Here is a 55,071-nt window from a genome sequence, read left to right on the forward strand (position 1 = left end):
AACGGTTCCAGCTTCGGGCCCCGACGGGGAACTGACGCACCAGCAGCAGAAGTCACACACCTACTAACGATCAACTACTGGCGCAGGACACTAGTTCTTGTCGGCCAGGCTCTGGGTGCCGAGGACCGAGATCAGTTCCAGCTTCTCGGCCGCCTCGGTGCCCGGCTCGGCCGAGTAGACCAGGATGTGCAGGTCGTTCTCCTCCACCCGCAGCAGGTCGCAGTCCAGCGTGACCAGCCCCACCTGCGGGTGCTCGATCGTCTTGTGGGAGGCATCGAACCGGCCCACCACACCCGCGTCCCACAGCTCCGCGAACCTCTCGCTCTGCGCCCTCAACTCCGCGATCATGCGCCGGAGTTGCCGGTCGGCCGGGTATCGGACGGCGGTCGCCCGCAGTTCGGCGGCCATGCCGGCCAGGAAGGCCCGCCGCTCCTGCGGGGTGTGCCGCGCCCGGGTCGGCCGGTCGAGGAAGTTGCGCCATACGGCGTTGCGCTCGAAGCCGCGCAGGCCCGAGAAGTCGCCCATCAGTGCCGCGTACATCGGGTTGGCCAGCAGCAGCGTCATGGCCGCGTCGGAGACCGCGACGGGCGTGCCCACCAGCCGGTCCAGCAGCCGCTGCACGCTGGGCGTGATGTACCGCGGCACCATCTCGGGACCCGGCGGCACCAGCTCCGCCAGCCCGTACAGATACGCCCGCTCGTCCCCCGACAGCCGCAGCGCCCGGGCCAGCGCCTCGACGACCTGCCCGGAGGGGTTGGCCGCCCGGCCCTGTTCGAGCCGCGTGATGTAGTCGACCGAGATCCCTGCCAGCAGCGCCAGCTCCTCGCGCCGCAGTCCGGCCGCGCGCCGGTGATCGCCCGCGGGCAGGCCCGCCGCCTCGGGGGACACACGGTCGCGCCAGCGCCGCAGCGCCTTACCGAGTTCCGTAGCCGTCATGCCCCCCAGTGAACACCCGCGGGCCGCGCCCGTGCCTGGTACCCGCAGTCCCAGGAAGAAGGGTCTCCTGGCTGCTCGTGCCGCCGCGCCGCAGGCTGGACGCATGACGACAACACTGATCACCGGAGCGAACAAGGGCATCGGCTACGAGACCGCCCGCCGACTCGTCGCCGCAGGCCACACCGTCTACGTCGGCGCCCGTGACGCGGAGCGCGGACGCCGGGCCGCCGAGCGGCTGGGCGCGCGGTTCGTCCTGCTCGACGTCACCGACGACGCCACCGTCGAGGCGGCGGCCAAGACCATCGAGGCCGACGGCGGACTCGACGTGCTGATCAACAACGCCGGCATCGAGACCAGGGGCGAGGGCAACGCCGTACCCACCGCCGAGACCGTGACCGCCGACCAGATGCGCAACACCTTCGAGACGAACGTCTTCGGCGTCGTCCGCGTGCTGCACGCCTTCGTGCCCCTGCTACGGCGTTCGGCCGCGCCGGTCGTGGTCAACGTGAGCAGCGGCCTGGCCTCCCTGGCCCACCTCTCCGACCCCGACCACCCCGCGCACTTCTACCCCGGCATCGCCTACCCGACGTCCAAGACCGCGGTCAACATGCTCACCGTGCAGTACGCGAAGGCGTTCCCGGCCATGCGGATCAACGCCGTCGAGCCCGGCTTCACCAAGACGGACCTGAACGGCAACACGGGCGTCCAGACCGTCGAGGAGGGCGCCGAGATCATCGTGCGCATGGCGCAGGTCGCCGCCGACGGCCCGACCGGCGGGTACTTCGACGTCAACGGCCGGCTGCCCTGGTGAACCGCTGAGCCACGCCCGGCACGCGCCGGTGGGTCAGATCCGGTCCAGGCGGGCCACGGCCTCCGGAGGCAGCCGGAGGCTTCCCGCCGCGATGTTCTCCCGCAGATGGGCCGGGTCGGTGGTCCCCGCGATCAGCAGGGTGTGGTCGTAGACCGCCAGCAGCCACGCGAGCGCGACCTGCGCCGGTGTGGAGCCCAACTCCTCGGCCACGGCGACGACTTCGGGATGCCCGGTCGCCTTCGGCCGGCCGGAGAACCGTGAGCCGAGCGGGAAGAACGGCACCCACGGGATGTCGTGCTCCCGGCACAGCGCGAGCACCGGCTCGGCGGCCCGCTCCAGCACGCTGTAGTCGTTCTGCACGCAGGCGACACCGGACGGCAGGGCCTGGCGGACCTGGTCCGCGGAGACGTTGCTCAGCCCGATGCCGCCGATCTTGCCGGCGTCGCGCAGCGCGGACAGTTCGCCGAGCTGGCTGTCGAGGTCGACCTTCTGGTCCCCCTCGGCGATCAGGCCGGGCGGCGCGTCGGCACGCCGCAGGTTCACCACGTCCAGCCGCTCCACGCCGAGCACGGAGAGGTTGTCCTCGACCTGGGCGCGGAGCTGCTCGGGGCGCTGGGCGGCGACCAAATGGCCGCCGGATTCGTCGGCCCCCACCTTGCTGACCAGCACCAGGTCGTCGGGGTAGGGGGCCAGCGCAGCGTGCACGAGTTCGTTGCACGGGCCGTAGAAGTGTGCGGTGTCCAGGTGGTTGACGCCGAGGTCCACCGCCTCGCGCAGCAGGTCGAGCGCGGCGCCGCGTCCGCCTGTCGCGTAGTGCAGCTGCATCACGCCGAAGCCGATGCGGGCGACCGTGCGTCCCGCGAGGTGGCCGGTGCCTCCCGGCGGGGTGGTGGTCGGGTCTGCGGGTGACTGGGGTGCCGTCATCGGAGGGTGCTCCCGTCAGGACGAAGAGGATCGAACCAATACGGAGGCTACCATCCGATCGGAGGATCACCTCCGCATTCAGTCACCGGCCGCTGCGCCGCAGCCGCACCCGGTACGAGTAGTGCTCGGGCAGGAAGTGGCTGATCGCCAGCTCGACGAGCTGACCGGCGGTCGTCTGGTAGACGCGGTCGACACGCAGCAGTGCGCGGCCCGGCTCGCAGCCGAGCTGCTTGGCGATCTCCGGCGTCGCCTCGGCCACGGTGATGCTCTGCTCGGCCTCGGCGATCGGCTCGGGCAGCCGCTGGTCCAGCAGGCCGATGACGGTGAAGTCGTGCGGTGTGCCCAGCAGCGTCAACTCCTCTACGGACTCCAGCAGTTGGCCTATGGAAGGTGGCAGCCACACCGACGTGTGGCAGAACGCCACGTCGTCGTGCAGCCGCAGGAAGGCGAGTCTGTGCACCCGGTCGGTGTGCAGGCCGAGCCGTCCCGCCGCGTCGACGTCGACCCTGCGGTGCAGGGGCGTCACGACGTCCATGCGGGTGTCGATGGACAGCCCCATCAGGTCGTCCACCGAGCCGAACTGGCGCAGATACTGCTCCTCGCGGGGCGTGGCGAACGTGCCGCGCCCCGGCACCCGGTACACCAGTCCCTCGGCCACCAGGTCCTGGAAGGCCCGCCGCACGGTCTGCCGGCTCACCCCGTACGCCGTGGCCAGCTCCGCCTCCGTGGGCAGCCGGACCCCGTCGGGATAGTCGTGCCGCAGGATCGCCGCCCGCAGCTCCCGCGCGAGCCTGAAGTACGTGCTCTCCCGCTGCGGCTGCTCAGCCATCACGACCACCGTGCTCAGCCATCAAGACCATCCTGCTCAACCATCAAGACCATTCTGCTCAACTGTCGAGACCGCCTCTGGCCACCAACTGGGCGGCGATCACGTTCCGTTGGATCTCGTTCGTGCCCTCCCCGACGATCATCAGGGGTGCGTCGCGGAAGTAGCGCTCCACGTCGAACTCCGTCGAGTAGCCGTAACCGCCGTGGATCCGCACGGCGTTGAGGGCGATCTCCATCGCCGTCTCGGAGGCGAACAGCTTCGCCATGCCCGCCTCCATGTCGACCCGGCGTCCGGCGTCGGCCTCGCGGGCCGCGTGCAGGGTGAGCTGGCGGGCGGCCGTGAGCTTGGTCGCCATGTCGGCCAGGTAGTTGCCGATGGACTGGTGGCGCCAGATGGGCTTGCCGAACGACTCGCGCTCCTGGGCGTAGCGCAGCGAGTCCTCCAGCGCGGCCCGCCCCACACCGAGCGCCCGGGCGGCGACCTGGAGCCGCCCCGTCTCCAGCCCCTTCATCATCTGACCGAAGCCGTGGCCCTCCTCGCCGCCCAGCAGCGCGTCGGCCGGTGCGCGGTAGTCCTCGAAGGACAACTCGCAGCTCTCGACGCCCTTGTAGCCGAGCTTGGGCAGATCGCGGGAGACCACCAGACCGGGGCCGTGCTCCGCCAGCAGGACGGAGATGCCCCGGTGGCGCGGCTCGGCGGCCGGGTCGGTCTTGCAGAGCAGCGCGATCAGGCCCGCGCGGCGGGAGTTGGTGATCCAGGTCTTCGCGCCGTTGACGACGTACTGCCCGCCCTCGCGGCGCGCGACGGTCGTCATCGCCTGGAGGTCGGATCCGCCGCCGGGCTCGGTGAGCGCCATCGTCGCCCGGACCTCGCCGGTCGCCAGTCTCGGCAGATGGCGCCGCTTCTGCTCCTCCGTGCCGTACAGCAGCAGGAGTCTGGCCACGACGGTGTGGCCGCCCATCGCGCCCGCGAGGCTCATCCAGCCGCGCGCGAGTTCCTCGGTGACCAGGACGAAGCACGGTGTGGAGACCGGGTTGCCGCCGTACTCCTCGGGGATCGCCAGGCCGTAGATGCCGAGTTCCTTCATCCGCTCGATGAGGTGTTCCGGGTACGTGTCACCGTGCTCCAACTCCCGGACGACGGGCCTGACGTCCTTGTCGACGAACTCGCGTACCGTGCGCACGACGAGGCGTTCGTCGTCGGAGAGGATGTCCAGGACGCTCATCGGGCGGATCTCCAGATCGTCAGGATCGCGTGCTCTTCGTCAGGTTCGCGTGATCGTCGGCGGGGTCAGATGACGGCGTCGGCGCGCAGTGACGCGATCGCGTCGGGGGACAGGCCGAGACCGGTGAGGATCGCGTCGGTGTGCTCGCCCACGTCCGGTACGGGTTCCATGCGCGCGGGCACGCCCGCGAGATCGGCCGGCGGGCGCAGCGCGCGGACGGTGGCGCCGGGCACGGCGACGTCCTGCCAGCGCCCGCGCTCAGCCAGCACCGGGTGGTCCAGGAACGCGGCGACGTCGTTGACCCCGGCGCAGGCGATCCCGGACTCCTCCAGGTCCTTGAGGATCTCCTCGGCGTCGGAGCGGGCGAAACGCTCGGCGACGATCGCGTTGAGTTCGTCGCGGTGCGCGACCCGGTCGGAGCCCGTGGCGAAGCGCGGATCGTCCGTCAGCGCCGGCTGCAGCAGGAAGTCCGCGCACAGGCGGCCCCACTCGCGCTCGTTCTGGATGGAGAACAGCACCTGCTTGCCGTCGGCCGTAGTGAAGGCGCCGTACGGCGCGATGGTCGGGTGCTGGGTGCCGATCCGGGCGGGCTGACTGCCGCCGTAGCGCGTGTAGTTGGCGGGCTGGCTCATCCATTCCGCCAGCGCCTCGAACAGGGACACCTCGACGGGGTGGACCCGGCCGGTGGTGGCGCGTGTGTACAGGGCGGTCAGGACGCCCGTGTAGGCGTACATCCCCGCCGCGATGTCGGCCACCGAGATGCCGACCCGGGCGGTCTCCTCCGCGGTGCCGGTCAGGGAGACCAGGCCCGTCTGGCACTGCACCAGCAGGTCGTAGGACTTGCGTTCGGCCCACGGACCGGTCGTGCCGTAGCCCGAGATCGTGCAGGGGATGAGTCGCGGGTAGCGCTCGGCGAGCGCGTCGACGCCGAGGCCCAGGCGGTCGGCGGCCCCGGGCGCGAGATTCTGTACGAACACGTCGGCGCCGTCGAGGAGTTGGTGCAAGACCTCCCTGCCACGCGGGTCCTTCACGTCCAGGGCGAGCGATTCCTTGGACCGGTTGAGCCAGACGAAGTAGCTGGAGTGGCCGTGCACCTTCGTGTCGTAGCGGCGCGCGAAGTCCCCCTCGCCGGGCCGCTCCAGCTTGATCACACGGGCGCCGAGGTCGGCGAGCTGGCGCGTGGCGTACGGGGCAGCCACGGCCTGTTCCAGGCTGACCACCGTGATACCGGACAGGGGGAGTTCGTGCACGGTCATGCCTCCTGGTCTTCGTGCGGGAAGTGCGTGCGAAGGATCTGTGCGGCGCCGGACCAGGTCAGCCCGTCCAGCAACGCCGGTACGTCCGCACCGCAAGCGGCGGCCTTGGCGCGCAAGTCACCCTCGGACGGCGGGCGTTGAGAGGCACCGGGCGGCAGCGCGAGCTCGGTGCGCACCTCTTCGCCGTCAGTGAGGCCGATACGCAGGGCCACGTGGCCGTCCAGCAGCGTCCTCGTCTCGCCGGGCAGCAGCTCGACGTGGACGCGCTCGACCAGCTCGCGCGCCTCAGGCCGCCGTACGGCCGCGTCCGTGAAGCTGCCGAAGCCCGGGTAGTCGTCGAGCAGCGCGGCGGCCACCGCGTACGGCAGCGAGAACTTGCCCTCCAGGCCGGTCGCCGGGCGGTCGTGGATCAGCGGATGGACGGTCCCCGCGGGCGTGCTCACATGGACGGCGGTGACCTCGCCGCGCACCTGCTCGCGCACCTCGCGCAGGGCGGCGATCGGCCGCTGCATGGCGTAGCAGCAGGGGAAGAGCTTGACGGCAAGGCTCCCGGGGACGGCCGGGGCGGCCGGGAAGTCCGCCGCGGGCTTGCCGCCGACCCGTTCCAGCCAGGCGTCCAGAACGCGCGGATCGGCGGTGGCGCCCGCCCGCGCCAGCCGGGCGGCCCGTACGCCCGCGTCGGCCGCGAAGCCGGCCTGGAGTGCCTTGCCGTGCGTCCCGAAGGCCTCCTGCCCGCCGCCCGCGGCGGGTACGGCGAGGGCCATCGCGGTGGCGAGCCCGTCCGCGTCGAGCCCGAGGGCCTTCCCGGCCGCGACGGCGGCGGCCGGGGCGCCCGCGGTGCACGTCGCGTGCCAGCCCGCCGCGTAATGACCCCAGCCGAGCATCGCGCCGAGCCGTGCCATGACGCCCGCGCCCGCCAGATACGCGCGGGCGTCACCGCCGGACGCGAGCACGGCCGGGACGGTGACCACGGAGATGTGGGTGGTGGTGTCGGTGTGCAGGTCGTCGAAGTCGAGCACGTGCGCCGCGGCCGCCCAGCGGGCCGCGTCCGGCAGGGGCGCGGCGATCGTGCGCAGCGGGTGCGCGCGGGCGGCCAGCGCGACGGCGACGGTGTCGGCCAGCGCCCGCCCGGCGAGCGCCAGGTCGTCCGGCGTGGCGCGATGGTCGTGGGCCCACTGGGCGAGGGCACGGGCGGCTGTCAACGGGTCCCCCGGGGGTTCGTTGCCTGCTCTTCGTACGACGGGACGTCCTGTGCCGAGATTTGTACGGCCAAATGGAAGAACCTGTCAATGGCCGGTGCATGCCTGTCACCTGGCCTTGCCGGACCCCTCCTTGACCGTCCCGACCCAACGTCCGCACAATGCCAGCGATTTGTACGCAACATTTGTACGCAACAATGTGGCCCTGGTCCGGCACGCCCCCGGGAGTTCCGTTGCCCCGCTCCGATTCCGCACCCGCCGATTCCGCACCTGCCGACTTCGCCGCCCTCGAAGAGACCGCTCGTACCTGGCGCCCCGACGACGTCCGGACGACCGATGCCCTGGACCCCGGCCCGACGGCGGCCCTCTCGGCCGTACTGGATCTGCCCGCCCCCGCCGCGGCCGACGGCGAACCGCTTCCGCCGCTGTGGCACTGGCTGCACTTCCTGTCGTGGCCCCGGCGCTCCGACCTCGGCGTCGACGGGCACCTCCGGGACAGCCACTTCCTGCCGCCGCTGCCGCAGCGGCGCCGGATTTTCGCGGGCGGGCGGCTGGAGGTGACCGCGCCCCTCACCGCGGGACGGCCTGCGGAGCAGCACAGCCGGGTGAGCCGGGTGGCGCCGAAGCGGGGGCGCAGCGGCGACCTGCTCTTCGTCACCGTACGCAGCGAGTACCGCCAGGACGGCCGGCTGTGCGTCACGGAGGAACAGGACCTGGTGTACCGCAGCGGCGGCGCGGCGCCCGTCCCGGCCGCGTTGACCCCGGACACCGGGAGCCGTCCACGCGACGACGCATCCCCCTGGCAGCAGGAATGGCACACGGACCCCGCGCTGCTGTTCCGCTTCAGCGCCCTGACCGCGAACGCCCACCGCATCCACTACGACGCCCCGTACACGACCGGCGTCGAGGGCTACCCGGGCCTGGTCGTGCACGGCCCGCTGCTGGTGCTCGCCATGCTGGAGCTGGTACGCCGGCAGCAGCCGGGACGCCGTGTGCGCACCCTCTCCTACCGCCTGAACAAGCCCGCCTTCTGCGGCGAGCGGCTCCTCGCCTGCGGCGGTCCGGAGGCCGACGGCACCGCCCGGCTGCGGATCGCGAGCCACCGCGAAGAAGCCCACGCCGGGGCGGACGTGGGCTTCGCCTGAGGCCCGGCGGTCAGGACTCCCGGACTTGGGTCAGGGCGGTCAGGACTCCCGGACTTGGGTCACGGCGGTCAGGACTCCCGGACTTGGGTCACGGCGTTCGGGACTCCCGGACCGTGACGCCTGATGGCTCCCGGCGGGGGTCGCACAGCACCATGACCGCGCGCGCGACGAGTTCGCCCGCACCGCCGAGTTCCTTGCGATAGCGGCCCGTCGTGCCGCGGACGGTCTCGGCGAAGTCCGGATCGCCGACGCGGGCGCCGGCCGGGGCGGGGAGCTCCTGGGCCATGGCGCGGCGGCGGGTGAGGAGCGCGATGATCTCGTCGTCGAGGCGCTCCAGCCGGTCGGGTGACAGGTCCGCCGTCGGTCCGGCCGTGTGGTGCGTGGTACGTCGGTCCGCGTGGTTCGTCGTCACGAAGGATCTCCGTTTCGCCGGCGGAAGCCGGATCGCGGCTTCCGTCCGCCTCGTCGCAGTGGGTCCTCCAACACCTTGCCCAGGGCGCCGGGCGGCAACTCCTCGTCCCCGCACGGCCGGAGACGACGGTCGGCGCCCGGCCGGGCTACGTCGCCGAGGACGCCGCGGGTTCCGGGACGGCCTGCGGCGCCCGGTCGCGGCGGGGGAGGGCCAGCGGGGTGGCCAGAATGAGCAGACCGGCTAGTGCGATCGCGGTGCGGATGCCGGCCAGGTCGGCCAGCACGCCCCACACCGCGGTCAGGGCCGCGGTCGTCCACTTGGTGGTGACCGACCAGGCCGCGAGCGTACGGGCCACCCGGTCCGTCTTCGTGTGCTCCAGCCGGTAGGTGGCGTACACCGGGCCGAACACGCCGCAGCAGGTGATCAGTCCGAACTCCACGGCCATGACGAGCACAAGACCCGGGGTGCCGGGCCGGATGAAGGTCAGCCCGATCGGCCAGATCGCCCGCAGGGTCCCGCTGACGAGCAGGACCCTGTGCTGCCCGAATCGCGACGCCAGCGCACGCGCCAGCCGCGAACCGACCAGGCCGCCGAGCGAGGGGAGGGCGAAGGCGAGGCCGTACTGCCAGGGCGCGAACCCGAGATCGCCGAGCATCAGGACGGCGAGCAGCGGGGAGACCGCGATGAGCAGGGCGTTGAAGGTCACCGTGTTGCAGAACAGCAGGCGCAGCCCCTGATGGGCCAGGATGTAGCGCCACCCGTCGAGCAGACCGCCGGCCGACGCCGGCTCCTTGCGTACGGGAGGCTCCTCCGCGCCGCCGATCGCGCGGATGCCGAGTGCCGACAGCAGAAAGCTGACCGCGTTGGCGACCACCGTCATCACCGGGCCGAAGAGGCCGATCGAGGCCCCGCCGAGCGGCGGCCCGAGCACTGTGGCGGTCCAGGTGGTCGTCTCGAAGCGTGCGTTCGCGACGAGCAGGTCCTGCGCGTGCACCAGCGACTTGAGGAAGGAGCCGCTGGCCGCGGTGAAGCCGATGTCGGCCGCGGCGACCACGATCGACACAACCAGGAGTTGTACGAAGCTGAGCCAGTCCAGGGCGTAGGCCACCGGCACGGTCATCAGCGCCGCGAACCGGACCAGGTCCATGCCGACCATCACCGGCCGCTTGCGGCGGAACTCCACCCATGGCCCGAGGGGCATCGCCACGGCCGCCCCCACCGCGAGACCCGCGGCCGCCAGCGCCGCCACCTCGGTCGTCCCGGCGTGCAGGACCAGCACCGCGATCAAGGGAAACGCGTCGAAGGCGAGCCAGGTGCCGGCCGTGCTCACGGCGTACGCCGCCCACAGCCATCCGAACTGCCGCCCCAGCGACCGTCTGCCCCGCATACCCACCTCTCCGCCGTCCTGGAAAGCCGACCGGCGACATCAAAGCGGTCCTGAGGCAGAGGAGCAAACAACCGACTCGCGCGACGATCGACAACCCGGCGTTGTGGCGCGGAGGGTGGCGTCGTAGCCCTGGTCGGCGTTCCACAGCTTGGTGGTGACGAACAGCTCCTCGCGGGCGAGACCGGAGGAGGCGAGGGCGGCGCCGACGCCGGCCTCGTTGCCGTAGACGGCTGCGGTGTCGATGCTGCGGTAGCCGGCCTCCACGGCGGCGCTCACCGCGGCGGTGGTCTCGGCGTCGGGGACCTGGAAGACGCCGAAGCCGAGCTGGGGGATCTCGACGCCGTTGTTGAGGGTGACGGTGGGGACGGTGGGGGTCATGACGGTCGGTTCCTTACGAAGTCGTGGATCAGTGCTGTGCGGTGGCCGGGACCTGCTCGGCCGGAGCGGACTCCGCCACGACCCGTCCGCCCTGCCGCCTGCGGCGGTCGAGGGAGGCGGCCAGGAAGGACAGGAGCAGCGCGGTGCCGGACAGGAGGGCGCCGACCCAGTTCGGTGACGTGTAACCCAGCCCTGCGGAGATGACGACGCCGCCCAGCCAGGCGGCCAGCGCGTTGCCGAGGTTGAAGGCGCCGATGTTGGCGGCGGACGCCAGCGTGGGCGCGGCCGACGCCTGGTCGAGCACCCACTTCTGCAGCGGGGGAACGGTGGCGAAGCCCAGCGCCCCGATCAGCGTCAGCGTGATGGCGGCGAGCATCTTGTTGTGGGCCGTCGCCGTGAACAGCAGCAGGGTCAGGGACAGCGCCCCGAGGGCGGTGAACAGCATGGGCATCAGGGCACGGTCGGCGAACCGGCCGCCGACCAGGTTGCCGAGGAACATCCCGGTCCCGAACAGCACCAGCAGCCAGGTCACGGCACCGGACGAGTAGCCCGCGACCTCCGTCATCATCGGCGTGATGTAGGTGATCGCCGCGAAGACACCGCCGTAGCCGAGGACGGTCATCGCCATCGCGAGCCAGACCTGGACGTTGCGGAAGGCGGCGAACTCGACGCGGATGTCGGCGGATTCGGGCCTGCCCATCTCCGGCACGAGCTTCGCCACGCCGAGCAGGCCCACGATGCCGAGCGAGGCGACACCGGCGAAGGTGACCCGCCAGCCGGCGGCCTGGCCGACGTAGGTGCCCAGCGGGACGCCCACGATGTTGGCGACGGTCAGGCCCGTGAACATCAGGGAGATCGCGGAGGCCTTCTTCTCGGGCGCGACCAGGTTGGCCGCGACCACGGACCCGATGCCGAAGAACGCGCCGTGCGCGAGGGAGGCGACGATCCGGCCGATCAGCATGAGGCCGAAGCTGGGGGCGAGGGCGGACAGGGTGTTGCCGACCACGAACAGGCCCATGAGGAACATGAGCATCTTCTTGCGGGAGACCTTGGTGCCCAGGACCGTCAGCAGGGGTGCGCCGAGGACGACGCCCAGGGCGTAGCCGGAGACGAGCCGGCCGGCGGTGGGGATGGAGACGCCGAAGTCGCCCGCGACCTCGGGCAGCACGCCCATGATCACGAATTCCGTGGTGCCGATCCCGAAGGCCCCTATGGCCAGGGCCAGGAGGGCGAGAGGCATGGGAGGTACCTTCCAGGCGATTGCGTGTAACGCTTACGAGCGTCGACAATAGTTGCAGACGCGGGATAAATGCAAACGCAGAACAACGCCTGAGGCGGGTATCACGTGCCTGCAACTATTCGGGCGGACGAAGGCCCCCACGGCGATGTGCTCGCGGGGGCCCGGAGTGCTGCAGGGCTGGTCCCGGGAGGGGCCTCGGCGTCAGGCTCGGCGTCAGGCGGGCATGCGCAGCGTCTCGACCGCCCGCACCAGCGGGGCGAGTTCCGGACTCGCCGCGGCCGCGTCCAGGGCCTCGCGCAGGGCCGACTCGTTGGTCGGGCGGGCCTCCTCCAGTAGCTTGAGGCCGGACTCGGAGACGTTGGTGTAGATGCCGCGCCGGTCGGTCGGGCACAGGTACCGGCTGAGCAGGCCGCGGTCCTCCAGGCGCGTGACCAGGCGCGTCGTGGCGCTCTGGCTGAGCACGACCGCGTCGGCGACCTGCTTCATCTGCAGGTGGCCGCCCTCTCCGTCGTGCTGCCGGCTGAGGACGTCCAGCAGTGAGTACTCGCGCACGCTCAGATCGTGCCCGGCCTGCAGAGCGCGCTCGATGTGCGCCTCGATCCTGCCGTGCAGCAGTGACAGGGCGCACCAGCCCTGGGCGAGGGCGGTGAGTGCCGGGTCGGTCGCGGTCATGGGCCTGAGTCCTCCGTCCCGAAGTGGGTCGCCTCCAGGATAGGCCAACAGTGAAATTGTCGGCGACCGCATGTATGACGCGTGTGCAAGCTGTGTTGTGTCGCGGTCGGCGGGGTCCTGCTGATAGACCCGGGGCATGGCAGACGACGAATCCGGGCGCTTCGCCGCGGGACAGACGGCGCTCGTGGTCCCCGTACCTGAGGCCGAGTCCTCGGTGCGGACCTGGCGCAAGCGCTTCGACCCCGCGGCCCGGGCCGGTGTCCCGGCCCATGTCACCGTGGTCTTTCCCTTCCTGCACGCCTCCCTCGTCGACGCCGCGACCTGCGCCGCCCTGGACGAGGTCTTCGGCCGTCACGCGTCCTTCGACGTGCGCTTCGAGGAGTGCGGGCGGTTTCCGGGGGTGCTCTATCTCGCGCCCGTCCCGGAGGCCCCGTTCCGCCGACTCACCCAGGCGGTCGTCGAACGGTGGCCGCAGGCCCAGCCGTACGGCGGCAAGTACGACCCCCACCCCCATCTGACCGTCGCCCAGGGCCAGGACGAGGCGGTACTGGACGAGATCGAGGCCGGCCTGCGCCCCAGCCTGCCGTTCACGGCACGCGTCCCCACCGTCGACCTCGTGGTCCACAGCGGCACCGAATGGCAGCACCGGGCGTCGTTCCCGCTTAGGTGACGGGGCGCGCCACGCAGCCTTCCGGCGTACGGACATGTGTGGGCGCCGCAGTCGAGACGCAGTTCGGGCCGTGAGGGGTCGAGCGTGGCGGCGACGTGCCGGCGGCACGGGTGCTCGGCCGCCGCCGGTTGCAGTCGGCTCTCAAGGGCGACCGCGGGCCCGGGCGGCCGGCAGCGCCCGGGTCGGCAGCCCGCCCCGGCGTGCGGATGACCGGCCTCGGCCCAGGGCGCCGCGGTGGTCTCCCGTGCGGCGGGCGCAGTCGCTGCTTGACTTGGAGAGCGCTCGAAGACCTAGCGTCACACGGGACGGTGCCGGAGACGGCGACGGTCCGGGCGGACGGAGACGGGCATGCGAGTGGGCGTACACATCAACCGGTTCGACCACGGCGGCGGAGGGCCCGCGCTGGGTGCCGAACTCGCCGCGACAGGTGCGGCGGCCGAGGCGGCCGGGGTCAGCTGGCTGTCGGTCATGGACCACTACTTCCAGATGGAGTTCAACGGCGGCGCAGAGGCGCCGATGCTGGAGGCCTACACGACCCTCGGCTATCTCGCGGGCCACACCTCCACCGTCCAACTGGGTGCGCTGGTCACCGGCGTGACCTACCGGCGCCCGGGACTCCTCGCCAAGATCGTCACCTCGCTCGACGTGCTGTCCGGCGGCCGCGCCACGCTCGGCATCGGCGCGGCCTGGTACGACCGCGAGCACGAGGGGCTCGGCGTGCCCTACCCGCCGCTCGTGGAGCGCTTCGAGCGGCTGGAGGAGACCCTGCGCATCTGTCAGCGGATGTGGGACCCGGCGGCCGACGGCCCCTTCGCCGGCAAGCACTACCGGCTGGCCGAGACCCTGTGCGTCCCGGCGCCGGTGAGCGACCCCCACCCCGAGATCATGATCGGCGGGGGAGGGGAGAAGAAGACGCTGCGCCTGGTCGCCCAGTACGCGGACGCCTGCAACCTCATCCCCTCCTCCGCCGACGAGGCCAAGCACAAGCTGGATGTGCTGCGCCGGCACTGCGACGCCCTGGGCCGCGACTACGACCGGATCCGCAAGACCATCGCCTACACGGGCGAGTCGGCGACCGACGGGGACCTCGACACCTTCATGCGGGACATCGAGGGTTACGCCGGACTCGGCCTCGACACGGTGATCCTTGCGCCGCGTCTCGGCGAGCCGGCGGCGTGGATCGAGAGCTTCGCGGCTCCGGTGGTTCAGCGGCTGGCCCGGTTCGACTGAGGCTCCGGGGGGCGGCTGCGCGAGACGACACGCGTCCCGCGGCCGTCCTCCACCCGGACCTGGAGCGAGCCGCATCCGCAGCGGGTCCACACCGTGCGGCCCGCCGCGGTGTCGTGCCCCGAGACAACCTGGAAGGGCTCGGCGCCATCGGGCCAGCCGCAGTGCGGGCAGCTGCCGGCGGACGTGCTGATCATGGCAACTCCTCGAACGTTTCGACATTTCGGCCGTCGCGACAGAGCCAGGGTGCAACGGGGTGTCCGTTCACGTCCAGGTTGACTTTGTGGACCTCACCTTGAAGCCTGGGCTTCATGATTGACCTGCGCCGACTGCACGTCCTGAGGGCCGTCGCCCACTACGGCACGGTCACCGCGGCCGCCCGCGCGCTGCACTTCACCACGTCGGCGGCCTCCCAGCAGATCCGCCAGCTCGCCCGCGACCTGGACGTCGACCTCCTCGAACCGCAGGGCCGCGGGGTGCGGCTCACCCCGGCCGCCGAGAGCCTGCTCGCGCACGCGGACGCGATCCAGGCCCGCTGGGAGCAGGCCGAGCTGGACCTGCGCGCCGAACACGCCCCCGCCGGACCGCTCCGTGTGAGCGGGTTCCCCGTGGCCGTTTCCGTACTTCTGGCCCCGATGGCCGTACGGCTTCAGCAGCGGCATCCCCGGCTGTCCGTCCGCATCCAGGAGGCGGGCGTGCCCGAGAGCTTCGACCTGCTCTTCGAGGGCGAGACCGACCTGGCCATCGTCGAGGCCACTCCGCAGAACCCGCCGCTCAGCGATGCCCGCTTCGACCAACAGCCGCTCCTGGACGACCCGTTCGACCTCGTCGTGCCCGCGGACCACCCGCTGGCAGGGCGCGAGCGGGTCGGCCTCTCCGACGCGGCGCACGAGGACTGGATCGCGCCGGTCGCCGACAGCCCCTGCCGTCCGCACGTGATGTCGGCGTGCGGCGAGGCCGGCTTCAGCCCCGGCGTCGTCCATCACGCCCTGGACTGGAACGTCACGGCCCACCTGGTCGCCAACCGGCTCGGCGTCGCGCTGATCCCACGGCTGGCCCAGCTCACCCCGCACCTGCCGATCGCCCGGGTCCGCTGCACCGGCAACCCGCACCGCAAGCTGCTCACCTGCACCCGGCGGGGCGGCCGGGAACGACCCGCGGTCGCCGCAGCACTGCAGGAACTGCGCGAGCTGGCGCCTACGGCGGTGGCGTGAAACGTGGCCTGCGGCGGGGCGGCGTGGTGTGCGACGGGGTGCCTTGGCGTGCGGCGGGTGGCGTGGTGTGGAACGGGGGTTGCGTTGCGTGCGGAAGGGCGGCTTTGGCGGGCGGCAGGGGCTGCGGGTGGGGCTGCGGGCCATGCGGAAGGGTCGGGCGGCTTGCGACCGGGAGGCGTGGCGTGCAACAGGGTTGCGTGCCACACGGCGGGGCTGCGTGCCATGCGACGGGTGCTGCGCGCAATGCGACAGGGCGTCGTGGCATGTGACGGGGCGGCGCACCAGGCGACGGAGGCGGCGCGGCATGCGACGGGGTGGCGCTACATGCGTCAGGGCGGCGCGGCATGCGACAGGACGGCGCGCGGTATGCGACAGAGCGGCGCGGCACGCGCAGGGCGCCGCGGCGTGCAGTAGAGCGGCGCAGCATGCGAAGGGCGGCGGGGCATGCGCAGGGTGTCGCCTTGTGTGAAAGGGGCCGGGGCCCGTCGGCCCCGGCCCCTTTCGGGCCTGTGCGGTCGTGGATCAGGCGGCGACGGCCTCGCCCGCGTGGCCGTGCAGTCGCGCGACCACCTCGGTCAGCTGCGCGGCGACCTCGGCGTCGTCGGCCGGGTGGGTCTCGGCGAAGCGGACCACGGAGCCGGGGATGGAGAGCTTGACGTCCTCGAGCACCTTGCCGCCGGCGATGCCCACGGCCTTGCGGGTCTCGTCCTGCGCCCACACGCCGCCGTACTGGCCGTAGGCGGTGCCGACCACGGCGACCGGCTTTCCGGCGAAGGCGCCGGCGCCGAACGGGCGGGACAGCCAGTCGATGGCGTTCTTCAGGACGGCCGGGATGGTGCCGTTGTACTCGGGGGAGAAGAACAGGAACGCGTCGGCGGCCTGGGCGGCCTCGCGCAGCTTGGCGGCGGCGGCCGGGACACTGCCCTCGACGTCGATGTCCTCGTTGTAGAACGGGATCTCGGCCAGGCCCTCGAAGATCTCGACGTCCGCGCCCTCGGGCGCGAACTTGGCGGCCGCCTCGGCGAGCTGGCGGTTGTGCGAACCGGCGCGAAGGCTGCCGACGAGCGCGAGGATGCGGACAGACATGGGGCACTCCAAATGGGGGGCTGAAACATTGCCGTTACGATCCGGACCGAGGTCCGTTTAGTTTGTAGCACCTTAAGCGGACCGCGGTCCAGTTCTGTTCCCGATGCTTTACGCTGTCTTCATGTCCGCCACCCTGCCGCCCTTTCCCCGGCCCGAGGAGCCGGTCGGCGAACCCGAGTTGCTGCAGCTCAGCACCGCCGACGACGAGCCCTGCCTGCGTGCCGACGCCGCGCGCAACCGGGCCCGGCTGCTGGAGGCCGCGACCCGGCTGATCGCCGAGCACGGTGCGGCCGGGGTCACGATGGAGGCGGTGGCCACCGCGGCCAACGTGGGCAAGGGGACCGTCTTCCGCCGCTTCGGCGATCGGACCGGACTGCTGATGGCGCTGCTGGACCACTCGGCGCGCAAACTGCAGGCCGACTTCCTCGGCGGGCCGCCGCCGCTGGGCCCCGGGGCGCCGCCGCTGGACCGGCTGCGGGCGTTCGGCGTGGCGCTGCTCTACCGCTCGGCCGAGCAGCTGGACCTTCAGCTGGCCGCCCAGCCCGATCCGAGCCGCCGGTTCGTCCACCCCTCGGCCGGGGCGCTCACCATGCACGTCACGATGCTGCTGCGGCAGATCGTGCCGGACGCCGACTGCGAGCTGCTGGCGCAGACCCTGATGGGATACCTCGACCCTGCGGTGATCCACCACCTGACCAAGCAGCGCGGCATGTCCTTGGAGCGGCTGGAGGCCGGCTGGACCGACCTGGTCGCGCGGGTGACGAGCACCGAACCGCCCCGCTGAACCGCCTGGCGGCGAGCCCGGCCAAGGCGTGGCCCGCTCGGGCATGACCGCTCGGTGCGGCTGGCGCGCGTATGACCGCTCGGGCCCGACCACCGCACGCCAGCCTGCTCGGGGGCGACCGGCTCAAGGCGGCCTGCTCGGGGGCGACCGGCTCAAGGCGGCCTGCTCGGGGGCGACCGGCCCCAGCTGGCCCGCTCGGGCTCGGGCATGACCGCTCGGGCGCGACTGGCTCGGGCGCGGCTTACGCCAGCCTGCTCGACCGCGACCGGCCCAAGCCAGCCCGCTCGCGCGCCCGACCCCCTTACGCCAGCCCGCTCGCGCGCCCGACCCCCTTACGCCAGCCCGCTCGCGCGCCCGACCCCCTTACGCCAGCCCGCTCGCGCGCCCGACCCGACCGCCATACGCCCGCCCGCTCGCAAGCGACCGCCTTACGCCCGCCCGCTAGCAAGCGACCGGCTCCAGCCAACCACCTCATGCGTGACCCGCGAACATGTCCAGCAGCCCCTGCGGCGCGTCCGCGCGGAACAGCATGGCTCCGCTCTCCGCCGACCCGGCCGCGGAGATCTCGCTGCGGGGGAACATCTTCTCCTCGTAGGCGGTGAGGGCGGCCTCGATGTCGCCCGGGTGGGCGGCCAGGGCGAGGCCCAGTTCGGCGCCGTCGAGCAGTGCGAGGTTGGCACCCTCGCCCGCGAACGGGGACATCAGGTGCGCGGCGTCGCCGAGCAGGGTCACGCCCGGCACGCGCTCCCAGCGGTGGCCGACCGGAAGGGCGTGGATGCGCCGCGGCACGAGCGCACCGTCGGCGTCCGCGACCAGCGCGCGCAGGCTCTTGTCCCAGTCGGCGAAGTGCTCCAGGACCTGCTCCTTGGCCGCCTCGGTGTCGGTGAAGTCGATGCCGTCCAGCCACTCCTCGGGCGCTTCGACGGCGGCGTAGACGTGCAGGCTGCCGTCGGTCTCGCGGTGGGCGAGGAAGCCCCGGCCCGCGCCGAGCGCGAACAGCATGCCGCCGCCGACCACTTCGGCGCTCACCGGGTGGCGCACGTCCGCTTCGTTCAGGTCCGCCTCGACGAACGAGACGCCGGTGTAAGCGGGTTGGGCGTCCGAGACCATGGGGCGGATCCGCGACCAGGCGCCGTCGGCGCCCACCAGGAGGTCCGTGGTGAGGACGGTGCCGTCGGCGAGGGTCACCTCGTGCCGGCCGCCGTCCAGCGGGCGCGCCCCGGTGACCTTGGTGCCCCAGCGGACGGTGCCCTCGGGCAGGGAGTCCAGCAGCAGGTCGCGCAGGTCGCCGCGGTCGATCTCGGGGCGCTCGCCCCGGTCGCCGTCGGTGTCCTCCATGCGGACCACGGCGTCCTTGTCCAGCACGCGCATGGCCTCGCCGCCGGGATGGACGAGCGCCCGGAACTGCTCGTGCAACCCCGCGGCGCGCAGGGCCACTTGGCCGGAGTCGTCGTGGATGTCGAGCATGCCGCCCTGGGTGCGGGCGGCGGGGGAGGCGTCCAGGTCGTAGACGGCGGCCTCGATGCCGTGCGCGTGCAGCACACGGGCGAGGGTGAGGCCACCGAGGCCGGCGCCGACGATGGTGATGGCGTGGTGCGTGGTCATGTCGGACTCCTTGGGGTCAGTGGGGTCAGTCGGGTCAGTGGGGTTCGGGGGCCTGCTCGATGCCGGCGATCAGCGTCCGCAGCCCCCAGGACAGACGGTCCTCGGGCGCTCCACCGAGCAGCGGGCCGCCGAGTGCGGCGATGTGCGGATGGGTGCGCTCGGAGGCGCCGTGCACCGCGCGGCGCAGGGCGTCCCAGTCCTCCTCGGACGCCTCGCCCGCGGCGTGCTCGGCGGCGGTCGCGGTGGCGTGCTGGAGCAGCAGGTCGACGCCCCACGCGGCCTGCGCGGGCGGTACGCCGCCCTCGTCGAGCAGGGCCAGCAGCGTCTCGATCAGGTTCAGGTAGTGCGGGCCGCTCGGCCGGGCCGTCAGTGCGGAGCGGGCCAGGCTCGGGTGCTCGAAGAGCATCGCGGTGTACGCGGTGAGCACCCGCTCCAGGCGCTCCCGCCATGCGCCCTCGGGCGGGGCCGGCCCGACGGTGCCCAGCAGCTCGTCCAGCACGGCCGCGTGTAGCTCCGCGGTGTTGCGCACGTAGACGTACAGCGAGGCCGGGCCGGTGTCGAGCTCCTGCGCGAGGCGTCGCATGGTCACCTTCTGCAGGCCCTCGGCACGCAGGATCGCGACCGCCGCGGCGACGATCCCCTCCCTGCTCAGGGCGGGTTTCGCGGGGCGTTCACGGCGGCTGCGGGGGGTGCCGGGTCGGTCTGTCATGCCTCACACGATAACGAACATGTTCGTTGCGAACAAGTTCGAGACGAACATGTTCGTCGAGGCCCGGGCGTGGCCCGGGACACAGGTTCTGCAAAGATGCCGTACGTCATGGTGCAGATACCGAAAACGCCCGCGCACTCGTCCACCACGGCGCGCTCCGTGCCCACGAGCGCCGACGTGGCCCGCCTGGCCGGCGTCTCGCGCGCGACCGTCTCCTACGTCCTGAACAACACCAGCGCCGTCCGGATCAGCGAGCCCACGCGCCGCCGGGTCCACGAGGCCGCCAAGGAACTCGGCTACGTGCCGCACGCCGCCGCCCGCAGCCTGCGGGCCGGACACAGCCGCGTGGTCCTGATGCCCGCCCCCAGCTTCCCGGTGGGCCCCCTCTACAGCCAGTTCATCAGCGAGCTCCAATGGGCGCTCGGCCGCCTCGACTACACGGTCGTGCAGTACGGCTCCGTCGGCGTGCACGGCGACGAGGCCGCCCGCGCCTGGGCCGAACTGCGCCCCGTCGCCGTCCTGGTGCCCGGCGCCGGACCCCTCAGCCCGCAGGGCGTGACCGTGCTCAAGCGCTCCGGCGCCCGCGCCGTCGTCACCCTCGGACCCGAGTCCGTCGACGGCGCCCACGCGCTGCTCATGGACCACGAGACCGTCGGCCACTGCGCCGCAGGCCATCTCTTCGACCGCGGCCGGCGCCGCATCGGCGTCGTCACGCCCCGGGAGAACGGCCTGGAGTCCTTCGCGCTGCCCCGCCTCGAAGGGGTGCGCCGCGCCCTTCAGGGCACCGACGCCACCGTGACCGAACTGCCCCTGGCCTACGAGGAGGAGGCCGCCACGCGCCTCGCCGCCCGCTGGCGCGACCTCGACCTCGACGCCGTGTTCGCGTACAACGACGAGTACGCGATGCTGCTGATGCGCGCGCTGCAGGACGTCGGCGTGCGCATCCCCGAGGATGTGGCCCTCATCGGCGCCGACGACCTCATGCTCGGCCGGCTGCTGCGGCCCCGGCTGAGCACGGTCCACATCGAGCTGCCGTCCGGCCGCGACCTGGCCGAACTGGTCGACCGCGCGGTGCGCAACCCCGGTGCCGCGCCCGAGACGCACAAGGTGCTGGGAGCCACGGTGATCCACCGCGACTCCAGCTGAACCAAGGAGGCGTTCATGCGCACGACGGTCGGCATCATCGGCGGCGGCCCCGCCGGGCTGCTCCTCGCCCGGCTGCTGCACCGCACCGGCGTGGACTGCGTCGTGCTGGAGGCACGGACCCGGGAGTACGTCGAGCAGCGCCAGCGCGCCGGAATGCTCGAACAGGGCACGGTCGACGCCCTGCACGAGGCCGGCGCCGCCGAGCGGCTGCACGCCGAGGGGCTGATCCACCAGGGCATCGAGCTCCGCTTCGACCGGGAGCGCCACCACATCGACTTCCCCACCCTGACCGGCGGCCGCACCGTCACCATCTACGCCCAGACCGAGATCGTGAAGGATCTGGTCGCGCTCCAACTGGCCGAAGGGCCACGGCTGTTGTTCGAGGCCGAGGCTCTGGCGATCGAGAAGCCGGACAGTGAATCACCCGTGGTCCGCTTCCGTCACGAGGGTCGCGAGCAGACCCTCGCCTGCGACTGGGTGGTGGGCTGCGACGGCTTCCACGGCATCGCCCGGGACACCTTCCCGGACACTCTCGGCCGGACGTACGAACGTGACTACCCCTACTCCTGGCTCGGCATCCTCGCCGACGTGGCCCCCTCCTGCGAGGAGCTGATCTACGCGCGCGGGCAGGGCGGCTTCGCCCTGCACAGCATGCGCTCCCCGCACGTCTCCCGCCTGTACCTGCAGGTCCCCAACGGCACCGACACCGAGGACTGGAGCGACGACCGGATCTGGGACGAGCTCGCCGACCGCTTCGCCATCGACGCCGACTGGACCCTGCGCCGCGGCCCGATCACCGCCAAGTCCGTTACGCCGATGCGGAGTTTCGTCCATGAACCGATGCGGTACGGGCGGCTGCTGCTGGCCGGCGACGCCGCCCACATCGTGCCGCCGACCGGCGCCAAGGGCCTCAACCTCGCCGTCTCCGACGTCCGCGTCCTCGCCCGCGCCTTCGCCGAACTGCGCCGCACGAAGTCCGAGCAACTCCTCGACTCGTACTCGGACATGTGCCTCGCCCGCGTGTGGCAGGCCACGCGCTTCTCCTACGACATGACTAAGATGTTGCATGCTCAACCAGATAGGGATGTGTTCGAGAACCGTCTGCAACTCGCGCGTCTGCGCCGGATCGCAGCATCCCGCCACGCGGCTGCCGAACTGGCCGCGAACTACACGGGACTTCCGCTCCTGATGTGAGTCCCGGTGACGAAACGGAGAGCCGTCATGCCGCTGCTCGACCCGAAGACCTGGCAGCCCCGCTCCCTGTCGGGGCCCGAGTACGCCGCCACGGAGCCCGCCACCGGGGACACGCTCGCCACCGTCACCCTCGCCTCCGCAGAGGACGTCGGCGCCGCCGCCGAGGCCGGCCGTGCCGCCCAGGCGGAGTGGGCGCGCGTCCCGCACTTCGTCCGCGCGGGTGTCCTGCGCAAGGCCGGCGACCTGTTCGCGGCGCACGCCGAGGAGCTGCGCGAATGGATCGTGCGGGAGTCGGGCTCCATCCCGGGCAAGGCCGACTTCGAGCTGCACGTCGCGGCCCAGGAATGCTACGAGGCCGCCGCTCTCGCCTCCCGCCCGGCCGGGCAGGTCCTGCCCACCGAGGCGCCGAGGCTGTCGTACACACGCCGTGTCCCGGCGGGGGTGGTGGGCGTGATCGCCCCGTTCAACGCCCCGCTGATCCTCTCGATCCGCTCGGTCGCCCCGGCCCTCGCCCTCGGCAACGCGGTCGTCCTCAAGCCGGACCCGCGCACCGCCGTCTGCGGCGGACTCTCCCTCGCCGCGGTCTTCGCCGAGGCGGGCCTGCCCGAGAACCTGCTGCACGTGCTGCCCGGCGGCGCGGACGTCGGCCAGGCGCTGGTCGCCGACCCGCGCGTGCCCGTCATCTCCTTCACCGGCTCCACCGCCGCGGGCCGCGCGGTCGGCGAGGCGGGCGGCCGCCACCTCAAGCGCGTCCATCTGGAACTGGGCGGCAACTCCGCCCTGGTCGTCCTGGAGGACGCCGACCTCGACGCGGTGATCTCGACGGCGGCCTGGGGCTCGTTCTTCCACCAGGGCCAGATCTGCATGACGACCGGCCGCCACCTGGTCCACCAGTCGATCTACGAGGAGTACGTCGAGCGCCTCGCGGCCAAGGCCGACTCCCTCGCGGTCGGCGACCCGCACCGCGCACAGGTCCACCTGGGCCCGATCATCGACGACGCCCAACTCACCAAGATCCACGGTCTGGTGCAGGCGAGCACCGCCCGCGGCGCCAAGGTCGCCGCGGGCGGCACCCACGAGAAGCTCTTCTACCGGCCGACGGTCATCGCGGGCGTCGACGACACGAGCCCGGCCTACGCGGAGGAGGTCTTCGGCCCGGTGGCGCCCGTACGCCCCTTCAGCACCACCGACGAGGCGGCGGCCTGGGCGGCGCAGGGCGAGTACGGCCTCTCGCTCGGCATCGTGACACGTGACGCGGCCCGCGGACTCGACCTCGCCGAGCGCATTCCGACCGGCATCGTCCACATCAACGACCAGACCGTGAACGACGAGGCCGTGGCCCCCTTCGGCGGCGTCGCCGCGTCCGGCACCGGTGCCCGCTTCGGCGGTGAGGCCAATCTGGAGGCCTTCACCGACGTGCGCTGGACGACGGTGCGCGCAGACGTGGCGCCGTATCCCTTCTGAGGCTGCCGTCCCCTTCGGGACTACTCGCCGTTCTGCTCGGCCTGGGCCTGCTGGTCCGCGACCGCCTTGCGGACCTCGTCCATGTCCAGCTTGCGGGCCTGCCCGATGACGTCCGTCAGGGCGGCTTCGGGCAGCGCGCCCGGCTGCGCGAACACGGCGACCTGATCGCGGACGATCATCAGCGTCGGGATCGACTGGATACCGAAGGCCGCGGCCAGCTCCGGCTGCGCCTCGGTGTCGATCTTGCCGAACACCAGGTCGGGGTTCTCCTCGGCCGCCTTCTCGTACACAGGTGCGAACTGGCGGCACGGCCCGCACCAGGACGCCCAGAAGTCGATCAGGACGAATTCGTTGTCCGTGACCGTCTGGTCGAAGTTCTCCTTGGTGAGCTCCACGGTGCTGCTCATTGCGCAATTCCCTCTTCCTGCTGTCGGGGGCGAAGCCGTCGGCACAACGCGGCCGACATGTCACGTATTCCGCGCCCCTACCCGTGTGGCCTGAGCGCACACCACCCACCAGACTGACCCCATGACGGAAACGGAAACCATCGCTTACGACGTCGTGGTGCTCGGGGCCGGGCCCGTGGGGGAGAACGTGGCCGACCGCACCCGCGCGGCCGGACTTTCCACCGCGGTCGTGGAGAGCGAGCTGGTCGGCGGCGAGTGCTCGTACTGGGCCTGCATTCCCAGCAAGGCCCTGCTGCGCCCGGTGATCGCCCGCGCGGACGCCCGGCGGGTGCCCGGCCTGCGCCAGTCGGTACAGGGCCCCCTCGACGCGGCCGCGGTCCTCGCGCACCGTAACTACTACACATCCGACTGGCACGACGAGGGCGCGGCCGGGTGGCTCGACGGCATCGGAGCCGATCTTTACCGCGGCCACGGCCGCCTGGACGGCGCGCGCACCGTGACCGTCACCGGCGCCGACGGCAGCCGCGAGGTGCTCACCGCCCGGCACGCCGTTGTCGTCTGCACCGGCACCGACGCCGTGCTGCCGGACCTGCCGGGCCTGGCCGACGTCAAGCCGTGGACCAGCCGCAACGCCACCAGCGCGCAGGAGGTGCCCGGCCGTCTCGTGGTCGTCGGCGGGGGAGTGGTCGCCACCGAGATGGCCACCGCCTGGCAGGCCCTCGGCTCGCAGGTCACCCTCCTCGTCCGCGGCAAGGGCCTGCTCAACCGCATGGAGCCCTTCGCCGGGGAACTGGTCGCCGAGGCGCTCACCGAGGCCGGAGTTGACGTCCGCACCGGCACGTCGGTGCGGTCGGTCACCCGCGAGAACGGCACGGTGGTGGCCGTCACCGACCAGGGCGACCGCATCGAGGCCGACGAGATCCTCTTCGCCACCGGCCGCAAGCCGCGCACCGGCGACATCGGCCTGGACACCGTCGGCCTGGAACCGGGCAGCTGGCTCCAGGTCGACGACAGCCTGCAAGTCAGCGGCAACGACTGGCTGTACGCGTGCGGCGACGTCAACCACCGCGCGCTCCTCACGCACCAGGGCAAGTACCAGGCCCGTATCGCCGGTGCCGCCATCGCCGCCCGCGCCTCGGGCGTGCCGATCCTGGAGTCGGACCCCTGGGGCGCCCACACGGCCACCGCCGACCACGACGCCGTCCCGCAGGTCATCTTCACCGACCCGGAGGCGGCGGCCGTCGGCCTCTCCCTCGCGGAGGCGGAGCAGGCCGGCTACCGGGTGCGCGCCGTGGACGTCGACATGAGCTCCGCGGCCGGCGCGGGCCTGTACGCCGACGGTTACCGCGGCCGCGCCCGCATGATCGTGGACCTGAACGAGGAGATCCTGCGCGGCGTCACCTTCGTCGGGCCCGGCGTCAGCGAGCTCATCCACTCCGCCACGATCGCCGTCGCGGGCCAGGTGCCGATCAGCCGGCTGTGGCACGCGGTCCCGTCGTTCCCGACGATCAGCGAGGTGTGGCTGCGGCTGCTGGAGTCGTACCGCGACAACTGACGTATCCTTTACGGCAGTTCAGTGCGCCCCCGGGACAGGTGACCGTGCCGGGGGTTGCACTCGGACCCGGGGCGCTCAGGCCAGTGGGAACCCGAGCGCCCGCGCCGCCTCTTCGGGCGTCGGCTGCGTCCACCGCTGCGCCATCGCCTCGTTCGAGGACAGCGAGCGCAGTTCCGCGCGGTCCAGGTACAGCGTCCCGTCGAGGTGGTCCGTCTCGTGCTGGACGATCCGCGCGGGCCAGCCGGTGAACACCTCGTCCAGCGCGCGGCCGTGCTCGTCCTGGCCGGTCAGCCTCACCTTGGCCGACCGCGCCACCACCGCCTGCCAGCCCGGCACGCTCAGACAGCCCTCGAAGAAGGCGGCCCGGTCCGAACCGACGGGCTCGTACGACGGGTTGACCAGCACCCGGAACGGTTGCGGCACCCGGCCGCGCACCAGCCGTACCTCCTCCGGCACCGGCGCCGGGTCCTCGATCACCGCGATCCGCAGCGCCACACCGACCTGCGGCGCGGCCAGGCCCACGCCCGGCGCCGCGTGCATGGTGACGCGCAGGGCCTCGACGAAGCGGGCCAGCAGCGGGGCGTCGAGCTGACCGTCGAAGCGCTCGGTGTCACGCCTGAGCACCGGCTCGCCCGCGGCGACGATGGGCAGCGGGCCGTCGACGGCGAGGAGTGCCTCGACCTGCTCGGCAAGGGACGCTCGATCACGGGGAGTTGCCATCGGGCCAGGATGCCATGGCGTCCCGCGCCAGACGTCACACCGTGTGACACAGGCCACGAGAGCCGTCGGGAACTCGGCGCCTTCTTCCTCCGACTACTGGACCGCCACAGCATGTCCCCGTCCCCCGGAGAAGCCCGCCGATGTCCATCGCTCCCACGACCTCCACAGACGATGCCCCGCAACCGGCCGCCGCCCCGGCGCCGTCCCCAGGCCGGTGGGCGCCGCTGCGCCCACTGGTGCTGCGGCTGCACTTCTACGCCGGAGTGCTCGTCGCACCCTTCCTGCTCGTCGCCGCCACCACCGGTTTCCTCTACGCCGGCGCCTTCCAGGCCGAAAAGCTCGTCTACGCCCATGAGTTGACCGTCGCGAAGGCGGGCGGAACCGAGCTGCCGGTCTCCACGCAGGTGGCCGCCGCCCGCAAGGCGCACCCCGAGGGGACCGTCTCCGCCGTACGGCCCTCCCCGGAGGCCGACGCCACGACCAGGGTGCTGCTGTCCGGCGTCCCCGGCGTCGACCCCGACCACGCGCTCGCCGTCTTCGTCGACCCCTACACCGGCCAAGTACGCGGCGCCGTCGAGCAGTACGGCTCGACCGGCGCGCTTCCGCTGCGTACCTGGATCGACGAGTTCCACCGCGACCTGCACCTCGGCGACACCGGCCGGCTCTACAGCGAACTCGCCGCGAGCTGGCTGTGGGTGATCGCGGGCGGCGGTCTCGTGCTGTGGTTCTCCCGCCGCCGGGCCCGGCGCAAGGTACGCGGCACCGGCGGACGGCGCCGCACGCTCGGGCTGCACGGCACGGTCGGCGTCTGGGCCGCCGCCGGGTTCATCTTCCTGTCGGCCACCGGCCTGACCTGGTCCACCTACGCCGGGGCGAACATCGACGAGCTGCGCACCTCGCTCGGCCAGGCCACCCCGTCGGTCTCGGCGGCGGCCGGCGGCGAGCACGCGGGACACGGCGCGTCCGCCGCCACCGGGGGCGCCGAGCACGGCGTCGGCCTCGACAAGGTGCTGGCGGCGGCGCGCGCCAAGGGACTGAGCGACCCCGTGGAGATCGTGCCGCCCGCCGACGCGGGCTCGGCGTACGTGGTCCGGCAGGTGCAGCGGAGCTGGCCCGAGAAGCAGGACTCGGTGGCGGTCGATCCGGCCACCGGCGAGGTCACCGACGTGCTGCGGTTCGCCGAATACCCGTTGCTCGCCAAGCTGACCCGCTGGGGCATCGACCTGCACACCGGCATCCTGTTCGGCCTGGTCAACCAGATCGCGCTGATGCTGCTCGCGCTCGCCCTGATCCTGCTGATCGTCTGGGGCTACCGCATGTGGTGGCAGCGCGGACGCGGCTCCGCCTTCGGCCGGCCGATCCCGCGCGGCGCCTGGCAGAAGGTGCCCCCGCAGATCCTCGTCCCGGCGGTCGCCGTGGTGGCCGCGGTCGGCTACTTCGTCCCGCTGCTCGGCATCCCGCTGGCCGCCTTCGTCCTCGTGGACGTGCTCCTCAGCGAGATCGCGCACCGGCGGACCCGGACCTCGGCGCCATGACAGCGACCGGGCCCGGTTCCTGTGTCGGAACCGGGCCCGGCCGTGTCGCCGTACGGTGTCGCTGAGACCTCGGCGGACGTCGCTGAGACCTCCGCGGACGTTCCTCAGACCTTCGCGAAGTCGCCCGCGAGCGCCGAGGCGATGCGCAGATGCGTGTCAGCCTCGTCCTGCCGTCCCTGACGCTCCAGCGTGCGGCCGAGCATCAGCCGGGCGTAGTGCTCGACCGGGTCGCGCTCGACGATCACGCGCAACTCGCTCTCCGCACGGCGCAGTTGGGCCGAGTGGTAGTAGGAGCGCGCCAGCAGCAGGCGCGGCCCGGTCTGCTCCGGCACCTCCTCGACCAGCCCGCCCAGCACACGCGCGGCGGCGGCGAAGTCCTTGGCGTCGAAGAACATCTGCGCGCGCTCCCAGCGCTCCGCCGGTGTTCCGTGGTCGTAGTACGTCGTGTCCACTCGTGACCTCCTTCGGCGTACACAACCACGACCGATGGTTGAACATTCCACCAGATGTGTGGCCGGACGGATCAGGACGACAGTGCGGCGAGTTCGGCGTTGGCGCGCTCGGTCACCAGGGCCAGCACGCGGCCGGTCGTGGCCAGGTCCTCGGCCGGGATTCCGCCCCAGACCCGGGCCGAGATCTCCGCGCTCTCGCCGCTCACCGCGGCGTAGAACTCCCGCCCCGCGTCCGTGATCCGGACCTGCGACGCCTCGGACGCGAGGAGCCCCTTGGCGAGCAGCTGCTCGACGACTCCCTGCACCGAGGCCGTGTCGGTCTTGAGTGAGCCGGCGACCTGATCGACGAGCGCCGCACGCTCGAACGGCGCCTCGGCGACGGCCACGAGCCGGAGGGTGATCTGCTGCGCGAAGGTGGCGCCGTGCCGGGCCAGGACGTGCTCCAGGACGGCTCGGGCGGCGTAATGAGCCAGGCCGAGTGCGCGGGCGTCGGCGGCTGGTGCGGTGGTGGATGCGTCGGTGGTCATGAGTGCTCCTTGTCGGACTCGCCGTCCAGGGCCGAATGGTCGAGCGGTGCGTCGAGCAGGGTCGCCAGGTCGCGGGTGAACTCCCTTGTACGGGCGCTGTCCAGGCCCCCGAGCGGTGCGAGGAGCTGCTGCAGCAGGCCCTGGACGACCTTGATGGCGCGCCCGGTGACCTCGCGGCCCTGCTCGGTCAGGGCCAGCTGCACGGCGCGCGGGTCCCGCGGGTCGCGGGCGCGCTCCAGCAGGCCGGCCGTCTCCAGCGCGCGGGCCAGTTTGGACACGTAGAGCGGTTCGAGGCCGGTGTGGTCGGCGAGGCGGCGCTGGCTGGGGCGCTCGCCGGTGCGGTGCATGCCGTACAGCGAGGCCACCAGTGAGTACTGCGCGTGCGTGAGACCGAGTGGTGCCACCGCCCGGTCGACGGCCACCCGCCACTTCATCGACAGACGCCACACCAGGAAACCCGGCGTCGCCTTCTCGGAACCTTGGCTCATGAGAAATACAGTACATGGCTACTATAGCCATGGCTACTATTTCTTCGGCGACGGACGGTACCGCCCGGGTGACGGACTGACGCGACGCCGTGGACAGGGCTAGGTTGGCGCCATGAGCAATCTTGATCGCGAGCCGGTTCCCGCTCTGTGCGGCGGCCGCGGCTTCGTGGTGGCGGAGCCCGTGCGTCAACTCCTCAGCCCTCGCCGCGTCAAGCTCGGCGAGTCGACCGAAGTCCGCCGGCTGCTGCCCAACCTGGGCCGCCGCATGGTCGGCGCCTGGTGCTTCGTCGATCACTACGGCCCCGACGACATCGCCGACGAGCCCGGCATGCAGGTGCCGCCGCACCCGCACATGGGCCTGCAGACGGTGAGCTGGCTGCACCAGGGCGAGGTCCTGCACCGCGACTCGACCGGCAGCCTGCAGACCATCCGCCCGCGCGAACTGGGCCTGATGACCTCCGGCCGGGCGATCAGCCACTCCGAGGAGAGCCCTCGGCCGCACGCCCGCCTCCTGCACGGCGCCCAGCTCTGGGTCGCCCTCCCGGACAGCCACCGGCACACCGACCCTCACTTCGAGCACCACGCCGGACTGCCGATCGTCACGGCCCCGGGCCTCAAGGGCACGCTGATCCTCGGCAACCTGGACGGCGCGACCTCGCCCGGCACCACGTACACCCCGATCGTCGGCGCCGACCTGACCCTCGCGAGCGGCGCGGAGGTACGTCTGCCGCTCGAGCCGGACTTCGAGTACGCCGTGCTGTCCATGTCGGGCGAGGCCCACGTGGACGGCGTCCCGGTGCTGCCGGGCTCGATGCTCTACCTCGGCTGCGGCCGCACCGAACTCCCGCTGCGCGCCGAGTCGGACGCCGGGCTGATGCTCCTCGGCGGCGAGCCGTTCGAGGAGGAGCTGATCATGTTCTGGAACTGGATCGGCCGCACCCAGCAGGAGATCGAGCAGGCCCGCGCGGACTGGACGACCGGCACACGCTTCGGCGAGGTGAAGGGCTACGGCGGCGACCCGCTGCCGGCGCCCGAACTGCCGCCGCTGCCGTTGAAGCCGCGGGGACGGGTGCGGTGACGCCCGGGTCGACGCCCGTGTCGACGCCCGCGTGATTCAACGGGCGCCTTTCCGCGGGCTGTTCGTGACGGCCGTTCGCGATCTGGGAATGCGCCGTAATCCACCCTGACGATCAAGGAAACGGCCGATTGTCAGTGGTGCGTCCTACTCTCGCCATATGACCTACAGCGTCTGGCACAGGGGCCTCGGCATCACGCTCGATCTGACCGAGGCGGATCTCGGGCACCCCGAATACCCACGGCTGCTCGACGAGATCTACGGCAATTACCAGCCAGATCTTCTCTACTGCCTCGAAGCCCACCAGGACGAAGGGTTCGTCTGCCCCGGCTTCATGGCCATCCGCAAGGTCAGTGGAAGGCCGCACGCGATGCATGTGGCAAAAGGGGAACGCCCCGAGACAAAGGCCGAGAGCGATCTCCACAAGGCACTCAGGGATTACACCGCCGAGGTCGCCTCCGGAGAGGGTTTCCGGGTGGCGCGGGCGGAGGAGACCGAACACGGAAAGCAGCGCCGGGACGTCACTGTGGAGGGCGCCGGTAAACAGCGGCTCGCTTATGAAATACAGCTCGCCGCGATAGCCGGCGGCTCCGTGGACGAGCGCACCCGCAACGCCCGCCGTGAGGGGCTCACCCCGCTCTGGCTCGTCAACAACGAGAACGCGATCCCCATCGACCGAGCGCCATGGGCCCGCCTGAACGTGCAGAGCTGGCGCGACGTCACCGACCGCGCGGCCCTGCCGGTGCGCGGCGGCGTCAAGCATCTGCACATGTCCCGCTGCGACTGGGGCAACCCGGTGCCGTGTCCGCAGCAGGGCGCCGGCCGCTGCGGCGGCAGGCACGCTCTGTGGGAGCCGGTCCGGGGTCTCTACTACGACGACGTCATCCGCCGTACGGCCACCGGTGAACTCGTCTCGCTCTACCTGCCCCACCCCGCGGGCCGCCGCGGCTGGCACATGTGGGTCACCCCGACGGACAAGGAGGAGTTCCTCGAAGGCCGTCCCGAGCCCATACCTGGCGGGTCGGCGGCGCCCGGCCCCGGCGGCCCGGACATGCCGACTCCCGGGCCGGACCCCGAGGGTGCCGGGGTGGGTGTCCGGACCGAGCTGACGCGGGCGCGTGACGACGAGCGGCCCATCGACGCCGCGCTGTGGCACACCGAGCCGGGGCCGTCGGCGTTCTCCCGGCCCTTCACGGTGGGGGAGTTCGTCATCCCCGGAGACCTCGTGGCGGCGCGGCGGACCTTCACCCGGGCGCTGGAGCACTGCGAGGACATCGCCGCGCACCTGCCGCTCGGCGCCGACATCGCGGCGGGGCGTGCCGAGTTGACCGGCGACCAGCGGGAGCGCCTGGCGGACGCGCGCGAGCGCTGTCGGCGGCTGGCCGAGGAGATGCACACCCACCCCTGGTGGCGGACGGTCGAGGACCGGCACGCGGCAAGGGAGGCACTGACGTACGCGGCCACGCACGACTCCGCCTTCTAGCCGCCACGGTCCCCTGTCCACTGTCCGGCACCGCGTCTGGACTTTCTGTCCAGCGATTGGACCTGTAGTCTAAGAGTCATGGCTGCCGAGCACTCCCCGGACAACGAGCGCGATGCGATCCTCGCCGCGCTGCGTCCCGTCGTCGACGGGCTCGTGGCGACGTTCGGGCCGATGTGCGAGGTCGTCCTGCACGACTACCGGCAGCCGGAGAAGTCGGTCGTCGCCGTGGCCGGTTCGGTCACGGGGCGGGACGTGGGCGGGGCGATGAGCGAGATCGGCATGCGCATCCTCGCCCGCGGCGACGAGGCCGACGACGACCTGAACTACCTCACCCGCACCGGAGCCGGACAGCTGGTCAAGTCGTCCACGATGGTGCTGCGCGACTCCGCGGGGGCGGTGTTCGGGGCCCTGTGCGTCAACGTCGACATCACCGCGGTGCACGAGGCCCAGGCCCTGCTCGGCGCGCTGGCCGGCCCCTCGTCCGGGTCCGCCGAACCACCGGTCACCGCCTTCGGCAACGACATCGACTCCGTCGTGGACGCCATCCTGGACGCCCACCGGCTCGGGCAGACCCAGAGCTGGGCGGGACTCGGCCGCACCGAGCGCCTCGAACTGTTCCGCAGCCTCGACGAACACGGCGTGTTCGCCGTGCGCCGCGCGGTCGAACAGGTCGCCGCCCGGCTCGGCATCTCCCGCGCCTCCGCCTACAGCTATCTCTCCCAGGCCCGCGCCGCCACCGACCCGACCACCACCGGAGAACACGCGTGACGATCACCACCGCACCGGTCACCCTCGACTCAGTCCGCGACGCCGCCGCCAGGATCAAGGGCATCGCACACCGCACCCCGGTACTGCACTCACGGACCCTCGACGCCCTCGTCGGCGCCGAGGTCTTCCTCAAGTGCGAGAACTTCCAGCGCGTGGGCGCCTTCAAGTTCCGCGGCGCCTACAACGCGGCCTCCCGGCTCACCCCGGAGCAGCTGTCCCGGGGCATCGCCGCCTACTCCTCCGGCAACCACGCCCAGGCCGTCGCCCTGGCCGCCCGCGAACTCGGCACCACAGCCGTCATCGTCATGCCCGAGGACACCCCGCGCTCCAAGCGCGAGGCCACCGTCGGCTACGGCGCCGAGGTCGTCACCTACGACCGCTACAGCGAGGACCGCGTCGCGGTCGGCGAAGCCCTGGCCGCCGAGCGCGGGCTCGCCCTCATCCCGCCCTACGAGCACCCCCATGTACTGGCCGGACAGGGCACCGCGGCGCTCGAACTCCTCGAAGAGACGGGCGAGTTGGGCGCACTGATCACGCCCGTGGGTGGCGGGGGCCTGATCGCCGGCTCCGCCACGGCGGCCAAGGGGCTGCACCCCGGGATCCGGGTGCTCGGCGTCGAGCCGGAGGCCGGGGACGACACCAAGCGGTCCCTGGAGGCCGGGCGGCGCGTCACCATCCCCGTGCCGCGCACCATCGCCGACGGGCAGGCCGCCGAGACGCCCGGCGAGCTGACCTTCTCCGTCAACCGCAGACTCGTGGACGGGATCGCCCTCGTCTCCGACGACGAGATCCGGGACGCCATGCGTTTCGCGTTCGAGCGCCTGAAGATCGTCATCGAGCCGAGTGGGGCGACCCCGCTGGCCGCGCTGCTCGCCGGGCGGGTGGAATCCCTGCCGCCGCGGATCGGTGTCATCGTCTCCGGCGGCAATGTGGATGCGGACCGGTTCGCCCGGCTGTGCGGCCGGGCGGCGGAGTCATGACCAGAACTCGTCGTCCGCGTCCATGTTCTCGACGCACTCGTCGAGATCGGTGATCTTGTCCCCGACGATCCGGAAGACGATCCCTCCGTCCTCGTCCAGGGTCTTGTCACCGCGCCGTGCGGTGGCGTGGTGCAGGGAGACGGCGTGGCCACGGCCGTCCACCAGGACGGTGCGCAGTTCGACCTTGAAGGTGCCGCCCGTCTCCTGCATGAGCTTGCCGTAGTAGCCGAGGACCGCGTCGATCCCCTTGAAGTCCCCGGACAGCGGATGGCTGCCGGGCACATGGTGCGAGGCGTCGCTCGTCATCATCGAGCGCAGGGTGTCCATGTCACCGCGCATGAAGGCTTCGTAGCCCTTGCGGATGAGTAGTGCATGAGGGTGTTCGGCCACGATGATCGCCACCTTTCTGGTGCTTTGGCGACTGCGGCTCAGCCACCATTCTGCGCCTGTACGTCCGAGTTGTCCGCTCCTCGCTGCATACCGCCGTCACTCGAATGGCGGCGCCGGGTGGACGGGCGGACGATGGTGTGGTGGGCAGGGCTCGCAATGGAGGGAGCCGTCATGATTGAGGTCAAGGCTGTCGACAAACCCGACGAGCGGCGCGACTTCCCGCGCGGCCACCTCGAAGCCGTCCATATGAGCGGACTCGACTTCGCCGTGGGCACGTTCGAGCCGGGCTGGCGCTGGTCGGAGTCCGTGGGGCCCATCGCCGGGACACCGAGCTGCCAGGTCCATCACAACGGGTACTGCGTCTCGGGGCGCATGCAGGTCGCCATGGACGAGGGCGGCGAACGTGAGGTAGGACCGGGCGACGTCTTCGTGATCCCCCCCGGCCACGACGCCTGGGTCGTCGGGGACGAACCGTGCGTCGTGTACGACTTCGCGGGCGGTATGGCGACGGACTACGCCAAGGCGTGAGGCAACGACGTGAGGCAAGGAGTCACACGGGAAGCAGGCGAGTGATCAGCGCGCCGAGCCGGCGGGCGTTGCGGCATTCATGCATCTCCACCAGTTCGGCGTACTCGGGTGCGGCGGAATCGCCCGTGCCCCACAGGGTGCGCGGCTCGGGGTTCAACCAGTAGACGCGGCGGGCCCGTTCGGCGGTCTGCCGGACCGCCGCCAGGTTCGGATCGCTCATGTTGGTACGGGCGTCGCCGAGTACGAACACCGTTGTGCGCGGTCCGACCGCGTCGCCGTACCGCTCGGCGAACTCGCCCAGCGCGACGCCGTAGTCGCTGCTGCCGTGCCAGCCCGTGAGCGTGGCCTCCGCCCGGATGCGGGCGCCCAGTCCCTGCGGGTCGGCGGCGCCGTGTTCGAGGAGCGGGGTCACCTCGTCGAGCCGGTTGACGAAGGCGAACACCCGCACCTTGCTGAACTGGTCGTGCAGCGCCTGCACCAGCAGCATCGTGAAGTCCGAGAACCCGGACACCGACCCCGACACATCGCACAGCAGGACCAGTTCGGGCCGGACCGGACGGCGTCTGCGCAGCACCGGCTTCATCGGCACCCCGCCCGTCGACAGAGATCCGCGCAGAGTGCGGCGCAGATCGATGCTGCCGCGGGCGGCGCGACGGCGGCGGGCCGCGAGCCGGGTGGCGAGCTTACGGGCAAGCGGCCGCACCGTCCGGCGCAGCTCGGCCAGTTGGAGCTTCCCGGCGTAGAGGAAGTCGACGCGGTCCGGAGTGGTGGCCACCGCCCGGCGGGCGAGTTCGTCGCGGTCGCGCCGCTCGGCGACCCGGCGCCGGGCCTCGACGGCCACCTGCCTGCGGAAGGTCTCGATCCGTCGCCGGATCTCGTCCTCCAGGAGCCGGTCGGTGAACCCCGAAGTGCCGTCCTGCGCACGGAGGTCGTCGCGGACGCGGGCGAACAGCGTCTGCGGGCGGAGCCGGTCCAGGGTCTGCTGCGAGGACCAGCCGTCCGAGCCGGGCGAGGAGCCGTAGCCGCCGAAGCCGTCCACCGCCTCGGCGGCCAGTTGCGCCATCAGCGCCTCGTCGCCCGCCGTCAGCGCACGCGCGAGCCGTTCGCGCAGATCGTCCCGGTCCGTGGTTTCGCCCTCGGGCGCGCCGATGCCGCGCGGGAAGTACAGGTCGAAGACCGGGTCGAAGACCTGCCGTTGGACCGTGCCGTGCAGCAGCGCCGAGGCCAGTCCCTCCCGCAGCACCTCGCGGTCGGCCAGGCCCAGCGCCGCCACCGCCTGAGCGGCGTCCACGGTCTCGCCGGTGCCGATCCGCATGCCGTGCGCCCGCAGCGCCCCGACCAGAGAGGTCAGGCGCTCGGCCACTCCGGGGGCGGTCACACGGCGTCCAGGTCGAGCTTGGCCGCCGCCTTCAGCACATCGTCCTGGTGCTTGAGCAGGACGCCCAGGCTGTCGCGTACGACGGTCTCGTCCAGGGTGTCGGCGCCGAGCGCGAGCAGCGTGCGCGCCCAGTCGATGGTCTCGGCGACCGAGGGGACCTTGCGCAGGTCCATGGCGCGCAGCGCACCGACCACGCGGACCACGGAGTTGGCCAGCGCCTCGTCCAGGCCGGGCACCTTCAGCCGTACGATGTGACGCTCCAACTCCTCGTCCGGGAAGCCGATGTGGAGGAACAGGCAGCGGCGGCGCAGCGCCTCGGACAGCTCGCGGCTCGCGTTCGAGGTGAGGACGACGAAGGGGCGGCGGGTCGCGGTGATCGTGCCCAGCTCCGGGACGGTCACCTGGAAGTCGCTCAGCACCTCCAGGAGCAGGCCTTCCACCTCGACGTCCGCCTTGTCGGTCTCGTCGATCAGCAGCACCTTGGGGTCGTCGCCACGGATCGCGGTGAGCAGGGGGCGGGTGAGCAGGAACTCCTCGCTGAAGATGTCCGTGCGCGCCTCGTCCCACGTCTCGTCCCGGCCCGCGCTGATCCGCAGGAGCTGCTTGGCGTGGTTCCACTCGTACAGCGCCCGGGACTCGTCGACACCCTCATAGCACTGCAGCCGGACCAGGCGCGCCTGCGCCACCTCGGCCACGGCCTTGGCGAGCTCCGTCTTGCCGACCCCGGCGGGGCCCTCGACCAGCAGCGGCTTGCCCAGGCGGTCGGCGAGGAAGACGGTCGTGGCGACCGCGGGCGAGGCGAGATATCCGGTGCCGGCCAGGCGTGCGGAGACGTCGTCGACGGATGTGAACAGCAACGGGGCCTCCAGCTCGGCACGGGTCGGGAGCTACTATCTAAGCGCTTGTTCACCCAGTCTGTCACGCGGATCAGGTCCCGGGATCGGCGGTAGACCGATCGGTTTTCATGCTGCGGGCTGCGGAGGTGACCTCGCCGTACGACCACGACAGACAAGGCGTCCACGAAGGAACGGCTGCTCGACGCGGCGGCCGAGCTCTTCTACCGCGACGGCGTCTCCATCGGCGTCGAGGCGCTGTGCAGGACGGCCGGTGTCTCCAAGCGGTCGATGTACCAGCTCTTCGCGAGCAAGGACGAGGTCCTCGCGGCGAGCCTGGAGCGCCGCGCCCCCGGATACGCGGCGCAGCTCGCGCCCGGCGAGCGTGATGCCCTCACGCCGCGCGAGGGCATCCTCCACATCTTCGAGCAGGCGGAGAGACTCTCGGCCGGGCCCGATTGCCAGGACTGGCCCTTTCTGGCGGCGCTGGTCGAGCTGAAGAACCCCGAACACCCCGCGAGCGTCGTGGCCCGCGAGGCCAAGGAGCGGCTCCAGGAGGCGTTCCGTGCGCAGGCGGAGCTCGGCGGCGCCCGGGACCCCGGGCTCCTGGCCCGGCAGCTGATGCTCGTCTTCGACGGCGCGAGCGCCCGCGCCGGCGCCCGCATCGAGACGCTGGACGGGCTGACGACGGCGACGGTGACGACCCTGCTGGACGCGTCGGGCGTGGCGTAGCCGCGCAGCGGGAATGGCATGACGGCGCGGTGGGCGGACATGGCGGCGCGGCGGGCGTGGCATAGCGGCCGGCGGGCGTGGCATGGCGGTCCGGCGGGCGTGGCATGGCGGTCCGGCGGGCGTGGCAATGCGGCGCCGCGGGCGCGGCATGGCGGAAGGGGCGGCCGCCGAAGCAACCGCTCCGCCCGCACATCCTCCTCATGCGGCCAGCTCCACCGCCTCCACCGCCGGAGTCCGCAGCACCCGCCGCGCCGTCACCAGGCTCGTCCCCAGCGTCACCGCCGCGGAGAGCGCGACGACGGCGAGGTAGATGCCGAATCCCTGGTGCGGCAGTACCGAGTCGCTGCGGACGACGGTGAACGGGACGATCCCCGCCAGCGCCGCCACCGTCCCGAAGAACACGCCGACGGCCGTCACGATCAGGCCCTCCGCGCCCACCGTGCCCAGCACCTGCGCGGGCGTCGCCCCGGCCAGCCGCTGCCGGCCGAACTCCCGGCGCCGGTAAGTGGTCGCCGCATAGAGCGAGTTGACCAACATGACGCAGACGAAGACCACGATGATGCCGACGACCGTGAGGTTCAGCGTCTCGAGGTTCTTGGCGTCCACGGTCTTCTTCAGGCCCGAGGCCTCGACCGTGTCGCTCTCCACCGCCTGCATGTACAGCGTCGCCGTGGCCATCGCCGTGAACAGGATCAGCGACATCAGGATCCCGGCCAACCGGTCCGTGCGCTCACGCAGATTGCGCACCGCCAGCCAGCCGCTCGCGCCGGTGAGCTCCAGCCGGTCCAGCACGCCCTTCAGCAGCCGCGGGGCCATCAGCGCGAAGCCGACGGACAGCAGGATCGCCCCGTACGCGGGCGGCGCCATCAGCGCCGCGTCCTTCGCGGAGAACGCGAACGTCGACAGGACCGACACGCCACCGACGCCCAGAGCGGCGTACGCGAGCAACTTGCGGGCCCGGCCGCGCGGTCCACGCCGGCTCGTGGCCCGCCGTGCGGCGAGGAAGGCCGCGCCCGCCGCCGCGAGCAGCGTGATGCCGACGCCCGAGTCCAGAGCGAACACGCCGAACGAGTAGTCCACCGACCGCGCGACCTGCCCGCCGTCCTGGAACCCGCTGAGCAGCGCCCGTCCGCCGAGCATCGCGGGGCCGATCGCGAGCACGGAGGCGATCAGGGCCACGGCCACCGCCTCGCCCACGACCATCCGCTTGATCTGCGCCGGAGTCGCCCCCGAGCAGCGAAGAAGCTCCAACTCACCCGTCCGCTGACGGACGTTGACCGTCAGCGTGGAGGCCACCGCGAAGAACACCAGCAAGGTGCCGTAGCCGCCGACGACGCTCGCCGTGGTGCTCAGCGTGTCGTGGCTGACCGCGTCCACGCCGGCCTGCCCGGCCGTGTCCTGGAGCGAGTTGAACATCATGATGATCACCGCGCCCAGGAACGCGGACAACAGCGTCGCCAGGAAGCGCCCGGGCCGCTGCCGGACCGATCGCATCGCCAGTACGAACATCGCTCACACCCCCGCCGTCACGTCGTCACCCAGGTGCGCGAGCCGCTCGGCCACCGCGTCCGCGGTCGGCGCATCCATCCGGCCCACCAGCCGGCCGTCCGCCAGGAACAGCACGGCGTCGGCGTAGGAGGCGGCGACCGGGTCGTGCGTCACCATCACCACGGTCCGGCCGTGCACCCGCACCGCCTCCTGCAACAGCCGCAGCACGTCCCGTGCGCTGCGTGTGTCCAGCGCGCCCCTCGGCTCGTCCGCGAAGATCACCCGAGGTTCGGTGACCAGCGCGCGGGCGATCGCCACGCGCTGCCGCTGCCCGCCGGACAACTGCTCGGGACGGTGCCCGAGACGGTCGCCGAGCCCGACCTGGGTGAGGACCTCCTGGGCCCGCCTCCGGTCCACGCGCTGCCCGGCGAGCTTCAGCGGAAGCACCGTGTTCTGCGCGACCGTCAGCGTCTCCAGCAGGTTGTACTGCTGGAACACGAAGCCGATGCGCCCGCGCCGGAACCTCGTCAGCTCGGCCTCGCCGCCACCGGTCAGCTCCGTGCCGTCCACGCGCACGATCCCGCTGTCCGGCCGGTCGAGCCCGGCGGCGCACTGCAGCAGCGTGGACTTGCCCGAACCGGAGGGTCCCATCACCGACGTGAACGTGCCGCGGCCCAGCCCCAGCGTGACCCCGTCCAGGGCCTTCACGGCGCCGCCGTCCGACCCGTACGTCTTGCTGACCTTGACCAGCCGCAGCGCCTCGGCGGCGGGCCCCGCGTCCTGCGTGCGTCGCGATTGCGCGCGAAACATCGTCATCACCATCCGTCCGGCACGCCCTGTGCCCCACCCACGAAGCTACGGAGACGCGGGCCGGACCACATGGGGCGCAGAACCCGTATCGCGGGGTGTACCCAGCGACACCCACCGCCTCGGCGAGACCCCCGTACGGGTCACCACAACGCGCCGACCCCGTCGCCCGCCGGTGCAATGGAGCCGTGACCGGGCCCCCGGACGACTGCCTCGCGCGCAACGAGTGGATCTGCGGTGAGTATCTGACCACCCGCCGCCAGATCCTGCTCGACGCGGTCCTGCAGCACCTTCAGCTGACCGGGATCTCCGTGTTCCTCGGCCTCGTCCTGGCCGTCCCGCTGGCCGTGCTGGCACGCCGCTGGCGCTGGTCGTCAGGACCCGTCCTCGCCGTCACGACGATCCTCTACACGATCCCGTCCCTGGCGATGTTCTCGCTGCTCCTGCCCGTCTACGGTCTCTCGGCGAGCCTGGTCGTCGCCGGCCTCGTCCTGTACTCGCTGACCCTCCTCGTGCGGAACATCCTGGCCGGGCTGCGGGCGGTGCCCGAGGAGACCCGGCAGGCGGCGCGCGGCATGGGCTACGGCCCGATCCGGCTCCTGATCACCGTCGAACTGCCGCTCGCCGTGCCCGCCGCGATGGCCGGCCTGCGCGTCGCCACCGTCTCCGCGGTCTCCCTGGTCACGGTCGGCGCGATCGTCGGCTTCGGCGGACTGGGCAACCTCATCTACTCCGGCATGAACACCTACTTCAAGGCGCAGGTGCTCACCGCGTCCGTGCTGTGCGTGGTGATCGCCGTCGTGGCCGACCTGCTGCTCCTCGGCATCCAGCGCCTGATCACCCCGTGGACCAGGGCGGCCCGCTCATGACGACCCTGACCGACGCCTGGCACTGGCTCACCGACCCCGCCCACTGGCCAGGCGCGGACGGCATCGGGCACCGGCTCGTGCAGCACCTCGTGCTGACCGTCGTCTGCCTGGCCGTCAGCTGCCTGATCGCCCTGCCGGTCGGGCTCGTCCTCGGCCACCTCGGCAAGGGCGGGGCCCTCGCGGTCAACATCTCCAACGCCGGCCGCGCGATCCCCACCTTCGCCGTCCTCGTCCTGCTCCTGCTGACCCCCGTCGGCAGGTGGGGCGAGGGTCCTACGGTGGCCGCCCTGGTCCTGTTCGCCGTACCGCCCCTGCTCACCAACGCCTACGTCGGCATGCGCGAGGTCGACCGCAGCGTCGTCCAGGCCGCGCGCGGCATGGGGATGACGGGCCGGCAGATGCTGTTCCACGTCGAACTGCACCTCGCGCTCCCGATGATCCTCAACGGGGTGCGGATCGCCGCCGTACAACTCGTGGCGACCGCGACCATCGCCGCGCTGGCCGGCGGGGGAGGGCTTGGCCGGATCATCACGGCGGGCTTCAACCTCGCCAGCACGCCGCAGGTGGTGGCCGGGGCGATCCTCGTCGCCGCCTTCGCGCTGGTCGTGGAGGGGATCTTCGAGACGGCGGAACGGCTCGGACCCCGCTGGGCCAGAGGCGCGCGATGAGACGCCAACTCGCCCTGACCACAGTGCTGTTGCTCACGGGCTGCACCACCGGCCCGTCCCTGGAGACGCAGGGAGACGTCACCGCGCCACCCGGCGACAGCCACCACCTGACCATCGGCTCCGCGGGCTTCACCGAGAGCGATCTGCTCGCCCAGATGTACGCGCTGCTCCTAAACCGGTCCGGCTACAAGACGTCCCTGCTCACCGTCGCCAACCGCGAACTGTACGAACCCGCCCTGGAATCGGGCCAGATCGACGTCGTCCCCGAATACGCGGCCACCTTCGCCGACTGGCTCAACGCCAAGACCAACGGAGCCGGCGCGGCACCGGTCGGCTCGCCGGACCTGAACACCACGATGACGGCGCTGCACAAACTGGCCACGCCACGCGGCCTCACCGTCCTCGACGCCGGCCGGGCCGTCGACCAGAACGCCTTCGCGGTCAGCAGGTCCTACGCCCGCCAACACGGTCTGAAGACGCTCAGCGACCTCGGCGCCTCGGGTCTGAAGGTGCGGCTCGCGGCGGGTGACGAGTGCGTGCAACGGCCGTACTGCGAACCGGGGTTGAAGAAGGCCTACGACATCGGCGTCATCGCCGTCGACCCCAAGGGCGTCGGCACCACGCAGGCCAAGCGGGCCGTGCAGAGCGGCCAGGACCAGATGGTGCTCACCACGACGACCGACGCCACCCTCACCGGCTTCGACCTGGTCCTCCTCGCCGACGACAAGCATCTCCAGAACGCCGACTACATCGTCCCGGTCGTCAACCGCTCCCGTGCGGGCGGCCAGGGCGCCACCGAGGCACTCGACAAGCTCAACGGCGTCCTCACCACCGCCGACCTCGCCTCCATGAACGAACAGGTCGACAGCTGGCGGCGGTTGGCGAAGGACGTGGCGCGCAGCTACCTCCGGGACAAGGGCCTCCTCAAGTGAGCGCAGGGTCCTGCTGCGCCCGGCGACGTCAATTGTCAGTGCCTGCTTGTACGTTGCGGGCATGGGTGTCTATCTGGTGAGTGTGGGTGCGCGGGAATGGTCCGACGACGACGAGGAGGGCGGCAAGGGGGCGATCGCCGCGGGGCTCGACGCCGAGCTGCGGCGCCGCGGGCTGCCGCCGTACGAGGCCTCGGCCAAGGAGGAGCCGGCCACCTGGTTCGAGGAGAAACTGAGCCCTCCGATGGACGGGTTCGCCAAGCTGTGCCGGGCGCATCTGACGCCCGGGGAGCAGGAGACGCTGGGCGAGTGGTCGGTGCTGGTGCCGGTCTCGCTCGACGAGGAGATACGGCTGCCCATCGGCTCCGCCTACACGGACACGACGGTGATCGCGGGGGCGCCGCAGGTGCTGGCTCTCGCCCAGCGGCTGGCCGCGGCCGTCGAGCTGCCCGCCGAGGTGCCGGCGGAGCCCGGGAACCTCGGCCTGACCTTCTGGTTCCTCGAAGGGGAGGCGGAGGCGCTGGCGGCCACCCGGCCGGGGCCGTGGAGCGAGGACCTGAACGCCGCGTTCTACGTCGCCCTGTACCTGCGCGCCGCCCAGCACGCGCTGCGCCGGGGGTGCCCGATGGTCTACTGCTGACAGGACGTCACGGCTCCGTGACAGCGGTGACCGTACTGGTGCGGTCGGGCGGCTTCCGGCGAGGACACGGTGCCGGTACATGTCTTTCATGAAGGACAACGGGGGAGAACACCGGACACGGTGGGAGAGAACGCGCGAAGCGGTCGAGGGTGCGCCGACCGAGCGGAAGCCCCGCTCGCTCGCGGACGGCATCGACCCTGAACTGGCCCAGGACCTGGCCCAGTTCCGCAAGGTGTATCCGAAGCAGCAGCTGGAACTGCAGTATCTCTACGGCGCGGCACAGCGCGCCTTCGAGGCCAGGACCAGGGAGTCCCTGCAGATCACGCTGGACTGTCTGCTGCGGACGGTGCTGCGCGATCCACGGCTCTACGACAGCCCGGGCGACGCGGACCTGGCCGACTATCTGGCGCAGGAGATCGACGGCGTCTGGGCGCGGCTGTGCCAGGACGAGGCGGTGGCGGTGGTGCGCGGCCTCAACTTCGGCCTCACCCTGGGCGCGTTCCTGAGCGTGCTGCTGCTCGGCGTGCCGCTGCTGGCCGGCGTCCAGCTGCTCGGCATGACCGGCACCACGCTGAACTGCAGCGACCGCTGGAGTTTGCTCGGCGCCTTCGTGTGCGGCGGGGTGGGGGCGTTCGGGGCGGTGCTCAGCGTGCTGCTTCGGGTCCGGGTCAGCGAGGAGCCGCTGCGCCGAAAGGGCTCCTCGCACAAGGTGGCCCTCGCCCCCGCCCAGGTCTCCCGCAGCCTGCGGCACGAGGGCGTCTACCGCGTCTTCGTCGGCTGGATCCTCGCCCTCGCCGTGTACTTCCTGCTCAGTACCGGCTGGGTGACGGCGATCAACATGCCGTCCACCACGGGAGAGCTCTGCACGACCGGCGCGGACGCGGCAGCGAAGGGCACGGCCTTCTGGGGCTTCTGGTGCGCGGTCGGCTTCCTGGCAGGCTTCAACGAACGCTGGGCCTTCGGCATGCTCAACCGCCAGAGCGGCAAGAGGGGTTCGGGCCGGCGTCAGGGGACGGCGACGAAGCCGAACTCACCATGAACTTGCGTGATGCTCCGGGGATCGGGGTTTCTCGCTGGGGGAGTTGGCAGGGGAGGGGTCGCGGGCCGGGGCCGGGGCGGGCGAGCCAAGGCCAGGAGTCGGCCGTCACAGGTCGGGGCCAGGGGCCGGGGGTTAGAGGCCAGCGTGCCGGGTGGCCCGTGCAAGGTGGGCCGAGGTCAGGCGTCGGGTGTCACGCGTCGGCGCCTGAGGCCAGGAGCCAGGTGCCGGGTGCCAGCTAGCCCGGTGCCGGGTGGGCCGTGGCCGGCCGCCACGCGTCGAGGCCAGTGGCCGGCGTCGAGCGGCCGGGTGCCGGGTGGGCTGAGGCCAGCGGCGACGCCCGGGTGCGGGCTGCCCGAGGCCAGGCGCCAGCCGCCAGACGTCGGTGCCAGAAGCCAGCGGCCAACGGCCAGGTGCCAGGCGCCGGGTACCGGGCGTCCTGAGGTCAGCGGCAGTGGCCGGGTGGGCCGAGGCCAGGCGCCGGCCACCACGCGTCGGTACCAGCACCCGGCGTCGAACGGCCGAGTGCCGGGTGCGGGCGAGCCGAGGCACCAGCCGTCGCACGTCGGTACCAACGGCCAACGGCCAGGTGCCAGGCGCCGGGCATGCTGAGGTCAGCGGCAGCCGCCGGGCGAGCCGAGGCCAGACGCCAGCCACCACGCGTCGGTTCCAGCACCCGGCGTCGAACGGCCGAGTGCCGGGTGCGGGCGAACCGAGGCCAGGCGTCGGCCGTCACGGGTCGATACCAGTGGCCAACGGTCAGGTGCCGGGTAGCGGGTAGCGGGTACCGGGTAGCGGGCATGCTGAGGTCAGCGGCAGTGGCCGGGTGGGCCGAGGCCAGGCGCCGGCCACCACGCGTCGGTACCAGCACCCGGCGTCGAACGGCCGAGTGCCGGGTGCGGGCGAGCCGAGGCCAGGCGTCAGCCGCCATGCGCCGATACCAGCGGCCAACGGCCAGGTGCAGGCGCCGGGCATGCTGAGGTCAGCGGCAGCCGCCGGGCGGGCCGAGGCCAGGCACCAGCCGTCGCACGTCGGTACCAACGGCCAACGGCCAGGTGCCAGGCGCCGGGTAGCGGGCATGCTGAGGTCAGCGGCAGTGGCCGGGTGGGCCGAGGCCAGGCGCCGGCCGTCACGCGTCTGCCACCGAGTCGAACTCCACCTGCCCCCGCGCCACCCCCAGCGCATCCGCGTCCACCGACCGTCGCAACGCCTCGTGCAGCTTCGCCGGGGTCAGCACGCCCAGGAAGTGCGAACCGTCCAGCACGGCGACCCACCCCGCGTCGTGCTGGAGCATCACGCCGAACGCCTGCTTCAGGGGCGCGCCCACCGGAACCCAGGCCTTCATCCGACGGGCCCGGTCGCCGACCGCGCCGGACGTGCCGAGGTCGTCGATGCCGACCCAGCCGTGCAGGTCGCCCTGCGTGTCGAGGACGACGGCCCAGCGCGCGCCCTCCGCCCACAGCCGTTCCGCCGCACCCGCGGCCGGCTCGTCGAACCGTGCGACCGGCGGCTGCTCCAGGTCGTCCGCCTCGATCTCGGTGACCGACAGCCGCTTCAGCCCGCGGTCGGCGCCCACGAACCCGGCGACGTACGGCGTCGCCGGGGTGCCGAGCACCGCCCCGGGCGTGTCGAACTGCTCGATGCGCCCCTGCCCGTAGACGGCGATCCGGTCGCCCAGCCGTACGGCCTCCTCGATGTCGTGCGTGACCAGCAGCACCGTCTTGCGCACCGCGGCCTGCATCCGCAGGAACTCGTCCTGCAACTGCTCGCGTACGACCGGGTCGACGGCCCCGAAGGGCTCGTCCATCAGCAGCACCGGCGGATCGGCGGCCAACGCCCGCGCCACGCCGACGCGCTGGCGCTGACCGCCGGAGAGCTGGTCGGGATAGCGCGGCCCGTACCGCTTTGGGTCCAGGCCCACCAGGTCGAGCAGTTCGGCCGCGCGTGCCCGGGCCTTCGCCCGCTTCCAGCCGATCAGGGCCGGCACGGTCGCCGTGTTGTCGAGGATCGTGCGGTGCGGAAAGAGCCCGACCTGCTGGATGACGTATCCGATCCGCCGTCGCAGCCGCACAGGGTCGACAGCGGAGATGTCCTCGCCGGCGACGAAAATCCGCCCGGAGGTCGGCTCGATCAGCCGGTTGACCATCATCATCGTGGTCGTCTTGCCGCAGCCGGAGGGCCCGACGAGCGTGACCAGCTCGCCCTCGGACACCTCGAAGCTCAGGTCGTCCACCGCCGTCGTACCGTCCGGGTACCGCTTGGTGACCTGCTCGAACCGGATCATGTCCTCACGCTAGCCGCGCGCCCGCCGCACGGCGCGTCAGCGACGCCCCACCGATGGGTGAGGGGTGCGTTCCGATTTTGAACGGTTTCAATCGACGTCTCCCCGGTGATGCCCCAGTAGTGACCCCCTGTTGGAACCTGTGCACAATTGCCGCTGCCCGACCAGTAGACGATTGCCACAACAGCCACTAGCTTCACCGTCGACCGCTCTGAAACGTTACAACCGCGAGCCCCCGAAGGGACACGGCATGACCGACGGAGTCGACAGCAGCAACGGCAGAACAGTGCGCCGCAGAACCGTGCTCACCACCGCACTCGGCGTCGTGCCCGTCGCCCTGGCGGGCGGGATCGGCGGTGCGGGAACGGCGTCGGCCACCTCCGCCGGCGAGCGCGGAGACGTCGAGGGCCTGACGGTGGAGCACCGTAGGAACCCCCTCGGCGTGGACGCGGCGAAGCCGCGCTTCGGCTGGCGCACAGCGTCCTCGGCCCGCGGCCGGCGCCAGACGGCGTACCGCATCCTGGTCGCCTCCTCGGCCGGGCAACTCGCCCGCGGCCGCGCGGACGTGTGGGACAGCGGTCGCGTCACCTCCGCCGACTCGGTGGCGGTGCCCTACGCGGGCGCGGCCCTGCGCCCCTGCACCCGCTACCACTGGACGGTCCGCGTCTGGGCCGAGGACGGCCGGGCCCTCCCGGCGGCCCCGGCCGCCTTCTTCGAGACCGGCCTGCTCAGCACCGACGGCGTCACCGGCTGGGACGGCGCGAAGTGGATCAGCATGGCGGGCAAGGCGCCGAACAGCCCCGGCTCACCCCTCCTACGACGGCAGGCGGCCCTCAGGGACCAGCGCGTCAGCGAGGCCCGGCTCTACATCTCCGCCCTCGGCGTGTACGTCGCCCACGTCAACGGCCGCCGTGTCGAGGCGCCGCAGGACGGGGGCACCACCCCCGAGCTGCTCGCCCCGGGCTGGACCAACTACGACACCACCGTCAGCTACCTGACCTACGACGTCACCGCCCTGCTCGCCGCAGACCGGCAGGTCACCCTCGCCGCGGTGCTCGGCCACGGCTGGTACAACAGCCGCATCTCCGAGAACAGCACCTACTACTCCAAGGACGGCAACCGCCTCGCCCTCAAGGCCAAGCTGCTGATCCGCTACGCCGACGGCTCCACGCAGACCGTCGTCACCGCACCCGGCGACGACTGGCGGGCGACGGACACAGGACCGTTCCGCGCGAACGACATCTACGACGGGCAGACCTACGACGCCCGCAAGGAGATCCCCGGCTGGACGGCGAACGGCTTCGACGCCGCCGCCTGGTCCGGCACCGAGGAACACCCCTACGCGAGCAGGTTCCCCGACGCCCGCCTGGTCGCGTATCCCGGCGAGAGCGCCCGCCTGATGTCCCGGTGGGACCGCGGCCCGCGGTCGATCACCGTCTGCACCGGGGTCACCGGCGAGCAGGGCAGCCCCAACGGCAAGGGCCGCGTCGTCGTCGACCCGGCCCGCACGGTCACCGACCCGGCGAAGGCGGCCACCGCCGAGGTCACCCTGCACCCCGGAGACACCGCCGTGATCGACGTCGGGCAGAACATGGTCGGCGTGCCCCGCTACACCCTCCGCGGTCCCGCCGGCGCCCAAGTCACGCTGAAATTCGGCGAGATGCTCAACGACACGAGCGCCGGCGCCGACGGCCCCGAAGGCTCCGTCTACCGCGCCAACCTGCGCACCGCGAAGGCCACCAGCACCTACACCCTCAAGGGCGACCCGGCCGGCGAGACCCACCAGGACGCCCTCACCTTCTACGGCTTCCGCTACGCCTCCGTCACCACGACCGACACCGTCACCCTGAGCGGACTCACCGGCAAGGTCGCCACCTCCGCGATCAGCGAGACCGGCACCGTCACGACCGACGACGCCGACGTCAACCAGCTGATCAGCAACGTCCATTGGGGCCAGCGCGGCAACTACCTCTGGGTGCCCACCGACTGCCCGCAGCGCGACGAACGCCTCGGCTGGACGGGCGACACCCAGCTCTTCTCCAACACCGGCCTCTACAACGCCGACGCGGTGAACTTCCTCAGCCACTTCGAGGACACCCTGATCGACTCGCAGAGGACCTACGGCCTGGACGGTGCCCAGTTCACCTTCGTCGCCCCCGGCAACCGCTACAACGCGCCGATCCCGGCTAGCGGTTGGTCCGACGTCGGAGTGGTCGTGCCGTGGACCGTCTGGCAGATGTCGGGCGACATCACGATCGTGGACCGCAGTTGGTCGGCGATGACGACGTACATGGACTGGATCCACCGGCGCACCGGTGACACCTACGCGGGGCAGGGCGCCATCTTCGGCGACTGGCTCGCCTTCCAGGACACCAGCACCCAGCTCATCAGCGACCTCTACTACGGCCACAGCGCCCGGCTGATGGCGGACATGGCTCGCGCCACCGGCCGCACCGCCGAGGCCGGCGCCTACGAGGACCTCTTCGCGCACATCAAACGGGCCTTCCTCACCAAGTACCTGGCCACCGACGCCACGACCGGGCAGATCACCGTCCGCTCCAGCCTCGGCGACGCCCCGCCGACCGGCGGCAGGACCGAGGACGACACCCAGACCGCCCTGCTCTGGGTCCTCAAACTCGGCTTCTACGACACCGAGGCCCAGCGCCGTCAGCTCGTCGAGCTCCTCGCCGACAACATCGGCAACGACGCCGACTACAAGGCGTCCCACCCCGACAGCACCCGGGTGAAGTACGCCGAGAACACTCTCTCCGTCGGCTTCCTCGGCGTGAACGTCCTCGCCCCGGTCCTGACCGACGAGGGCCACGCCGACCTCGCGTACAGACTGCTCCACCAGGACGCCATGCCGTCGTGGCTGTTCTCGGTGCAGAACGGCGCCACCACGGTCTGGGAGCGCTGGAACTCCTACTCCAAGGCGGACGGCTTCGGCCCGGTCGACATGAACTCGTTCAACCACTACTCCTACGGCGCGATCATGGAGTGGATGTACGAGAGCATGGCCGGCATCGCCAAGGACCCGGCCCAGCCGGGCTTCAGGCACTTCTTCCTACGGCCGCACCTCGACCCGACGGGGAAGATCACCCGGGTGTCGGGCTCGCACCTCTCCCCGTACGGCGAGATCACCAGCGCCTGGCAGTCCACGGACCGCCGGCTCAGCTACCGCGCCACGGTGCCCGCCAACAGCACGGCCACCCTGCGCATCCCCACCGGCGACCCGAACACCGTCCGCGAGGGCCGCACACCCCTCGCGCGCGTCCCGGGCGTCGAGTACCTGGGCTTCACGGACGGCACCGCCTCCTACCGGCTCCCGTCCGGCCGCTACGAGGTGACCTCCGCGCTCGGCTGACCGCCCACCAGCACCACCTCCAGGGTGCGCGGACCATGCACCCCCTCGACCCGGTCCAGCTCGATGTCGCTGGTCGCCGAAGGACCGGAGATCCACGTCAACGGACGTGCCGGGTCGAGGCGTTCGAGGGCCTGGGGCACGGACGAAACTACCTGCTCCGGGACCCGTACGACACAGATGTGGTGGTCGGGCACGAGGGTGATACGGCGCCGGCCCTGGTCGGGGCCGCCGTCCAGCACGATCGTGCCGGTCTCGGCGACCGCCACCGCGCAGCCGGTGACCACACTGTCGACGCGGTCCAGCTCGTACGGCGTGCTCTCCGCGCGGTCCGGGAAGCGCTCGGCGTGCGTCCCGCCGAGCCATGCCTCGTCCAGGCCCGGCGGCACCAGGACGGTCTTCGCGCCGCGCCCGGCCAGCAACCTGCCGATCACCGCCGCCAGTTCGCCCGTTTCGCAGCGGTGCACGACGGCCCGGTATTCGGCCAGGTTCTCGGCGAGCAGATCGACACTCTGCGCGACGCCCCGGTCCCCGTGCTCGCGCAGATAGTCGCGTGGCACCGCCTGCTCGTACGGCTGGTCATCCTTCGCTACGTCGGCGAGCGCACGCCGCACCCGGCCCAGAATCCGTTCCCTGCTGCTCACTTGGCACCGTCCTTTCCGCCGTGCGTGCGCTGCCACCAGTCGCGGAAGGGCTCCTTGGGGACCGGTGGCAGGTCCCGGCTGTCGCTCCACGCCTTGCCCGGACCGGGCAGGGTGTGCGGGTGCAGGCGGCGGGTGCGGGAGGCCAGGCGCTGGCCGGCGCGCAGAGCGCCGGGGTGGGTGAAGGCCCAGCGGGCCGCCCGCATCGCGGCCCGTTCGGCGGCGTGCCCCTTGGCGGGTTGCAGGATCACCTTGTTGCCGTCGCGGATCACCTGCCCGCCCTCGACGACCCGCTCGCGCAGGTGGACGAGGACTTCGGGGATGTCGATGGCGACCGGGCAGACCTCGTAGCAGGCCCCGCACAGCGAGGAGGCGTAGGGCAGGGAGGCGTCGATCTCGCTCTGCGTGCCCCGGAGTTGGGGGCTGAGGATGGCGCCGATCGGGCCGGGGTAGACCGAGCCGTAGGCATGGCCGCCTGCCCGCTCGTACACAGGGCAGACGTTGAGGCAGGCGGAGCACCGGATGCAGCGCAGGGCCTGGCGGCCGACCTCGTCGGCGAGGGTGTCGGTGCGGCCGTTGTCCAGCAGCACCAGGTGGAAGGTCTGCGGCCCGTCCCCGTCGGTGGTGCCCGTCCAGGTCGACGTATACGGGTTCATCCGCTCGGCGGTGGAGGAGCGGGGGAGGGTCTGCAGGAAGACTTCCAGGTCCTGCCAGGTGGGCACGATCTTCTCGATGCCGACGACCGAGATCAGCGTCTCGGGCAGGGTCAGGCACATGCGTCCGTTGCCCTCGGACTCGACGACCACCAGGGTGCCGGTGTCGGCGACCATGAAGTTGGCGCCCGAGATGCCCACCTTGGCGCGCAGGAACTTCTCGCGCAGGTGCAGGCGGGCGGCCTCGGCGAGTTCGGCCGGGGTGTCGGTCAGGCCCTCGGGGGCGGGGCGGCCCCACTCGCTCATCTCGGTGCGGAAGATGTCGCGGATCTCGCCGCGGTTGCGGTGGATGGCGGGGACCAGGATGTGCGAGGGCCGGTCCTTGCCCAACTGCACGATCAGCTCGGCGAGATCGGTCTCGTAGGCGCGGACGCCCTCGGCCTCCAGCGCCTCGTTGAGGCCGATCTCCTGCGTGGCCATCGACTTGACCTTGACTACCTCCGACTCACCGGTCGCGCACACGAGTTCGGTGACGATCCGGTTGGCCTCCTCGGCGTCGGCGGCCCAGTGCACTTTGCCACCGGCCGCGGTGACCGACTCCTCCAACTGCTCCAGATAGTGGTCGAGATGGCGCAGCGTGTGGTCCTTGATCCGCTTGCCTGCCTCGCGCAGCTCCGCCCAGTCGGACACCTCCGCCACGGCCTTGGCCCGCTTGGCGCGGATGGTGTGCGTCGCGTGCCGCAGATTGCCCCGCAGCGTCTCGTTGCGCACGGCCTCGTGCGCGGCCACCGGAAAGGCCGGCATTCCCACGAACGTCCCGCTCATACGGCCGGCTCCTCCTCCGTGCTCGCCAGGATCTCCGCGATGTGCACCGGCCGCATACCGCTGTCCAGCCGCGTCATCGTGCCGCCGATGTGCATCAGACAGGAGTTGTCGGCCGCGCACAGCACCTCCGCGCCGGTCGACTCGGCGTTGCGCACCTTGTCCGTGCCCATCGCCGCCGAGACGTCGGCGTTCTTCACGGCGAAGGTGCCGCCGAAGCCGCAGCACTCCTCGGCGCCCGGAAGGTCGAGCAGCTCCAGTCCCTTCACGGCCTCGAGGAGGCGGCGGGGCCGGTCGCCCAGGCCCAGGCTCCGCAGTCCGTGGCAGGTCGGGTGGTAGGTCACCCGGTGCGGGTAGTACGCACCGACGTCGGTCACCCCCACCACGTCCACCAGGAACTCCGTGAGCTCGTACGTCTTGGGCACCACCCGCTCCAGCGTCGACGCGAGCGTGTCCCCGCGCCCCTCGGCCCGGGCCCGCGCACCGATCCGCGGATACAGCTCCCGCACCATCGCCCCGCACGAACCCGACGGCGTCACGATCGCCTCGTACTCGCCGAATACGTCGGAGAAATGCCGGGCCAGCGGCTCGGACTCATGGCGGTATCCGGTGTTGTAGTGCGCCTGCCCGCAGCACGTCTGCGCCATCGGGAAGTCGACCTCGACGCCCAGCCTGGTCAGCAGTTTCACCACGGCGCGCCCGGTGTCCGGATAGAGCGTGTCGTTGACGCAGGTCAGGAACAGGGCGACACGCATCGCGGCTCCTTGTGGTCGATCATCGGATGAGTGCAGGGTAGTCCGGGCACGGGGGTGCGGGGGAGACCCCGCTCACCGCCCGGCGAGCCGGGCCTGTGCCGCGCGCCAGCGTGCGGTGTCGCCGCGCGGTTCGTAGCGGGTCAGCGGCTGGGTGCGGGTGAGCAGGCGCCGCCCGCCCGCCAGGTCGCCGACGAGACCGTGGGCCCGGGCCTGCACGAGGACGTTGCCCAGCGCGGCCGCCTCCGTCGGACCGGCGACCACCGGCAAACCGCAGGCGTCGGCGGTCAGTTGGCAGAGCAGGTCGTTGCGGGTACCGCCACCGACGATGTGCACCACGTCCACCGGATGGTCCGCCAGCCGCTGGGCGTCCTCGATCGCCCTGCGGTGCGCGAGGGCGAGCGAGTCGAGGATGCACCGGGTGATCTCGGCGGGCGAGGCGGGCACCGGCTGCCCCGAGGCGCGGCACGCCTCGGCGATCCGCTCCGGCATCCGGCCCGGCGCCAGGAACGCCGCGTCCCCCGCGTCCACCACCGACCGCAGCGCCGGCACCTCGGCCGCTTCCAGCAGAAGAGCGCCCAACTCCGGCTCGCCCCAGGCCCGTACACACTCCTGGAGCAGCCAGAGCCCCATGATGTTGCGCAGATAACGGACCGTGCCGTCCAGCCCCAGCTCATTGGTGAAGTTCGCGGCCCGGCTCGCCTCGGTCAGCACGGGCGCGCCCAGCTCCAGACCTGCCAGCGACCAGGTCCCGGTGCAGATGTAGGCGAACCGTTCGCCGCCGGCCGGCACGGCCGCCACGGCCGACGCCGTGTCGTGCGAGCCGACCGTCGTCACCGGCACCGGGCCGCGCAGCCCGGTCTCCTCCAGCACCTCAGGGCGCAGTACACCCGCCGGATCGCCCGGCCGCCGCAGCGGTGCGAACAGGCCGAGGTCGACTCCCAGCCGGGAGGCGACGTCGTACGACCAGTCCCGCGTCCGGGGATCGATCAGCTGGGTCGTCGAGGCGTTGGTCAGCTCGGTGCCCTGCTCGCCGGTCAGCCAGTAGGACAGCAGATCAGGGACGAGCAACAGCCGCTCGGCAGCGGCCAGTTGAGCCGAATCTCGGGCCGCCACCAGCTGGTACAGGGTGTTGAAGGGCGCGTACTGCAGACCGGTCGCCGCGTACAGCTGCTCGGCGGGCAGCGTCGCCCACACCTTCTCCGCCACGCCCTCGGTGCGGGAGTCCCGGTAGTGCACGGGGTTGCCGAGCAGCGCTCCGTCGCGGTCCAGCAGTCCGTAGTCCACGGCCCAGCTGTCGATACCGACGGAATCCACCTGACCGGCCGCCCGCAGCCCGTCCAGGACACCGCCGTACAGCGCGAGAACGTCCCACCGCAGCCCCTCCGGCACGCGCACCGGCCGGTTCACGAACCGGTGCGCCTCGGCCAGCTCCAGGCTGTCGAGGCCGACGCGGCCGACCATGACGCGCCCACTGGACGCGCCCAGGTCGACCGCGGCGTACGACTTCACGGCGGTGCTCATCGCAGGAAGGCGGCGGCGACGCCGGCGTCGACCGGCACGTGCAGTCCGGTGGTGTGCGTCAACTCCCCGCCGGTCAGCGCGAAGACGGCGTTGGCGACGTGCTCAGGCAGGACCTCCCGCTTGAGGATGGTCCGCTGGGCGTAGAACTCGCCCAGCTTCTCCTCCGGCACCCCGTACACGGCCGCCCGCTGGGCGCCCCAGCCGCCGGCGAAGATCCCGGAGCCCCGCACCACACCGTCCGGGTTGACGCCGTTGACGCGGATGCCGTGCTCGCCCAACTCGGCGGCCAGCAGCCGTACTTGATGAGCCTGGTCGGCCTTGGTGGCGGAGTAGGCGATGTTGTTGGGGCCGGCGAAGACGGCGTTCTTGGAGGCGATGTAGACGATGTCGCCCCCCAGGCCCTGCGCGGTCATCACCCGGGCCGCCTCGCGCGAGACGAGGAAGGAGCCCCGGGCCATGATGTCGTGCTGCAGATCCCAGTCGCGGGCCGAAGTCTCCAGCAGGGGCTTGGAGATGGAGATCCCGGCGTTGTTCACGACCAGGTCCACGCCGCCGAAGGCGAGCACGGCCGCTTTGAACGCCGCGGCGATCTGCTCCTCGGAGGTGACGTCCACGGTCACGGCGACAGCCTTGTCCGGGCCGCCCAACTCCTCGGCGACAGCCGCCGCGTTGTCCGCGTTCAGATCGGCGACGACGACACACGCCCCCTCACCGACGAGCCGCTCGGCGATGGCCCTGCCGATCCCGCTGCCCGCGCCGGTGACGAGGGCGACGCGGGTGGCCAGCGGCTTGGGCTTCGGCATCCGCTGGAGCTTGGCCTCCTCCAGCGCCCAGTACTCGATGCGGAACTTCTCGGACTCCTCGATCGGCGCGTAGGTGGAGACGGCCTCGGCGCCGTGCATCACGTTGATGGCGTTGACGTAGAACTCGCCCGCCACCCGCGCGGTCTGCTTGTCCTTGCCGAAGGAGAACATGCCGACGCCCGGGACCAGCACGATCGCCGGGTCGGCGCCGCGCATCGCGGGGGAGCCGGCGACCGCGTGCCGCTGGTAGTAGGCGGCGTACTCCTCGCGGTAGGCGGCGTGCAGCTCGCTCAGCCGGGCGATCGCCTCCTCCAGCGGGGCGGCCGGCGGCAGGTCCAGGACGAGCGGGCGGACCTTGGTACGCAGGAAGTGGTCCGGGCACGACGTGCCCAGCGCGGCCAGGCGCGGGTGCTCGGCGCGAGCCAGGAACTCC

General features: G+C 71.9%; 53 protein-coding genes and 1 pseudogene (1 of these 54 only partly in view). 23 read left to right on the forward strand and 31 right to left on the reverse strand.

The annotated features are described in order from the left end of the window. Window positions 1-90: 90 nt before the first annotated feature. Window positions 91-936 (reverse strand): helix-turn-helix transcriptional regulator, encoded by an 846-nt coding sequence (locus tag ACGFYN_RS39495; protein ID WP_393870819.1) that lies wholly within the window; start codon window positions 934-936, stop codon window positions 91-93. A 103-nt stretch (window positions 937-1,039) separates the two neighbouring features. Between ACGFYN_RS39495 and ACGFYN_RS39500 the strand changes: the two genes are divergently transcribed. Continuing rightward, complete coding sequence (locus ACGFYN_RS39500) at window positions 1,040-1,747, forward strand: SDR family NAD(P)-dependent oxidoreductase (RefSeq protein ID WP_393870820.1); 708 nt, start codon at window positions 1,040-1,042, stop codon at window positions 1,745-1,747. A gap of 33 nt (window positions 1,748-1,780) precedes the next feature. On the opposite strand, the gene ACGFYN_RS39505 is transcribed toward ACGFYN_RS39500, so the two are convergent. From ACGFYN_RS39505 to ACGFYN_RS39525, 5 genes are all read right to left on the reverse strand, one after another. After that, a complete protein-coding gene (locus ACGFYN_RS39505) occupies window positions 1,781-2,671 on the reverse strand; it encodes an aldo/keto reductase (protein WP_393870821.1) in 891 nt (296 codons plus the stop codon). An 82-nt stretch (window positions 2,672-2,753) separates the two neighbouring features. Further along, entirely contained in the window at window positions 2,754-3,500 is a 747-nt protein-coding gene (locus ACGFYN_RS39510; RefSeq protein WP_393870822.1) for a GntR family transcriptional regulator, read from the reverse strand. Between the two features lie 58 nt (window positions 3,501-3,558). Continuing rightward, the gene (locus ACGFYN_RS39515; protein ID WP_393870823.1) at window positions 3,559-4,725 is read right to left on the reverse strand and encodes an acyl-CoA dehydrogenase family protein; all 1,167 of its coding nucleotides are present in this window, start codon (window positions 4,723-4,725) and stop codon (window positions 3,559-3,561) included. 65 nt (window positions 4,726-4,790) lie between these two features. Next, on the reverse strand, window positions 4,791-5,981 hold the full coding sequence (locus tag ACGFYN_RS39520) for a CaiB/BaiF CoA transferase family protein (protein WP_393870824.1): 1,191 nt from the start codon (window positions 5,979-5,981) through the stop codon (window positions 4,791-4,793). Beyond that, complete coding sequence (locus ACGFYN_RS39525) at window positions 5,978-7,183, reverse strand: MmgE/PrpD family protein (RefSeq protein ID WP_393870825.1); 1,206 nt, start codon at window positions 7,181-7,183, stop codon at window positions 5,978-5,980. Before ACGFYN_RS39525 ends, ACGFYN_RS39520 begins: the two co-directional genes overlap by 4 nt. Window positions 7,184-7,413: 230 nt before the next feature. Here ACGFYN_RS39525 and ACGFYN_RS39530 point away from each other — a divergent pair, with 230 nt between their 5' ends. After that, a complete protein-coding gene (locus ACGFYN_RS39530; RefSeq protein ID WP_393870826.1) occupies window positions 7,414-8,325 on the forward strand; it encodes a hypothetical protein in 912 nt (303 codons plus the stop codon). A gap of 88 nt (window positions 8,326-8,413) precedes the next feature. Here the strand turns inward: ACGFYN_RS39530 and ACGFYN_RS39535 are convergent, their stop codons facing one another. From ACGFYN_RS39535 to ACGFYN_RS39555, 5 genes and pseudogenes are all read right to left on the reverse strand, one after another. Further along, on the reverse strand, window positions 8,414-8,737 hold the full coding sequence (locus tag ACGFYN_RS39535) for a hypothetical protein (RefSeq protein WP_393870827.1): 324 nt from the start codon (window positions 8,735-8,737) through the stop codon (window positions 8,414-8,416). Window positions 8,738-8,882: 145 nt separating this feature from the next. Beyond that, entirely contained in the window at window positions 8,883-10,124 is a 1,242-nt protein-coding gene (locus ACGFYN_RS39540) for an MFS transporter (protein ID WP_393870828.1), read from the reverse strand. A gap of 105 nt (window positions 10,125-10,229) precedes the next feature. Continuing rightward, window positions 10,230-10,502, reverse strand: a pseudogene (locus ACGFYN_RS39545) (aldo/keto reductase); the annotation flags it as partial. Window positions 10,503-10,530: 28 nt separating this feature from the next. After that, entirely contained in the window at window positions 10,531-11,742 is a 1,212-nt protein-coding gene (locus ACGFYN_RS39550; RefSeq protein ID WP_393870829.1) for an MFS transporter, read from the reverse strand. A gap of 213 nt (window positions 11,743-11,955) precedes the next feature. After that, window positions 11,956-12,414 carry a MarR family winged helix-turn-helix transcriptional regulator gene (locus tag ACGFYN_RS39555; RefSeq protein WP_393870830.1) on the reverse strand — a complete coding sequence of 153 codons (459 nt, stop codon included), beginning with the start codon at window positions 12,412-12,414 and terminating at the stop codon, window positions 11,956-11,958. 136 nt (window positions 12,415-12,550) lie between these two features. Here ACGFYN_RS39555 and ACGFYN_RS39560 point away from each other — a divergent pair, with 136 nt between their 5' ends. After that, window positions 12,551-13,084 (forward strand): 2'-5' RNA ligase family protein, encoded by a 534-nt coding sequence (locus ACGFYN_RS39560; RefSeq protein WP_393870831.1) that lies wholly within the window; start codon window positions 12,551-12,553, stop codon window positions 13,082-13,084. A gap of 348 nt (window positions 13,085-13,432) precedes the next feature. Then, the gene (locus ACGFYN_RS39565; RefSeq protein WP_393870832.1) at window positions 13,433-14,314 is read left to right on the forward strand and encodes an LLM class F420-dependent oxidoreductase; all 882 of its coding nucleotides are present in this window, start codon (window positions 13,433-13,435) and stop codon (window positions 14,312-14,314) included. Here the strand turns inward: ACGFYN_RS39565 and ACGFYN_RS39570 are convergent. Continuing rightward, window positions 14,290-14,508, reverse strand: a complete 219-nt coding sequence (locus tag ACGFYN_RS39570; RefSeq protein ID WP_393870833.1) for a hypothetical protein — start codon at window positions 14,506-14,508, stop codon at window positions 14,290-14,292. The genes ACGFYN_RS39565 and ACGFYN_RS39570 overlap by 25 nt on opposite strands. 114 nt (window positions 14,509-14,622) lie before the next feature. On the opposite strand from ACGFYN_RS39570, the gene ACGFYN_RS39575 reads away from it, so the two are divergent. Continuing rightward, window positions 14,623-15,525, forward strand: coding sequence for a LysR family transcriptional regulator (locus tag ACGFYN_RS39575; protein WP_393870834.1), 903 nt, complete (start codon window positions 14,623-14,625; stop codon window positions 15,523-15,525). Between the two features lie 522 nt (window positions 15,526-16,047). Here the strand turns inward: ACGFYN_RS39575 and ACGFYN_RS39580 are convergent. Further along, a complete protein-coding gene (locus ACGFYN_RS39580) occupies window positions 16,048-16,611 on the reverse strand; it encodes an NAD(P)H-dependent oxidoreductase (RefSeq protein WP_393870835.1) in 564 nt (187 codons plus the stop codon). 103 nt (window positions 16,612-16,714) lie between these two features. Here ACGFYN_RS39580 and ACGFYN_RS39585 point away from each other — a divergent pair, with 103 nt between their 5' ends. Beyond that, on the forward strand, window positions 16,715-17,395 hold the full coding sequence (locus tag ACGFYN_RS39585) for a TetR/AcrR family transcriptional regulator (protein WP_393870836.1): 681 nt from the start codon (window positions 16,715-16,717) through the stop codon (window positions 17,393-17,395). 471 nt (window positions 17,396-17,866) lie between these two features. On the opposite strand, the gene ACGFYN_RS39590 is transcribed toward ACGFYN_RS39585, so the two are convergent. After that, the gene (locus ACGFYN_RS39590) at window positions 17,867-19,000 is read right to left on the reverse strand and encodes an FAD-dependent oxidoreductase (protein WP_393870837.1); all 1,134 of its coding nucleotides are present in this window, start codon (window positions 18,998-19,000) and stop codon (window positions 17,867-17,869) included. Between the two features lie 34 nt (window positions 19,001-19,034). Further along, window positions 19,035-19,709 (reverse strand): TetR/AcrR family transcriptional regulator, encoded by a 675-nt coding sequence (locus ACGFYN_RS39595; protein WP_393870838.1) that lies wholly within the window; start codon window positions 19,707-19,709, stop codon window positions 19,035-19,037. Window positions 19,710-19,805: 96 nt separating this feature from the next. Between ACGFYN_RS39595 and ACGFYN_RS39600 the strand changes: the two genes are divergently transcribed. Genes ACGFYN_RS39600 through ACGFYN_RS39610 form a run of 3 tightly spaced genes read left to right on the forward strand, consistent with a single transcriptional unit; the run spans window position 19,806 to window position 23,513 of the window. After that, window positions 19,806-20,855 carry a LacI family DNA-binding transcriptional regulator gene (locus tag ACGFYN_RS39600; RefSeq protein ID WP_393870839.1) on the forward strand — a complete coding sequence of 350 codons (1,050 nt, stop codon included), beginning with the start codon at window positions 19,806-19,808 and terminating at the stop codon, window positions 20,853-20,855. A gap of 15 nt (window positions 20,856-20,870) precedes the next feature. After that, window positions 20,871-22,049: a 4-hydroxybenzoate 3-monooxygenase gene (locus tag ACGFYN_RS39605; RefSeq protein ID WP_393870840.1), complete on the forward strand. Its 1,179-nt coding sequence runs from the start codon at window positions 20,871-20,873 to the stop codon at window positions 22,047-22,049. Between the two features lie 27 nt (window positions 22,050-22,076). Next, a complete protein-coding gene (locus ACGFYN_RS39610) occupies window positions 22,077-23,513 on the forward strand; it encodes a benzaldehyde dehydrogenase (RefSeq protein ID WP_393870841.1) in 1,437 nt (478 codons plus the stop codon). A gap of 20 nt (window positions 23,514-23,533) precedes the next feature. Here ACGFYN_RS39610 and trxA read toward each other — a convergent pair whose 3' ends face one another. After that, window positions 23,534-23,920: a thioredoxin gene (trxA, locus tag ACGFYN_RS39615; RefSeq protein ID WP_393870842.1), complete on the reverse strand. Its 387-nt coding sequence runs from the start codon at window positions 23,918-23,920 to the stop codon at window positions 23,534-23,536. 121 nt (window positions 23,921-24,041) lie between these two features. Between trxA and ACGFYN_RS39620 the strand changes: the two genes are divergently transcribed. Beyond that, window positions 24,042-25,475, forward strand: a complete 1,434-nt coding sequence (locus tag ACGFYN_RS39620) for a dihydrolipoyl dehydrogenase family protein (RefSeq protein ID WP_393870843.1) — start codon at window positions 24,042-24,044, stop codon at window positions 25,473-25,475. A 75-nt stretch (window positions 25,476-25,550) separates the two neighbouring features. Here the strand turns inward: ACGFYN_RS39620 and ACGFYN_RS39625 are convergent, their stop codons facing one another. Beyond that, window positions 25,551-26,195 (reverse strand): peptide deformylase, encoded by a 645-nt coding sequence (locus ACGFYN_RS39625; protein ID WP_393870844.1) that lies wholly within the window; start codon window positions 26,193-26,195, stop codon window positions 25,551-25,553. 140 nt (window positions 26,196-26,335) lie between these two features. On the opposite strand from ACGFYN_RS39625, the gene ACGFYN_RS39630 reads away from it, so the two are divergent. Further along, window positions 26,336-27,730, forward strand: a complete 1,395-nt coding sequence (locus tag ACGFYN_RS39630; RefSeq protein ID WP_393870845.1) for a PepSY-associated TM helix domain-containing protein — start codon at window positions 26,336-26,338, stop codon at window positions 27,728-27,730. Between the two features lie 104 nt (window positions 27,731-27,834). Here ACGFYN_RS39630 and ACGFYN_RS39635 read toward each other — a convergent pair whose 3' ends face one another. The 3 genes from ACGFYN_RS39635 to ACGFYN_RS39645 form a co-directional block, all read right to left on the reverse strand. Continuing rightward, the gene (locus ACGFYN_RS39635) at window positions 27,835-28,182 is read right to left on the reverse strand and encodes a tetratricopeptide repeat protein (RefSeq protein WP_393870846.1); all 348 of its coding nucleotides are present in this window, start codon (window positions 28,180-28,182) and stop codon (window positions 27,835-27,837) included. A 71-nt stretch (window positions 28,183-28,253) separates the two neighbouring features. After that, on the reverse strand, window positions 28,254-28,709 hold the full coding sequence (locus tag ACGFYN_RS39640; protein WP_393870847.1) for a MarR family winged helix-turn-helix transcriptional regulator: 456 nt from the start codon (window positions 28,707-28,709) through the stop codon (window positions 28,254-28,256). Beyond that, entirely contained in the window at window positions 28,706-29,197 is a 492-nt protein-coding gene (locus ACGFYN_RS39645) for a MarR family winged helix-turn-helix transcriptional regulator (RefSeq protein ID WP_393870848.1), read from the reverse strand. The genes ACGFYN_RS39640 and ACGFYN_RS39645 overlap by 4 nt, the downstream gene beginning before the upstream one ends. Window positions 29,198-29,309: 112 nt before the next feature. Between ACGFYN_RS39645 and ACGFYN_RS39650 the strand changes: the two genes are divergently transcribed. From ACGFYN_RS39650 to ACGFYN_RS39665, 4 genes are all read left to right on the forward strand, one after another. Further along, entirely contained in the window at window positions 29,310-30,275 is a 966-nt protein-coding gene (locus ACGFYN_RS39650; protein WP_393870849.1) for a pirin family protein, read from the forward strand. A gap of 157 nt (window positions 30,276-30,432) precedes the next feature. Further along, on the forward strand, window positions 30,433-31,755 hold the full coding sequence (locus ACGFYN_RS39655; RefSeq protein WP_393870850.1) for a hypothetical protein: 1,323 nt from the start codon (window positions 30,433-30,435) through the stop codon (window positions 31,753-31,755). Between the two features lie 78 nt (window positions 31,756-31,833). Then, on the forward strand, window positions 31,834-32,523 hold the full coding sequence (locus ACGFYN_RS39660) for a transcriptional regulator (protein ID WP_393870851.1): 690 nt from the start codon (window positions 31,834-31,836) through the stop codon (window positions 32,521-32,523). Further along, window positions 32,520-33,503 (forward strand): pyridoxal-phosphate dependent enzyme, encoded by a 984-nt coding sequence (locus tag ACGFYN_RS39665; protein WP_393870852.1) that lies wholly within the window; start codon window positions 32,520-32,522, stop codon window positions 33,501-33,503. Before ACGFYN_RS39660 ends, ACGFYN_RS39665 begins: the two co-directional genes overlap by 4 nt. Here ACGFYN_RS39665 and ACGFYN_RS39670 read toward each other — a convergent pair. After that, window positions 33,498-33,893 carry a nuclear transport factor 2 family protein gene (locus ACGFYN_RS39670; RefSeq protein ID WP_393870853.1) on the reverse strand — a complete coding sequence of 132 codons (396 nt, stop codon included), beginning with the start codon at window positions 33,891-33,893 and terminating at the stop codon, window positions 33,498-33,500. The genes ACGFYN_RS39665 and ACGFYN_RS39670 overlap by 6 nt on opposite strands. 171 nt (window positions 33,894-34,064) lie before the next feature. Here ACGFYN_RS39670 and ACGFYN_RS39675 point away from each other — a divergent pair, with 171 nt between their 5' ends. Beyond that, on the forward strand, window positions 34,065-34,421 hold the full coding sequence (locus ACGFYN_RS39675) for a cupin domain-containing protein (RefSeq protein WP_393870854.1): 357 nt from the start codon (window positions 34,065-34,067) through the stop codon (window positions 34,419-34,421). Between the two features lie 22 nt (window positions 34,422-34,443). On the opposite strand, the gene ACGFYN_RS39680 is transcribed toward ACGFYN_RS39675, so the two are convergent. Both ACGFYN_RS39680 and ACGFYN_RS39685 read right to left on the reverse strand, forming a co-directional pair. Further along, window positions 34,444-35,736, reverse strand: coding sequence for a VWA domain-containing protein (locus ACGFYN_RS39680; RefSeq protein ID WP_393870900.1), 1,293 nt, complete (start codon window positions 35,734-35,736; stop codon window positions 34,444-34,446). A 59-nt stretch (window positions 35,737-35,795) separates the two neighbouring features. Further along, window positions 35,796-36,653, reverse strand: coding sequence for an AAA family ATPase (locus ACGFYN_RS39685; RefSeq protein ID WP_393870901.1), 858 nt, complete (start codon window positions 36,651-36,653; stop codon window positions 35,796-35,798). A 177-nt stretch (window positions 36,654-36,830) separates the two neighbouring features. Here ACGFYN_RS39685 and ACGFYN_RS39690 point away from each other — a divergent pair, with 177 nt between their 5' ends. Then, window positions 36,831-37,364, forward strand: a complete 534-nt coding sequence (locus ACGFYN_RS39690) for a TetR/AcrR family transcriptional regulator (protein WP_393870902.1) — start codon at window positions 36,831-36,833, stop codon at window positions 37,362-37,364. A gap of 198 nt (window positions 37,365-37,562) precedes the next feature. Here the strand turns inward: ACGFYN_RS39690 and ACGFYN_RS39695 are convergent, their stop codons facing one another. Both ACGFYN_RS39695 and ACGFYN_RS39700 read right to left on the reverse strand, forming a co-directional pair. Then, window positions 37,563-38,873: an FtsX-like permease family protein gene (locus ACGFYN_RS39695; RefSeq protein WP_393870855.1), complete on the reverse strand. Its 1,311-nt coding sequence runs from the start codon at window positions 38,871-38,873 to the stop codon at window positions 37,563-37,565. Between the two features lie 3 nt (window positions 38,874-38,876). Then, window positions 38,877-39,668: an ABC transporter ATP-binding protein gene (locus ACGFYN_RS39700; RefSeq protein WP_393870856.1), complete on the reverse strand. Its 792-nt coding sequence runs from the start codon at window positions 39,666-39,668 to the stop codon at window positions 38,877-38,879. A gap of 179 nt (window positions 39,669-39,847) precedes the next feature. Between ACGFYN_RS39700 and ACGFYN_RS39705 the strand changes: the two genes are divergently transcribed. The 5 genes from ACGFYN_RS39705 to ACGFYN_RS39725 all read left to right on the forward strand — a co-directional run bounded on the left by ACGFYN_RS39705 (window position 39,848) and on the right by ACGFYN_RS39725 (window position 43,804). Continuing rightward, on the forward strand, window positions 39,848-40,528 hold the full coding sequence (locus ACGFYN_RS39705; RefSeq protein ID WP_393870857.1) for an ABC transporter permease: 681 nt from the start codon (window positions 39,848-39,850) through the stop codon (window positions 40,526-40,528). Continuing rightward, complete coding sequence (locus tag ACGFYN_RS39710) at window positions 40,525-41,196, forward strand: ABC transporter permease (RefSeq protein ID WP_393870858.1); 672 nt, start codon at window positions 40,525-40,527, stop codon at window positions 41,194-41,196. Before ACGFYN_RS39705 ends, ACGFYN_RS39710 begins: the two co-directional genes overlap by 4 nt. Continuing rightward, the gene (locus tag ACGFYN_RS39715; RefSeq protein WP_393870859.1) at window positions 41,193-42,128 is read left to right on the forward strand and encodes an ABC transporter substrate-binding protein; all 936 of its coding nucleotides are present in this window, start codon (window positions 41,193-41,195) and stop codon (window positions 42,126-42,128) included. The genes ACGFYN_RS39710 and ACGFYN_RS39715 overlap by 4 nt, the downstream gene beginning before the upstream one ends. A 61-nt stretch (window positions 42,129-42,189) precedes the next feature. Then, window positions 42,190-42,765: a hypothetical protein gene (locus ACGFYN_RS39720; protein ID WP_393870860.1), complete on the forward strand. Its 576-nt coding sequence runs from the start codon at window positions 42,190-42,192 to the stop codon at window positions 42,763-42,765. A 79-nt stretch (window positions 42,766-42,844) separates the two neighbouring features. Beyond that, on the forward strand, window positions 42,845-43,804 hold the full coding sequence (locus tag ACGFYN_RS39725) for a hypothetical protein (RefSeq protein WP_393870861.1): 960 nt from the start codon (window positions 42,845-42,847) through the stop codon (window positions 43,802-43,804). Between the two features lie 1,126 nt (window positions 43,805-44,930). Here the strand turns inward: ACGFYN_RS39725 and ACGFYN_RS39730 are convergent. Then, complete coding sequence (locus ACGFYN_RS39730) at window positions 44,931-46,085, reverse strand: ABC transporter ATP-binding protein (RefSeq protein ID WP_393870862.1); 1,155 nt, start codon at window positions 46,083-46,085, stop codon at window positions 44,931-44,933. Between the two features lie 247 nt (window positions 46,086-46,332). Between ACGFYN_RS39730 and ACGFYN_RS39735 the strand changes: the two genes are divergently transcribed. Continuing rightward, a complete protein-coding gene (locus ACGFYN_RS39735) occupies window positions 46,333-49,446 on the forward strand; it encodes a family 78 glycoside hydrolase catalytic domain (RefSeq protein WP_393870863.1) in 3,114 nt (1,037 codons plus the stop codon). On the opposite strand, the gene ACGFYN_RS39740 is transcribed toward ACGFYN_RS39735, so the two are convergent. The 5 genes from ACGFYN_RS39740 to ACGFYN_RS39760 all read right to left on the reverse strand — a co-directional run. After that, window positions 49,419-50,087 carry a lactate utilization protein C gene (locus tag ACGFYN_RS39740; protein ID WP_393870864.1) on the reverse strand — a complete coding sequence of 223 codons (669 nt, stop codon included), beginning with the start codon at window positions 50,085-50,087 and terminating at the stop codon, window positions 49,419-49,421. The genes ACGFYN_RS39735 and ACGFYN_RS39740 overlap by 28 nt on opposite strands. Beyond that, window positions 50,084-51,562: a LutB/LldF family L-lactate oxidation iron-sulfur protein gene (locus tag ACGFYN_RS39745; RefSeq protein WP_393870865.1), complete on the reverse strand. Its 1,479-nt coding sequence runs from the start codon at window positions 51,560-51,562 to the stop codon at window positions 50,084-50,086. Before ACGFYN_RS39745 ends, ACGFYN_RS39740 begins: the two co-directional genes overlap by 4 nt. Further along, window positions 51,559-52,314 (reverse strand): (Fe-S)-binding protein, encoded by a 756-nt coding sequence (locus ACGFYN_RS39750; RefSeq protein ID WP_393870866.1) that lies wholly within the window; start codon window positions 52,312-52,314, stop codon window positions 51,559-51,561. Before ACGFYN_RS39750 ends, ACGFYN_RS39745 begins: the two co-directional genes overlap by 4 nt. A gap of 72 nt (window positions 52,315-52,386) precedes the next feature. After that, window positions 52,387-53,835, reverse strand: coding sequence for a rhamnulokinase family protein (locus ACGFYN_RS39755; RefSeq protein ID WP_393870867.1), 1,449 nt, complete (start codon window positions 53,833-53,835; stop codon window positions 52,387-52,389). Further along, window positions 53,832-55,071, reverse strand: partial view of a bifunctional aldolase/short-chain dehydrogenase gene (locus ACGFYN_RS39760; RefSeq protein ID WP_393870868.1) — the 3' portion only. The gene runs 800 nt beyond the window's last position; the window shows 1,240 of its 2,040 coding nt (coding positions 801-2,040); its start codon lies off the right edge, out of view — the gene reads right to left on this strand; its stop codon occupies window positions 53,832-53,834. Before ACGFYN_RS39760 ends, ACGFYN_RS39755 begins: the two co-directional genes overlap by 4 nt.

The sequence above is a fragment of the Streptomyces sp. NPDC048419 genome (assembly GCF_043200415.1).
Lineage (GTDB): Bacteria > Actinomycetota > Actinomycetes > Streptomycetales > Streptomycetaceae > Streptomyces.

Excerpts from the sequence above, each read along its gene's own strand:
- ACGFYN_RS39495 (WP_393870819.1), bottom strand. The coding sequence starts at position 936 with ATGACGGCTACGGAACTCGGTAAGGCGCTGCGGCGCTGGCGCGACCGT.
- ACGFYN_RS39500 (WP_393870820.1), top strand. The coding sequence starts at position 1,040 with ATGACGACAACACTGATCACCGGAGCGAACAAGGGCATCGGCTACGAG.
- ACGFYN_RS39505 (WP_393870821.1), bottom strand. The coding sequence starts at position 2,671 with ATGACGGCACCCCAGTCACCCGCAGACCCGACCACCACCCCGCCGGGA.
- ACGFYN_RS39510 (WP_393870822.1), bottom strand. The coding sequence starts at position 3,500 with ATGGCTGAGCAGCCGCAGCGGGAGAGCACGTACTTCAGGCTCGCGCGG.
- ACGFYN_RS39515 (WP_393870823.1), bottom strand. The coding sequence starts at position 4,725 with ATGAGCGTCCTGGACATCCTCTCCGACGACGAACGCCTCGTCGTGCGC.
- ACGFYN_RS39520 (WP_393870824.1), bottom strand. The coding sequence starts at position 5,981 with ATGACCGTGCACGAACTCCCCCTGTCCGGTATCACGGTGGTCAGCCTG.
- ACGFYN_RS39540 (WP_393870828.1), bottom strand. The coding sequence starts at position 10,124 with ATGCGGGGCAGACGGTCGCTGGGGCGGCAGTTCGGATGGCTGTGGGCG.
- ACGFYN_RS39550 (WP_393870829.1), bottom strand. The coding sequence starts at position 11,742 with ATGCCTCTCGCCCTCCTGGCCCTGGCCATAGGGGCCTTCGGGATCGGC.
- ACGFYN_RS39555 (WP_393870830.1), bottom strand. The coding sequence starts at position 12,414 with ATGACCGCGACCGACCCGGCACTCACCGCCCTCGCCCAGGGCTGGTGC.
- ACGFYN_RS39560 (WP_393870831.1), top strand. The coding sequence starts at position 12,551 with ATGGCAGACGACGAATCCGGGCGCTTCGCCGCGGGACAGACGGCGCTC.
- ACGFYN_RS39565 (WP_393870832.1), top strand. The coding sequence starts at position 13,433 with ATGCGAGTGGGCGTACACATCAACCGGTTCGACCACGGCGGCGGAGGG.
- ACGFYN_RS39570 (WP_393870833.1), bottom strand. The coding sequence starts at position 14,508 with ATGATCAGCACGTCCGCCGGCAGCTGCCCGCACTGCGGCTGGCCCGAT.
- ACGFYN_RS39575 (WP_393870834.1), top strand. The coding sequence starts at position 14,623 with ATGATTGACCTGCGCCGACTGCACGTCCTGAGGGCCGTCGCCCACTAC.
- ACGFYN_RS39580 (WP_393870835.1), bottom strand. The coding sequence starts at position 16,611 with ATGTCTGTCCGCATCCTCGCGCTCGTCGGCAGCCTTCGCGCCGGTTCG.
- ACGFYN_RS39585 (WP_393870836.1), top strand. The coding sequence starts at position 16,715 with ATGCTTTACGCTGTCTTCATGTCCGCCACCCTGCCGCCCTTTCCCCGG.
- ACGFYN_RS39590 (WP_393870837.1), bottom strand. The coding sequence starts at position 19,000 with ATGACCACGCACCACGCCATCACCATCGTCGGCGCCGGCCTCGGTGGC.
- ACGFYN_RS39595 (WP_393870838.1), bottom strand. The coding sequence starts at position 19,709 with ATGACAGACCGACCCGGCACCCCCCGCAGCCGCCGTGAACGCCCCGCG.
- ACGFYN_RS39600 (WP_393870839.1), top strand. The coding sequence starts at position 19,806 with ATGCCGTACGTCATGGTGCAGATACCGAAAACGCCCGCGCACTCGTCC.
- ACGFYN_RS39605 (WP_393870840.1), top strand. The coding sequence starts at position 20,871 with ATGCGCACGACGGTCGGCATCATCGGCGGCGGCCCCGCCGGGCTGCTC.
- ACGFYN_RS39610 (WP_393870841.1), top strand. The coding sequence starts at position 22,077 with ATGCCGCTGCTCGACCCGAAGACCTGGCAGCCCCGCTCCCTGTCGGGG.
- trxA (WP_393870842.1), bottom strand. The coding sequence starts at position 23,920 with ATGAGCAGCACCGTGGAGCTCACCAAGGAGAACTTCGACCAGACGGTC.
- ACGFYN_RS39620 (WP_393870843.1), top strand. The coding sequence starts at position 24,042 with ATGACGGAAACGGAAACCATCGCTTACGACGTCGTGGTGCTCGGGGCC.
- ACGFYN_RS39625 (WP_393870844.1), bottom strand. The coding sequence starts at position 26,195 with ATGGCAACTCCCCGTGATCGAGCGTCCCTTGCCGAGCAGGTCGAGGCA.
- ACGFYN_RS39630 (WP_393870845.1), top strand. The coding sequence starts at position 26,336 with ATGTCCATCGCTCCCACGACCTCCACAGACGATGCCCCGCAACCGGCC.
- ACGFYN_RS39640 (WP_393870847.1), bottom strand. The coding sequence starts at position 28,709 with ATGACCACCGACGCATCCACCACCGCACCAGCCGCCGACGCCCGCGCA.
- ACGFYN_RS39645 (WP_393870848.1), bottom strand. The coding sequence starts at position 29,197 with ATGAGCCAAGGTTCCGAGAAGGCGACGCCGGGTTTCCTGGTGTGGCGT.
- ACGFYN_RS39650 (WP_393870849.1), top strand. The coding sequence starts at position 29,310 with ATGAGCAATCTTGATCGCGAGCCGGTTCCCGCTCTGTGCGGCGGCCGC.
- ACGFYN_RS39655 (WP_393870850.1), top strand. The coding sequence starts at position 30,433 with ATGACCTACAGCGTCTGGCACAGGGGCCTCGGCATCACGCTCGATCTG.
- ACGFYN_RS39660 (WP_393870851.1), top strand. The coding sequence starts at position 31,834 with ATGGCTGCCGAGCACTCCCCGGACAACGAGCGCGATGCGATCCTCGCC.
- ACGFYN_RS39675 (WP_393870854.1), top strand. The coding sequence starts at position 34,065 with ATGATTGAGGTCAAGGCTGTCGACAAACCCGACGAGCGGCGCGACTTC.
- ACGFYN_RS39680 (WP_393870900.1), bottom strand. The coding sequence starts at position 35,736 with ATGCGGATCGGCACCGGCGAGACCGTGGACGCCGCTCAGGCGGTGGCG.
- ACGFYN_RS39695 (WP_393870855.1), bottom strand. The coding sequence starts at position 38,873 with ATGTTCGTACTGGCGATGCGATCGGTCCGGCAGCGGCCCGGGCGCTTC.
- ACGFYN_RS39700 (WP_393870856.1), bottom strand. The coding sequence starts at position 39,668 with ATGACGATGTTTCGCGCGCAATCGCGACGCACGCAGGACGCGGGGCCC.
- ACGFYN_RS39710 (WP_393870858.1), top strand. The coding sequence starts at position 40,525 with ATGACGACCCTGACCGACGCCTGGCACTGGCTCACCGACCCCGCCCAC.
- ACGFYN_RS39715 (WP_393870859.1), top strand. The coding sequence starts at position 41,193 with ATGAGACGCCAACTCGCCCTGACCACAGTGCTGTTGCTCACGGGCTGC.
- ACGFYN_RS39720 (WP_393870860.1), top strand. The coding sequence starts at position 42,190 with ATGGGTGTCTATCTGGTGAGTGTGGGTGCGCGGGAATGGTCCGACGAC.
- ACGFYN_RS39725 (WP_393870861.1), top strand. The coding sequence starts at position 42,845 with ATGTCTTTCATGAAGGACAACGGGGGAGAACACCGGACACGGTGGGAG.
- ACGFYN_RS39730 (WP_393870862.1), bottom strand. The coding sequence starts at position 46,085 with ATGATCCGGTTCGAGCAGGTCACCAAGCGGTACCCGGACGGTACGACG.
- ACGFYN_RS39735 (WP_393870863.1), top strand. The coding sequence starts at position 46,333 with ATGACCGACGGAGTCGACAGCAGCAACGGCAGAACAGTGCGCCGCAGA.
- ACGFYN_RS39745 (WP_393870865.1), bottom strand. The coding sequence starts at position 51,562 with ATGAGCGGGACGTTCGTGGGAATGCCGGCCTTTCCGGTGGCCGCGCAC.
- ACGFYN_RS39750 (WP_393870866.1), bottom strand. The coding sequence starts at position 52,314 with ATGCGTGTCGCCCTGTTCCTGACCTGCGTCAACGACACGCTCTATCCG.
- ACGFYN_RS39755 (WP_393870867.1), bottom strand. The coding sequence starts at position 53,835 with ATGAGCACCGCCGTGAAGTCGTACGCCGCGGTCGACCTGGGCGCGTCC.